The sequence below is a fragment of the Nocardia sp. NPDC004654 genome (genome assembly GCF_040609595.1).
Lineage (GTDB): Bacteria > Actinomycetota > Actinomycetes > Mycobacteriales > Mycobacteriaceae > Nocardia.
On the sequence record NZ_JBEXKI010000012.1, the window covers coordinates 169,334 to 223,810 of the forward strand.

General features: G+C 69.8%; 54 protein-coding genes, 1 rRNA gene, 2 pseudogenes and 1 riboswitch (1 of these 58 running past the window's edge). Of the genes and pseudogenes, 15 read left to right on the plus strand and 42 right to left on the minus strand.

The window, feature by feature from the left end:
- Nucleotides 1-251 carry the 3' portion of a hypothetical protein gene (locus tag ABZV58_RS33045; protein WP_355004114.1) on the plus strand. 121 nt of this gene lie to the left of the window's left edge, so only the last 251 of its 372 coding nucleotides appear in the window; the start codon falls outside the window, past its left edge; it ends in the stop codon at nucleotides 249-251.
- A gap of 51 nt (nucleotides 252-302) precedes the next feature.
- Here ABZV58_RS33045 and ABZV58_RS33050 read toward each other — a convergent pair whose 3' ends face one another.
- The 11 genes from ABZV58_RS33050 to ABZV58_RS33100 form a co-directional block, all read right to left on the minus strand.
- Nucleotides 303-1,115, minus strand: coding sequence for an acyl-CoA thioesterase II (locus ABZV58_RS33050; protein ID WP_355004167.1), 813 nt, complete (start codon nucleotides 1,113-1,115; stop codon nucleotides 303-305).
- Nucleotides 1,116-1,209: 94 nt separating this feature from the next.
- On the minus strand, nucleotides 1,210-2,631 hold the full coding sequence (pyk, locus tag ABZV58_RS33055; protein WP_355004115.1) for a pyruvate kinase: 1,422 nt from the start codon (nucleotides 2,629-2,631) through the stop codon (nucleotides 1,210-1,212).
- Nucleotides 2,632-2,701: 70 nt separating this feature from the next.
- On the minus strand, nucleotides 2,702-3,370 hold the full coding sequence (locus ABZV58_RS33060; protein ID WP_308209788.1) for an amino acid ABC transporter permease: 669 nt from the start codon (nucleotides 3,368-3,370) through the stop codon (nucleotides 2,702-2,704).
- 6 nt (nucleotides 3,371-3,376) lie between these two features.
- Nucleotides 3,377-4,132 carry an amino acid ABC transporter substrate-binding protein gene (locus ABZV58_RS33065; RefSeq protein ID WP_355004116.1) on the minus strand — a complete coding sequence of 252 codons (756 nt, stop codon included), beginning with the start codon at nucleotides 4,130-4,132 and terminating at the stop codon, nucleotides 3,377-3,379.
- Nucleotides 4,133-4,300: 168 nt separating this feature from the next.
- Nucleotides 4,301-4,756, minus strand: coding sequence for a TM2 domain-containing protein (locus ABZV58_RS33070; protein WP_355004117.1), 456 nt, complete (start codon nucleotides 4,754-4,756; stop codon nucleotides 4,301-4,303).
- A gap of 232 nt (nucleotides 4,757-4,988) precedes the next feature.
- Entirely contained in the window at nucleotides 4,989-6,248 is a 1,260-nt protein-coding gene (lgt, locus tag ABZV58_RS33075) for a prolipoprotein diacylglyceryl transferase (protein ID WP_355004118.1), read from the minus strand.
- A 175-nt stretch (nucleotides 6,249-6,423) separates the two neighbouring features.
- Entirely contained in the window at nucleotides 6,424-7,224 is an 801-nt protein-coding gene (trpA, locus tag ABZV58_RS33080; RefSeq protein WP_355004119.1) for a tryptophan synthase subunit alpha, read from the minus strand.
- Complete coding sequence (trpB, locus tag ABZV58_RS33085; protein ID WP_355004120.1) at nucleotides 7,221-8,483, minus strand: tryptophan synthase subunit beta; 1,263 nt, start codon at nucleotides 8,481-8,483, stop codon at nucleotides 7,221-7,223. The genes trpA and trpB overlap by 4 nt, the downstream gene beginning before the upstream one ends.
- Nucleotides 8,483-9,301: an indole-3-glycerol phosphate synthase TrpC gene (gene trpC, locus ABZV58_RS33090; RefSeq protein WP_067846729.1), complete on the minus strand. Its 819-nt coding sequence runs from the start codon at nucleotides 9,299-9,301 to the stop codon at nucleotides 8,483-8,485. Before trpC ends, trpB begins: the two co-directional genes overlap by 1 nt.
- 183 nt (nucleotides 9,302-9,484) lie before the next feature.
- Nucleotides 9,485-10,342 carry a TIGR02234 family membrane protein gene (locus ABZV58_RS33095; RefSeq protein ID WP_355004121.1) on the minus strand — a complete coding sequence of 286 codons (858 nt, stop codon included), beginning with the start codon at nucleotides 10,340-10,342 and terminating at the stop codon, nucleotides 9,485-9,487.
- Nucleotides 10,339-11,943, minus strand: coding sequence for an anthranilate synthase component I (locus ABZV58_RS33100; protein WP_355004122.1), 1,605 nt, complete (start codon nucleotides 11,941-11,943; stop codon nucleotides 10,339-10,341). The genes ABZV58_RS33095 and ABZV58_RS33100 overlap by 4 nt, the downstream gene beginning before the upstream one ends.
- Nucleotides 11,944-12,157: 214 nt before the next feature.
- Between ABZV58_RS33100 and ABZV58_RS33105 the strand changes: the two genes are divergently transcribed.
- The 3 genes from ABZV58_RS33105 (at nucleotide 12,158) to ABZV58_RS33115 (ending at nucleotide 13,959) form a co-directional block, all read left to right on the plus strand.
- Nucleotides 12,158-12,619, plus strand: a complete 462-nt coding sequence (locus ABZV58_RS33105; RefSeq protein WP_355004123.1) for a peroxiredoxin — start codon at nucleotides 12,158-12,160, stop codon at nucleotides 12,617-12,619.
- Between the two features lie 124 nt (nucleotides 12,620-12,743).
- A complete protein-coding gene (locus ABZV58_RS33110) occupies nucleotides 12,744-13,310 on the plus strand; it encodes a permease (RefSeq protein ID WP_355004124.1) in 567 nt (188 codons plus the stop codon).
- Between the two features lie 202 nt (nucleotides 13,311-13,512).
- On the plus strand, nucleotides 13,513-13,959 hold the full coding sequence (locus ABZV58_RS33115) for a transcriptional regulator (RefSeq protein WP_355004168.1): 447 nt from the start codon (nucleotides 13,513-13,515) through the stop codon (nucleotides 13,957-13,959).
- Nucleotides 13,960-13,971: 12 nt separating this feature from the next.
- Here the strand turns inward: ABZV58_RS33115 and hisI are convergent, their stop codons facing one another.
- The 5 genes from hisI to ABZV58_RS33140 all read right to left on the minus strand — a co-directional run bounded on the left by hisI (nucleotide 13,972) and on the right by ABZV58_RS33140 (nucleotide 17,329).
- A complete protein-coding gene (gene hisI / locus ABZV58_RS33120) occupies nucleotides 13,972-14,319 on the minus strand; it encodes a phosphoribosyl-AMP cyclohydrolase (RefSeq protein ID WP_097248387.1) in 348 nt (115 codons plus the stop codon).
- A gap of 136 nt (nucleotides 14,320-14,455) precedes the next feature.
- Complete coding sequence (gene hisF, locus ABZV58_RS33125; RefSeq protein ID WP_355004125.1) at nucleotides 14,456-15,229, minus strand: imidazole glycerol phosphate synthase subunit HisF; 774 nt, start codon at nucleotides 15,227-15,229, stop codon at nucleotides 14,456-14,458.
- A 4-nt stretch (nucleotides 15,230-15,233) separates the two neighbouring features.
- A complete protein-coding gene (locus ABZV58_RS33130; protein WP_355004126.1) occupies nucleotides 15,234-16,061 on the minus strand; it encodes an inositol monophosphatase family protein in 828 nt (275 codons plus the stop codon).
- An 11-nt stretch (nucleotides 16,062-16,072) separates the two neighbouring features.
- A complete protein-coding gene (gene priA, locus ABZV58_RS33135; protein WP_355004127.1) occupies nucleotides 16,073-16,804 on the minus strand; it encodes a bifunctional 1-(5-phosphoribosyl)-5-((5-phosphoribosylamino)methylideneamino)imidazole-4-carboxamide isomerase/phosphoribosylanthranilate isomerase PriA in 732 nt (243 codons plus the stop codon).
- 72 nt (nucleotides 16,805-16,876) lie between these two features.
- Nucleotides 16,877-17,329 (minus strand): MarR family transcriptional regulator, encoded by a 453-nt coding sequence (locus ABZV58_RS33140; protein ID WP_355004128.1) that lies wholly within the window; start codon nucleotides 17,327-17,329, stop codon nucleotides 16,877-16,879.
- A gap of 101 nt (nucleotides 17,330-17,430) precedes the next feature.
- Here ABZV58_RS33140 and ABZV58_RS33145 point away from each other — a divergent pair, with 101 nt between their 5' ends.
- Nucleotides 17,431-17,952 carry a nuclear transport factor 2 family protein gene (locus ABZV58_RS33145; RefSeq protein WP_355004129.1) on the plus strand — a complete coding sequence of 174 codons (522 nt, stop codon included), beginning with the start codon at nucleotides 17,431-17,433 and terminating at the stop codon, nucleotides 17,950-17,952.
- A gap of 170 nt (nucleotides 17,953-18,122) precedes the next feature.
- Here the strand turns inward: ABZV58_RS33145 and hisH are convergent, their stop codons facing one another.
- The 8 genes and pseudogenes from hisH to ABZV58_RS33185 all read right to left on the minus strand — a co-directional run bounded on the left by hisH (nucleotide 18,123) and on the right by ABZV58_RS33185 (nucleotide 27,156).
- Nucleotides 18,123-18,758, minus strand: a complete 636-nt coding sequence (hisH, locus tag ABZV58_RS33150; protein ID WP_355004130.1) for an imidazole glycerol phosphate synthase subunit HisH — start codon at nucleotides 18,756-18,758, stop codon at nucleotides 18,123-18,125.
- Entirely contained in the window at nucleotides 18,755-19,387 is a 633-nt protein-coding gene (gene hisB, locus ABZV58_RS33155) for an imidazoleglycerol-phosphate dehydratase HisB (RefSeq protein ID WP_355004131.1), read from the minus strand. Before hisB ends, hisH begins: the two co-directional genes overlap by 4 nt.
- Before the next feature lie 20 nt (nucleotides 19,388-19,407).
- Nucleotides 19,408-20,541 (minus strand): histidinol-phosphate transaminase, encoded by a 1,134-nt coding sequence (locus tag ABZV58_RS33160; protein WP_355004132.1) that lies wholly within the window; start codon nucleotides 20,539-20,541, stop codon nucleotides 19,408-19,410.
- On the minus strand, nucleotides 20,538-21,875 hold the full coding sequence (gene hisD / locus ABZV58_RS33165; RefSeq protein ID WP_355004133.1) for a histidinol dehydrogenase: 1,338 nt from the start codon (nucleotides 21,873-21,875) through the stop codon (nucleotides 20,538-20,540). Before hisD ends, ABZV58_RS33160 begins: the two co-directional genes overlap by 4 nt.
- A 149-nt stretch (nucleotides 21,876-22,024) precedes the next feature.
- Nucleotides 22,025-22,627: pseudogene (locus ABZV58_RS33170) on the minus strand (maleylpyruvate isomerase family mycothiol-dependent enzyme).
- A 159-nt stretch (nucleotides 22,628-22,786) separates the two neighbouring features.
- Complete coding sequence (locus tag ABZV58_RS33175) at nucleotides 22,787-24,322, minus strand: protein kinase (RefSeq protein WP_355004134.1); 1,536 nt, start codon at nucleotides 24,320-24,322, stop codon at nucleotides 22,787-22,789.
- A gap of 167 nt (nucleotides 24,323-24,489) precedes the next feature.
- Nucleotides 24,490-26,232 (minus strand): penicillin-binding transpeptidase domain-containing protein, encoded by a 1,743-nt coding sequence (locus tag ABZV58_RS33180; RefSeq protein WP_355004135.1) that lies wholly within the window; start codon nucleotides 26,230-26,232, stop codon nucleotides 24,490-24,492.
- A 60-nt stretch (nucleotides 26,233-26,292) separates the two neighbouring features.
- Nucleotides 26,293-27,156, minus strand: coding sequence for an arylamine N-acetyltransferase (locus ABZV58_RS33185; RefSeq protein ID WP_355004136.1), 864 nt, complete (start codon nucleotides 27,154-27,156; stop codon nucleotides 26,293-26,295).
- Nucleotides 27,157-27,229: 73 nt separating this feature from the next.
- Between ABZV58_RS33185 and ABZV58_RS33190 the strand changes: the two are divergent.
- Nucleotides 27,230-27,370: pseudogene (locus ABZV58_RS33190) on the plus strand (TerB family tellurite resistance protein); the annotation flags it as partial.
- A 52-nt stretch (nucleotides 27,371-27,422) separates the two neighbouring features.
- A complete protein-coding gene (locus ABZV58_RS33195) occupies nucleotides 27,423-28,601 on the plus strand; it encodes a winged helix DNA-binding domain-containing protein (protein ID WP_355004137.1) in 1,179 nt (392 codons plus the stop codon).
- A gap of 396 nt (nucleotides 28,602-28,997) precedes the next feature.
- Here ABZV58_RS33195 and ABZV58_RS33200 read toward each other — a convergent pair whose 3' ends face one another.
- Nucleotides 28,998-30,647, minus strand: a complete 1,650-nt coding sequence (locus ABZV58_RS33200; RefSeq protein WP_355004138.1) for an MFS transporter — start codon at nucleotides 30,645-30,647, stop codon at nucleotides 28,998-29,000.
- Nucleotides 30,648-30,750: 103 nt separating this feature from the next.
- Here ABZV58_RS33200 and ABZV58_RS33205 point away from each other — a divergent pair, with 103 nt between their 5' ends.
- Nucleotides 30,751-31,200 (plus strand): MarR family transcriptional regulator, encoded by a 450-nt coding sequence (locus ABZV58_RS33205; protein WP_355004139.1) that lies wholly within the window; start codon nucleotides 30,751-30,753, stop codon nucleotides 31,198-31,200.
- A 180-nt stretch (nucleotides 31,201-31,380) separates the two neighbouring features.
- Nucleotides 31,381-32,019: a GNAT family N-acetyltransferase gene (locus tag ABZV58_RS33210; protein ID WP_355004140.1), complete on the plus strand. Its 639-nt coding sequence runs from the start codon at nucleotides 31,381-31,383 to the stop codon at nucleotides 32,017-32,019.
- Between the two features lie 44 nt (nucleotides 32,020-32,063).
- On the opposite strand, the gene ABZV58_RS33215 is transcribed toward ABZV58_RS33210, so the two are convergent.
- From ABZV58_RS33215 to nadA, 4 genes are all read right to left on the minus strand, one after another.
- Nucleotides 32,064-32,549 carry a YbaK/EbsC family protein gene (locus ABZV58_RS33215; protein ID WP_355004141.1) on the minus strand — a complete coding sequence of 162 codons (486 nt, stop codon included), beginning with the start codon at nucleotides 32,547-32,549 and terminating at the stop codon, nucleotides 32,064-32,066.
- A 192-nt stretch (nucleotides 32,550-32,741) separates the two neighbouring features.
- The gene (nadC, locus tag ABZV58_RS33220; RefSeq protein WP_355004142.1) at nucleotides 32,742-33,602 is read right to left on the minus strand and encodes a carboxylating nicotinate-nucleotide diphosphorylase; all 861 of its coding nucleotides are present in this window, start codon (nucleotides 33,600-33,602) and stop codon (nucleotides 32,742-32,744) included.
- Nucleotides 33,603-33,660: 58 nt separating this feature from the next.
- Nucleotides 33,661-35,346 carry an L-aspartate oxidase gene (locus tag ABZV58_RS33225; RefSeq protein WP_355004143.1) on the minus strand — a complete coding sequence of 562 codons (1,686 nt, stop codon included), beginning with the start codon at nucleotides 35,344-35,346 and terminating at the stop codon, nucleotides 33,661-33,663.
- Between the two features lie 100 nt (nucleotides 35,347-35,446).
- Nucleotides 35,447-36,490, minus strand: a complete 1,044-nt coding sequence (gene nadA / locus ABZV58_RS33230; protein ID WP_355004144.1) for a quinolinate synthase NadA — start codon at nucleotides 36,488-36,490, stop codon at nucleotides 35,447-35,449.
- A gap of 76 nt (nucleotides 36,491-36,566) precedes the next feature.
- Between nadA and ABZV58_RS33235 the strand changes: the two genes are divergently transcribed.
- Nucleotides 36,567-37,319, plus strand: coding sequence for an NUDIX domain-containing protein (locus tag ABZV58_RS33235; protein WP_355004145.1), 753 nt, complete (start codon nucleotides 36,567-36,569; stop codon nucleotides 37,317-37,319).
- A gap of 77 nt (nucleotides 37,320-37,396) precedes the next feature.
- Entirely contained in the window at nucleotides 37,397-38,830 is a 1,434-nt protein-coding gene (locus tag ABZV58_RS33240; RefSeq protein WP_355004146.1) for an ATP-binding protein, read from the plus strand.
- A gap of 65 nt (nucleotides 38,831-38,895) precedes the next feature.
- Here the strand turns inward: ABZV58_RS33240 and ABZV58_RS33245 are convergent, their stop codons facing one another.
- The 5 genes from ABZV58_RS33245 to bioB all read right to left on the minus strand — a co-directional run bounded on the left by ABZV58_RS33245 (nucleotide 38,896) and on the right by bioB (nucleotide 41,843).
- A complete protein-coding gene (locus ABZV58_RS33245) occupies nucleotides 38,896-39,078 on the minus strand; it encodes a hypothetical protein (protein WP_355004169.1) in 183 nt (60 codons plus the stop codon).
- 222 nt (nucleotides 39,079-39,300) lie between these two features.
- Nucleotides 39,301-39,858: a DUF1353 domain-containing protein gene (locus ABZV58_RS33250; protein WP_355004147.1), complete on the minus strand. Its 558-nt coding sequence runs from the start codon at nucleotides 39,856-39,858 to the stop codon at nucleotides 39,301-39,303.
- Between the two features lie 66 nt (nucleotides 39,859-39,924).
- The gene (locus ABZV58_RS33255; protein ID WP_355004148.1) at nucleotides 39,925-40,569 is read right to left on the minus strand and encodes a DUF2567 domain-containing protein; all 645 of its coding nucleotides are present in this window, start codon (nucleotides 40,567-40,569) and stop codon (nucleotides 39,925-39,927) included.
- A 23-nt stretch (nucleotides 40,570-40,592) separates the two neighbouring features.
- Nucleotides 40,593-40,820, minus strand: a complete 228-nt coding sequence (locus tag ABZV58_RS33260) for a hypothetical protein (RefSeq protein ID WP_097248370.1) — start codon at nucleotides 40,818-40,820, stop codon at nucleotides 40,593-40,595.
- A gap of 9 nt (nucleotides 40,821-40,829) precedes the next feature.
- Nucleotides 40,830-41,843, minus strand: coding sequence for a biotin synthase BioB (gene bioB / locus ABZV58_RS33265; protein WP_355004149.1), 1,014 nt, complete (start codon nucleotides 41,841-41,843; stop codon nucleotides 40,830-40,832).
- A 133-nt stretch (nucleotides 41,844-41,976) separates the two neighbouring features.
- Here bioB and ABZV58_RS33270 point away from each other — a divergent pair, with 133 nt between their 5' ends.
- Nucleotides 41,977-42,561: a TetR/AcrR family transcriptional regulator C-terminal domain-containing protein gene (locus ABZV58_RS33270; protein ID WP_355004150.1), complete on the plus strand. Its 585-nt coding sequence runs from the start codon at nucleotides 41,977-41,979 to the stop codon at nucleotides 42,559-42,561.
- A gap of 209 nt (nucleotides 42,562-42,770) precedes the next feature.
- Here ABZV58_RS33270 and ABZV58_RS33275 read toward each other — a convergent pair whose 3' ends face one another.
- The 6 genes from ABZV58_RS33275 to ABZV58_RS33300 form a co-directional block, all read right to left on the minus strand.
- Complete coding sequence (locus tag ABZV58_RS33275; RefSeq protein WP_355004151.1) at nucleotides 42,771-43,979, minus strand: MFS transporter; 1,209 nt, start codon at nucleotides 43,977-43,979, stop codon at nucleotides 42,771-42,773.
- A gap of 283 nt (nucleotides 43,980-44,262) precedes the next feature.
- Nucleotides 44,263-45,615 (minus strand): LLM class flavin-dependent oxidoreductase, encoded by a 1,353-nt coding sequence (locus ABZV58_RS33280; protein ID WP_355004152.1) that lies wholly within the window; start codon nucleotides 45,613-45,615, stop codon nucleotides 44,263-44,265.
- Nucleotides 45,612-46,394, minus strand: a complete 783-nt coding sequence (locus tag ABZV58_RS33285; RefSeq protein WP_355004153.1) for an ABC transporter ATP-binding protein — start codon at nucleotides 46,392-46,394, stop codon at nucleotides 45,612-45,614. Before ABZV58_RS33285 ends, ABZV58_RS33280 begins: the two co-directional genes overlap by 4 nt.
- Nucleotides 46,370-47,233 carry an ABC transporter permease gene (locus ABZV58_RS33290; RefSeq protein ID WP_355004154.1) on the minus strand — a complete coding sequence of 288 codons (864 nt, stop codon included), beginning with the start codon at nucleotides 47,231-47,233 and terminating at the stop codon, nucleotides 46,370-46,372. Before ABZV58_RS33290 ends, ABZV58_RS33285 begins: the two co-directional genes overlap by 25 nt.
- Complete coding sequence (locus ABZV58_RS33295) at nucleotides 47,233-48,324, minus strand: ABC transporter substrate-binding protein (protein ID WP_355004155.1); 1,092 nt, start codon at nucleotides 48,322-48,324, stop codon at nucleotides 47,233-47,235. Before ABZV58_RS33295 ends, ABZV58_RS33290 begins: the two co-directional genes overlap by 1 nt.
- A gap of 425 nt (nucleotides 48,325-48,749) precedes the next feature.
- Complete coding sequence (locus ABZV58_RS33300; protein ID WP_355004156.1) at nucleotides 48,750-49,916, minus strand: alpha/beta hydrolase; 1,167 nt, start codon at nucleotides 49,914-49,916, stop codon at nucleotides 48,750-48,752.
- A 114-nt stretch (nucleotides 49,917-50,030) separates the two neighbouring features.
- A riboswitch (cobalamin riboswitch) is annotated at nucleotides 50,031-50,095 on the plus strand.
- A 54-nt stretch (nucleotides 50,096-50,149) separates the two neighbouring features.
- Here ABZV58_RS33300 and ABZV58_RS33305 point away from each other — a divergent pair.
- The 3 genes from ABZV58_RS33305 (at nucleotide 50,150) to ABZV58_RS33315 (ending at nucleotide 53,690) form a co-directional block, all read left to right on the plus strand.
- A complete protein-coding gene (locus ABZV58_RS33305; RefSeq protein ID WP_355004157.1) occupies nucleotides 50,150-51,181 on the plus strand; it encodes an iron ABC transporter permease in 1,032 nt (343 codons plus the stop codon).
- A gap of 551 nt (nucleotides 51,182-51,732) precedes the next feature.
- The gene (locus ABZV58_RS33310) at nucleotides 51,733-52,668 is read left to right on the plus strand and encodes an ABC transporter ATP-binding protein (protein ID WP_355004158.1); all 936 of its coding nucleotides are present in this window, start codon (nucleotides 51,733-51,735) and stop codon (nucleotides 52,666-52,668) included.
- Nucleotides 52,665-53,690, plus strand: coding sequence for an ABC transporter substrate-binding protein (locus ABZV58_RS33315; protein ID WP_355004159.1), 1,026 nt, complete (start codon nucleotides 52,665-52,667; stop codon nucleotides 53,688-53,690). The genes ABZV58_RS33310 and ABZV58_RS33315 overlap by 4 nt, the downstream gene beginning before the upstream one ends.
- Before the next feature lie 46 nt (nucleotides 53,691-53,736).
- Here ABZV58_RS33315 and ABZV58_RS33320 read toward each other — a convergent pair whose 3' ends face one another.
- Together ABZV58_RS33320 and rrf are read right to left on the minus strand one after the other, a co-directional pair.
- Entirely contained in the window at nucleotides 53,737-54,207 is a 471-nt protein-coding gene (locus ABZV58_RS33320) for an SRPBCC domain-containing protein (protein ID WP_355004160.1), read from the minus strand.
- A gap of 116 nt (nucleotides 54,208-54,323) precedes the next feature.
- A 5S ribosomal RNA gene (rrf, locus tag ABZV58_RS33325) occupies nucleotides 54,324-54,440 on the minus strand.
- Nucleotides 54,441-54,477 lie beyond the last annotated feature (37 nt).

Consider the following 54,477-nt stretch of genomic DNA (forward strand, 5'->3'; position numbering starts at 1 on the left):
CCCACGTGGTGCTCGAAACCCAATGGCGCGGAAGCCATCCGGGCAGCGATCCGGACCCGCGCCGCACCTACGAGATCGCGCTCAGCCTGGTCGGCGCACCGCGCGATCTGACCGCCCCGAGCCTGGCCGCGCTGGAACGGCGGCTGATGATCGAAACATCCTGCGGCACCGCCGATCCCGATGTGCCGCGGACGATAAGCACGCAGCGCAGGGACAGCTTCGATTTCGAGACCGAGCGGGAAATCCTCTAGGCCCTGTCTCGAAGTCCGGCTAGCCTCCGAGACAGTGCCTAGCGCTTCTGGTCACCGACGCGACGGGAAGTGGCGGATCAGACCTTCCTGCACCGTGGTGGCCAGGAGCTCACCGCTGCGCGAGTAGAACCGGCCGGTGGCCAGGCCGCGCGAGCCCGCCGCGACCGGGGACTCGGTGGAGTACAGGGCCCAGTCGTCGAAGCGGAACGGGCGGTGGAACCAGATGGAGTGGTTCACGGTGGCCGCGACGATCCGGTCCAGTCCCCAGGACAGGCCGTGCGTGGTGATGATCGAGTCGAGCACCGTGGTGTCGGACGAATAGCCGAGCGTGGCGACGTGGATCAGCGGATCGTCGGGCAGTGTGCCGTCGGCGCGCATCCAGACGCGGTTGTGGTTGAGCCGCTCCCCCGTGCCCTTCAGAATCCAGGCCGGGTCGTTGGTGTAGCGCATGTCGATCGGGTGCGGCGCGTTGACGAACATCTCCAGCTTGTCCTCCAAGCCTTCGAAGCTCTCCTCCACGCGCGGCAACTGCTCGGGATCCGGCACCTCGGGGTGGGGATGGGCGTGCTCCAGCCCTTTGCCCCAGTCCTGGAAGGCGGCCAGCATGACGAACAGCTCCTGATCGTCCTGCACCGCGGTGACCGTGCGGTTGGCGAAGGAGCGGCCGTCCCGGTGCCGGTCCACCCGGTACTCGATCGGCTGCTTCGGATCGCCGCCCCGCACGAAGTGCGCGTTCACGGCGTGCACGGGCCGGTCGCCCACGGTGCGACCGGCCGCCATGATCGCCTGGGCGACCAGCTGTCCGCCGAAGGTCCGGCTCCAGACCTTCTCCGGATGGTGACCGACGAAGACGTCGGTGTCCATCTGCTCGAGATCGAGCAGACCGAGCAACACATCCAGATCGGACCGCGTCGTCGGGTCTTGGGTGCCGACGTGGCCGCCTAGCGAAGCACTCACTCTAATGGTCCTCCTCACCGATACGGTGCACGTGGATCAGGTTGGTGGAACCGACAGTACCGGGCGGGGAGCCCGCCACGATGACCACCAGGTCACCCTTCTTGTATCGGTCCATCGACAGCAACGCCTGGTCCACCTGGTGGATCATCGCGTCGGTGGTCTTCACCGTCGGCACGATGAACGTCTCGGTGCCCCAGGTCAACGCGAGCTGGCTGCGCACCTCGGGCAGCGGGGTGAAGGCGAGCAGCGGCAGCGGGGTGTGCAGGCGGGCCAGGCGGCGCACGGTGTCGCCGGACTGGGTGAACGCCACCAGCGCCTTGGCGTTGAGCCGCTCGCCGATGTCGCGCGCGGCGTAGGAGATGACGCCGCGCTTGGTGCGCGGCACGTGGGTCAGCGGCGGCACCCGGGTGGAGGACTCCGCCTCGACCGCGTGCACGATTCGCGCCATGGTGCGCACCGTCTCGATCGGGTACGTGCCGACCGAGGTCTCACCGGAGAGCATGACCGCGTCCGCGCCGTCCAGCACCGCGTTGGCCACGTCCGAGGCCTCGGCGCGGGTCGGGCGCGAGTTCTCGATCATCGACTCGAGCATCTGGGTCGCGACGATGACCGGCTTGGCGTTCTCCCTGGCCATCTGGATGGCCTTCTTCTGCACCAGCGGCACCTGCTCCAGCGGCAGCTCGACGCCGAGGTCGCCGCGCGCGACCATGATCGCGTCGAAGGCGAGCACGATCGCCTCGAGGTTGTCGATGGCCTCGGGCTTCTCCAGCTTGCCGATCACCGGGACGCGCCTGCCGACCCGGTCCATCACGTCGTGCACCAGCTCCACGTCGGAGGGCGAGCGCACGAACGAGAGCGCGATGAAGTCGACGCCGAGCTTCAGCGCGAACTCCAGGTCCTCGATGTCCTTCTCGGACAGCGCGGGCACCGAGACGTCCATGCCGGGCAGCGAGACGCCCTTGTTGTTGGAGACCGGTCCGCCCTCGGTCACCCGGCACACCACGTCGTTGCCGTCGACGGCGGTCACCGTCAGGCCGACCTTGCCGTCGTCGACGAGCAGGCGGTCGCCGGGCTTGGCGTCCTTGGCCAGCTCCTTGTAGGTGGTCGAGACGCGGCTGTGGCTACCGTCCACGTCGTCTACGGTGATGCGCACTTCTTCGCCGGTCGCCCACACCGTACGGCCCTCGGTGAACCGGCCGAGCCGGATCTTGGGGCCCTGTAGATCGGCGAGGATGCCGACCGCTCTGCCGACGTGGTCCGACGCCTGCCGCACCTTCTTGTAGTTCTCGGCGTGGTCCGCGTGCTCGCCGTGGCTGAAGTTCAGCCGCGCAACGTCCATCCCGCTCTCGACGAGTTCGCGGATACGGTCCTCGGTGGCAGTGGCCGGGCCGAGCGTGCACACAATCTTCGTCCGTCGCATCACGAGTAGAGCCTAGTCCTGCCGGGTGGCGTGGGCCCGTCGTGGCCTCGGTGAAGAATTGGTGAACTGGTCCTCACCTGGCAACGTGCCGGGACAGGCGGGTCTCCAGGCGAGTCTGACCGAAGCCAAGGATCAGGCAGATGACCCAGTAGTACAGCGCGGCCACCCCGTAGAGGGCGAAGAAGTCGAAGGTCGGAGCGGCCGCCAGCTGGGCGGTGCGCAGCAGTTCGGTGACCAGAATGGTCGAGGCCAGCGAGGTGTCCTTGACCAGCGAGATGAGCGTGTTCGACAGCGGCGGCACCGCGATGCGCGCGGCCTGCGGCAGGATGATCAGCCGCAGCATCATCGGATACGACATGCCGAGCGCCTGCGCCGCCTCCCACTGGCCGTGCGCGACCGACAGGATCGCGGCGCGCACCACCTCGGCCGCGTAGCCACCGACATTCAGGCTGAACGCGATCACCGCCGCCGGGAACGGATCGATGACGATGTCGAACTGCGGCAGCGCGTAGAACACGATGAACAGCTGCACCAGCAGCGGAGTGCCGCGGATGATCGAGATGTAGAAGCGCGCGGGCGCGGACAGCAGCCAGGTCGGCGACATCCGCGCCAGCGCGACGAACAGCGCGAGCGCCAAACCGATCACGAAGCTGATCGCGGTGAGCGGAATGGTCTTGGTGACGGTGGCCTCGAGCATCGGCCACAGGTTGCGCCAGATCAGCTCCCGGGTCGCGGCGTCCACTGGCGGTTATTTGCTGACGTCGACGCCGAAGTACTTCTCCGAGATCTGCGCCAGTCTGCCTTCGGCGCGCAGCTCGTCCAGCGCGCGGTTCACCTCGGCGATCAACGGGTCGCCCTTGCGGGCGGCGAAGCCCATGGTGCTGGTCTCGCCGGTCTGCGCGGCGATCTTCACCGACTTGTCGCCGGAGGTCTTGGTGTACTCGTTGAACACCAGGTTGTCGTTGACGGTGCAGTCGACGCGACCGTTCTTCAGCAGCTGGATGGCCTGCACCCAACCCTCGACGGCCTCCACCTTCGCGCCGGCGCCCGCGGCGACGGCACTCCAGTTGCTGGTGGCGGACTGCGCGGAGGTCTTGCCAGCGAGATCGGCGAGCGAGGTGATGGCGTTGTTGTCGGCGCGGGTGACGATCACGCCCTCGGAGGTCGTGTACGGCTGGGAGAGCTCGTACTTGTTCTTGCGCTCCTCGGTGATCGAGACCTGGTTGGCGACCAGATCGAAGCGCTTGGACTCCAGGCCCGCGAAAATCGCGTCCCACGGCGTCTGCACGAACTCGACCTTGCGGCCGAGTTTGTCGGCGACAGCGCGGACCACGTCGACGTCGTAGCCGGTGAGTGCGCCGTCGGAGCCCTGGTAACTGAACGGCGAGTAGGTGCCCTCGGTGCCGACCTTCAGCACGTTCGGGTCGTCGCCGCTACCGCAGGCGGTGAGGCCGGTGGCGGCGACGATGGCGAGCATGGCGGCGGCGAACAGCTTGCGACGCACGAAATCCCTCTCTCCGGTGCGTGGACGGCCCCACACACGACACACAGATCCGGCCCAAGTTACGCCCGTCGCGAGCCGTTGCACAGTATTTCGATCAACGTGCGCGAAAGGTCGCGTCGCGGAAACACGAAGGGCGCCGCCTTGTCGGCGGCGCCCTTCGGCTGGCGATCAGTCCCGCAGGGGTCGCCCGTTGGCGTCGGGCACCTTGCCGGTGAGGATCATGATCCCGTCGATGAGCGCCCAGATACCGCAACCACCGCAGGTGACGATCTGCAGGATGCCGATGGTCGTGTACCCCAGGTAGAAGCGACCGATACCCAGGGTGCCGACCAGCAGCTGCAGAATGCCCGCGATCATCTTCTGCTTGTCGGACAGCGGCACGCCGAACGCGTCACGGCCGTACGGCGCCTCCGGATCGGCCGGGTTGTAGCCCTGCGGCTGACCGTACGGCGCGGCAGGCGGGTAACCACCCGGCTGCTGGCCGAACTGCTGCTGCTGACCGTACGGGTCGGCGGGCTGGCCGTACTGCTGGCCCGAAGCGTCCTTGTTCAGGTCCGGTCCCGTACCGGGCGGACCGTACTGCGGGCCGCCGAAGCCCTGGTTGTTCTGGTAAGGGTCGGTCACTCATGTCCTCCTCATCAAGTGGGCACCCATTGCTGGCCCCCGGTTCGACGATCGCCTCGACGGGCACGCCCGCGACGATCACCGGTCATTCTCGCCGGAATCGATCGATTTTGTCGCATCAGCGCCCATAGGGCACGGGGTCCGAGGAATTGGATTCCTCGGACCCCGTGTGGTTATCGCGCCCTGTGGTGAATGTGTTGCCTACGCCCGCCGTCGATTTCGCGGTCGCGAGCTACTCGCCCTTGTCGGCGGTGGACTTCTCACCCACTCCGGCAGCGGACTTCGCGTCCTCGATGGACTCGTCCGCGTCCGGGGAGGCACCCGTCTCCGCGACCGCGGCGGACTTCTCGGCCGCAGTGGACTTCTCGCCTCCGTGCGGCGACTTCGCCGAGCTCGCTGCCGTCGCCTCGGTGGACTTCTCCGCGCTCATAGTCGCCGACTCGCCGCTGTCGGAGTTCTCCGACGTCGCCTCGCCGGGATCATCCAACCGGCCCGATTCCGAGTCCGATTCACCCGCGTCGTCTTTCGCGGACTCCTTGGTCAGCGCCACGCCGCCCCCCGCCGTCGCCCCCGTTGCGCCCGCGGCACGCAACGCGCCGATCTGCCACGGCCACGGTCGGTTCATCGCGCCGGGTTGCAATTGATCCGCGGTCTCGCGTCCCTTCGTGGCGAACACGAAATAGGCGATGGCCGCGAGGAAGACGAGCGCCGAGGTGAACGAGTTGACGCGGATGCCCGCGATCATGGTGGCCTCGTCGTCGCGCATCAGCTCCACGAAGAACCGGCCGAAGCTGTATCCCGCGACGTAGAGCGCGAACAGCCGACCATGGCCGATCCGCCAGCGCTTGTCGATCTGCACGAGCAGCACCACGATCAGCACGTTCCAGAGCAACTCGTAGAGGAACGTCGGGTGCACGATCTTCTCGACCACGTCGTTGGAGACGCCGTTCATCGGGTCGGGATCGCCGTTGGCGTCGAACCTCGGGTAGATCTCCAGGCCCCAGGGCACGGTGGTCTCGCGGCCGTAGAGTTCCTGGTTGAACCAGTTGCCGAGGCGGCCGATGGCCTGGGCCAGCAGGATCGGCGGCGCGATGGCATCGCCGAAAGCGGGCAACGGGATGCGGTACACCCGGCAGCCGATCCAGGCGCCGACGCCGCCGAGGAACACCGCGCCCCAGATGCCGAGCCCGCCCTGCCAGATGTAGAGCGCCTCGATCGGGTTGCCGCCCGCGCCGAAGTACTTCTGCCAGTCCGTGGCCACGTGGTAGAGGCGCCCGCCGACCAGGCCGAACGGCACCGCGAACATGGCGACGTCCAGCACCGTGCCCTGCTGACCGCCGCGCTCCTGCCAGCGCCGCTCGCCCCACCAGATGGCGACGACGATGCCGAGGATGATGCACAGGGCATAGGCCCGCAACGGGATCGGCCCGAGTTGCCACACGCCTTGCGGGGGGCTGGGGATATAGGCCAGCACATCGCTTCGTAACGTCACGGGGCCACCGTAGCCGAGGACCGGCGAAGCGCACGATCCGGCGGGCCTCCCGCCGCCTCTCGCCCCGGCCGTACGCGGGACTTCGACGGCCTCCACTCGGCACTACCGGCCGGGCGTGCCTCCGCGTTCGCCGCGGAGGTGCGAACTCTGGACGGACTCCGCCGGAGGGCAGGTCCTACGAGGCGACGGTCGCCGAACGCACGCCGTCGGCGAGTTCGCGGGTCAGCGCGCGCACCGCGTCCAGCCCGTCGGCCGCCGCCGTGACCAGCGCCGAACCCACGATCACGCCGTCGGCGTAGCTGGCGATCTCGGCGGCCTGTGCGCCGTTGCGGACGCCGAGGCCGACGCCGATCGGGATGTCGGAGTGCGAGCGGACGCGAGCGCACAGCGCGGGCGCCGCGGAGGACACCACGTCGCGCGCGCCGGTGACGCCCATGGTCGAGGACGCGTAGATGAAACCGCGGCTCGCCTCGAGCGTCTTCACCAGTCGCTCCTCGGTGGAGGACGGCGCGACGAGGAAGATGCGGTCCAGATCGTGCGCGGCCGAGGCGACGAACCAGTCGTCGGCCTCTTCCGGGATGAGATTCGGCGTGATGAGGCCCGCGCCGCCCGCCGCGGCGAGATCGCGCGCGAAACGGTCGACGCCGTACTTGAGCACCGGGTTCCAGTAGGTCATCACCACGGCCTTGCCGCCCGCCTCAGCGATCGACTCGACCACCGTGAACACGTCGCGCACCCGCACGCCGCCGCGCAGCGCCTGCTCGGCGGCGGCCTGGATGGTCGGGCCGTCCATCACCGGGTCGGAGTAGGCGACGCCGACTTCGATGATGTCGCAACCGGATTCGACCATCGCGCGGCAGACGTCGATGGAACCGGCCAGGTCCGGGTAGCCCGCGGGCAGGTAGCCGATGAGCGCGGCCCGGTTCTCCGCGCGCGCCGCGGCGAAGGTGTTGGCGAGACGGGACTGCTGACTCACGACTCGGTCTCCTGCGGTGCGTCGAACAGCCCGAACCAGCGGGCCGCGGTGTCCATGTCCTTGTCGCCGCGGCCGGACAGGTTGACCAGGATGATCGCGCCGGGGCCGAGTTCCTCGCCGAGCTTCAGCGCGCCCGCCACGGCGTGCGCGGACTCGATCGCCGGAATGATGCCCTCGGCGCGGCTGAGCAGCAGCAGCGCGTCCATCGCCTCGGTGTCGGTGATGGGCAGGTACTCGGCGCGGCCGATGTCCTTGAGGTAGGCGTGCTCGGGGCCGACGCCCGGGTAGTCCAATCCCGCGGAGATGGAATGGGATTCGATGGTCTGACCGTCCTCGTCCTGCAGCAGGTACGAGTAGGCGCCCTGGAACGCGCCCGGCGTGCCGCCGGTGAAGGTCGCGGCGTGCCTGCCGGTGTCGACGCCGTCGCCCGCCGCCTCGTAGCCGATCAGCCGGACGGCCGGATCGTCGAGGAAGGCGTGGAAGATGCCGATCGCGTTGGAGCCGCCGCCGACGCACGCGGTCACCGCGTCGGGCAGCCTGCCGGTCAGGTCCTGCACCTGCTGGCGCGCCTCGAGGCCGACGATGCGCTGGAGGTCGCGCACCATGAGCGGGAACGGGTGCGGGCCCGCGGCCGTGCCGAAGCAGTAGTAGGTCTGTTCGGCGTTGGTGACCCAGTCGCGCAGCGCCTCGTTGATGGCGTCCTTGAGCGTCTGCGAGCCGGTGGTCACCGAGATGACCTCGGCGCCGAGCAGCCGCATCCGCGCCACGTTCAGCGCCTGGCGGGCGGTGTCGACCGCGCCCATGTAGATGACGCAGTCCAAGCCGAGCAGCGCGCACGCGGTGGCGGTGGCGACGCCGTGCTGGCCCGCGCCGGTCTCCGCGATGACGCGGGTCTTGCCCATCCGCTTGGCCAGCAGCGCCTGGCCGAGCACGTTGTTGATCTTGTGCGAGCCGGTGTGGTTCAGGTCCTCGCGCTTGAGCAGGATGCGCGCACCGCCGGCGTGCTCGGCGAGCCGCTTGCACTCGAACACCGGCGAAGGACGTCCGGTGTAGTCGCGCTGCAGGCGGTCCAGTTCGTCCAGGAAGGTGTGGTCGGCGCGGCACTTCTCGTACTCGGCGGTGACCTCCTCGATCACCGCCATCAGCGCCTCGGGCACATGCCTGCCGCCGTAGACGCCGAAGTGGCCGCCGAGATCCGGTTCGTGCGAACTCGGATGAGCGACGCCCGCACTGGCCTGGGGTAGTCCGTGCACCGCCATCACCGGCCCCGCCGGGCCGGCTTGGGGCAGGACGGGTGGGTGCCCGCGGTCACCAGCTCCGACACTGCCGCGCGCGGATCGCCGCTGGTCACCAGACCTTCGCCGACGAGCACGGCGTCCGCGCCCGCACCGGCGTAGGCCAGCAGGTCGGCGGTGCCGCGGATGCCGGACTCGGCGATCCGGATGACCTCGGTGGGCAGCCCGGGAGCGATGCGTGCGAACACGTCGCGATCCACCTCGAGCGTCTTGAGGTTGCGGGCGTTCACGCCGATCACCGACGCGCCCGCGGAGAGCGCGCGGTCGGCCTCTTCCTCGGTGTGCACCTCGACCAGCGCGGTCATGCCGAGCGATTCGGTGCGATCGATGAGCGAGGAGAGCACGTCCTGCTCGAGCGCCGCGACGATCAGCAGGATGACGTCGGCGCCGTGCGCGCGTGCCTCGTGGATCTGGTAGGGACCGACCACGAAATCCTTGCGCAGGATCGGGATGTTCACGGTGGCGCGCACCGCGTCCAGGTCGTCGAGCGAGCCGCCGAAACGGCGTCCCTCGGTGAGCACGCTGATGATGCGGGCGCCGCCGTCCTCGTAGGCCTTGGCCAGGCTCGCGGGATCCGGGATGTCGGCCAGCGGTCCCTTGGACGGGCTCGCCCGCTTGACCTCGGCGATGACGCCGATGCCGTCTTCCAGGAGTGCGGCGCGCGCGTCCAGCGGGGCGGGCGCGGCGGCGGCTGCGGCCTTGATGGCGGGGAAGTCCAAGAGGGCTTCCCGTGCGGCCACATCCGCGCGGACCCCGTCGAGAATCGAGTCGAGTACCGTCATCTGGCTCGAATCCTTTCTGGGGAGACGGACTTGCTGCCTGAGAATCCCCCCAGGCGCTGTCTCACCGATGCTGACAAAGAATAAATGGCCTTACCTCTTGTCTTGCCGCCGGGGTTCAGCTCCGCGGCCGACCTGCGGTCGCACCATGCGGGGAACCCACGGGACATGGTCTGGGCGGTCACGTCAGCCCGCACCGCCGTCCGCCGCACGGTCGCGCGGGTTCGACGCGGCGGTGTCGGGCGAATCGGGCTCGTCTCCCTCGCGCGCAATCGGATTCACGTTTTCGCGCGATTCGGACACCGCGCGGTCGCCCGAATCCGGCATCGCGCCGGGCGTGTCGTCCGTCGGATCGGTGCCCGCGTCCAGCGCGTCCCACAGCACCCGCTCGGAGAGTTGCCCGGAGTCGTCCGCGGCGCGCCGCTTGGTCACCTCTTCGGTGGCGGCCTCGCGACGGACAACCGGACTCTCGTACTTGCCGGAGAGCCTGCCCGATTCCCTCGGCATCCTGGCGAGCAGGACACCGGCGGCGAACGCGGCGAACGCGGCGGCCAACGTGAGCACCGCGGGCAACGGGGCGGTGATCACCTCCGTGACCGTGGCGCGGCCGGGCAACTCGGCCAGCGCGGCGGCGCGCTCCGCCGTCGCGCCCTGTCCGGTGAGCAATGCGAAGGCGGGCACGGCGGTCACGGCGGCGACGAGCGCGACGAGCACACCGACCATCCGGCGCAGCCATCCCTTGGTGGCGAGCAGCGCGGCGATGGCCGCGAGCAGCACCAGCGCCAGCGGGGTGAGCGCCCCGAACCAGACGCTGCCGTTCAGCTCGTCGGTGCGCGGTTCGGTGAGCCCGTCCGAGGACGACACCGTCACCCACGTCAGCCTCGACGAGCCCCACATCAGCGCCGCGGCGAGCGCGAGAAGCACGATGGCCCCGACCGGGTACCGACGTCCTTCGGCGCGGCCGGGGGGCGCGACCGCCTCGGCCGCGGACGACTCGTCGGGTTCGGCCGAGGCGCGCGGATGTCGGTCGGGTTCGTTGGTCATAGGGTTCCGCCGTCTCGGTTCGCCGCATCGGCATCGCCCGTGGGCGCGGCATCGGCTTCGGAGGCGGAACCCGCGGCACCGTACGCGCGCACGGTCTCGGCGGCGGCGACGGCCTTCAGCACCGCCATCGCCTTGTTGCGCGATTCCACGTCCTCGTAGTCCGGGTCGGAGTCGGCGACCACGCCCGCGCCCGCCTGGACGTAGGCGACGCCGTCCTTGAGCAGAGCGGTGCGGATGGCGATCGCGGTGTCGGCGTCGCCCGCGAAGTCGAGGTAGCCCACGACACCGCCGTAGACGCCGCGCCGCGTCGGCTCGAGTTCCTCGATGAGTTCCATCGCGCGCACCTTCGGCGCTCCCGAGAGCGTGCCCGCCGGGAAGCAGGCGCTCACCGCGTCCAACGCGACCTTGCCCGGCTTCAGCCGTCCCGACACCGTCGACACCAAGTGCATGACGTGGCTGTAGCGCTCGATGTGCCGGTACTCGGTGACGCGCACCGTGCCCGGCTGGCAGACCCGCCCGAGATCGTTGCGCCCGAGATCGACGAGCATCAGGTGCTCGGCGTTCTCCTTCTCGTCGGCGAGCAGGCCCTTCTCCAGCAGCAGGTCGTCCTCCTCGGTGACGCCGCGCCAGCGAGTGCCCGCGATCGGGTGCGTGGTCGCCACGCCCTCCTTCACGGTCACCAGCGATTCCGGGCTGGAGCCGACGATGGAGAAGGCGGTGCCGCCCTCGCCGTCGGGGACGTGGATCAGGTACATGTACGGACTCGGGTTGGAGGCCCGCAACATCCGGTACAGGTCGAGCGGCTCACCGTGGTAATCCATCTCGAACCGCTGGGAGAGCACGACCTGGAACGCCTCGCCCGCCTCGATCTCCTTGACCAACCTGCGCACGCCCGCGCCGAATTCGTCGGAGGTGCGCTGGCGGCGGTACTGCGGCTCGGGCTGGTCGAAGACCGAGACGGTGGACTGGGCGGGCGCGGCGAGCGCCTCGGTCATCCGGTCCAGCCGCGCGACCGCGTCGTCGTAGGCCTCGTCGACCCGGTCGGCGGTGCCGTTCCAGTTCACGGCGTTGGCGATCAGGGTGATGGCGCCCTCGTGGTGGTCGAAGGCGGCCAGGTCGGTGGCCAGCAGCAGCACCATCTCGGGCAGTCGCAGGTCGTCGGCGGCCAGGTTGGGCAGCCGCTCGATGCGGCGCACCGCGTCGTAGCCGAGGTAGCCGACCATGCCGCCGGTCAGCGGCGGAAGATCGGGCAGCCGCTCGGTGCGCAACAGTTGCAGCGTCTCGCGCAACGCGAGCAGCGGGTCGCCGCCGGAGGGAGCGTCCACCGGGATGTTGCCGAGCCAGGCCGCTTCGCCGTCCACCACGGTCAGCGCCGACGGGCTGCCCGCGCCGATGAACGACCAGCGCGACCAGGACCGTCCGTTCTCGGCGGACTCGAACAGGAAGGTGCCCGCCCGATCGGCGGCCAGCTTGCGATAGGCCGACAGCGGAGTTTCGGAGTCCGCCAGCACCTTTCGGGTCACGGGGACCACCCGGTGTTCCGCGGCGAGCAGATGGAACTGTTCGCGGGTCGTGGTGGTGGGAGTGGACGCGCCAGGCATTCCTCCATCATCCCAGGGCGGACGCTCGGACTTCGTCCGGCCCGGTCCAAGGCCGCCATCGGCGCGTCGCCGGCGACTCGCGCACCCGTGAGCCGTAGGCGCGCGCGTCACTAGTCTCGCCGCGTCGGCTTCGAGCGACCCACCTCCCGACCCGGCGATCGGCGGCCGAACGGACAGTACCGAGCGTCCAGTACGCCCGGTACTGTTCTGATCTATGCGCAAAGGCCAGCTCGCCCCACAGTTCGAGCTCCCCGATCAGTCCGGCACCGTCCGCTCCCTCGACGAATTGCTCACCGAGGGACCGCTGGTGCTGTTCTTCTACCCGGGCGCCAACACCCCGATCTGCACCGCGGAGGCATGCCACTTCCGTGATCTGTCCGCGGAATTCACCGCGCTCGGGGCGTCCTGCGTCGGCATCAGCACCGACGCCGTGGACACCCAGGCGGGCTTCGCCACCAAGCAAAGACTCGACTATCCCCTGCTGTCCGACCGCGACGGCGCGGTGGCAGCGCAGTTCGGCGTCAAGCGCGGGCTGCTCGGCAAACTCGCGCCGGTGAAGCGGCAGACTTTCGTCATCGACACCGACCGCACCGTGCTCGAAGTGATCACTGGAGAGTTGCGGGCCGACGCGCACGCCGACGAAGCACTGGCCTTCCTGCGCGAGCGCGTCCGCTGAGCGTTTTTCCTCCTTCGCTCCGGCCGTGCGCGGCCGGAGCGGACACCGCCCGGTAGCGCCGACGAGGCGAAACGCCGACGCGCACCGCCGTCCGGAGACCGACCGGTCGGCCTACGCTGAGACCATGACTTCGAGCGAGGTTCGGCCGGACGGCAAATCCAGCGCGTCCGTCTGGCGCAATCGGATCATCGGCGGCGTGGTCCTGTTCGTGGCCCTCGTCGTCACCTACCTCATCCTGGCCGCCTTCATCCCGCGGTGGTGGGCCCAGCGGCTCGCCGAGATGGTGAACGGCAGTTTCGCCAAGGGCATCGGCTGGGGACTGCTCCTCGGCGGCATGTGCACCCTCGTCCCGCTGTTGTTGCTGCTGTTCGCGGTGCTGATGTGGCGCAAGCGGGCCGGCAAGTTCCTGGCGGGCGCGGCGGCGGTGCTGGCCGTCCTCGTGGCGATACCGAATCTGATGACACTGACCATCGTGCTCGGCGGCAACAACGCCGCCCACGCGGGCGAGCGCATCCTGGACGTCGACGCGCCCGCGTTCCGCGGCGCGTGTCTCGTCGGCGCGGTGCTCGCGGTGCTGTTCTTCCTCGGCGCGGTGTACCTCGCCACGCGCCGCGGAATGCGGCGCAGGAAGGCCGCGTCCGCGACCGCCCCCACGCCGGACACGACCCCGACACACCACGACCACCTGTGAATGAACTCACGACATCGGTGATCTGTATGACCCTCGAGCGAAGTCGTGGCAAACTCGTCGACGCGAGTGACCGTGACTACGCTTCTCAATAATCGATAGGCTCCCTAACTACCCCCACGTCACTTGGCTCGAAAGAAGGCGCATAGTGACGAAGTGGCTGGATCCCGTGGAACAACGGGCTTGGCGCGCGGTCGTGGCGCTGATGACGCGGCTGCCGAGCGCCTTGGATACCCAATTGCAGCGCGAATCCGGAGTCACTCATTTCGAGTATTGGGTTCTGACGTTGCTTTCCGAGGAACCGGGACATCGGCTCCAAATGAGTGACCTTGCCCACAAAGCAAATGCCTCGCTATCGCGGCTGTCCCATGTGGTTTCCAAGCTGGAGCGATTGGGCTGGGCGCAACGCTCGTCGACGGTGGGTCGCCGCGGCGTCCAAGCGGTCCTCACCGACGACGGCTATCTCAAGGTCGTGGAGGCGGCGCCCGGCTATCTGGACGCGGTGCGGCGCTTGGTTTTCGACGGGTTGGACGCCACGCAGAAGGCGCAGCTCGCCGATCTCAGCGAGATCCTCGCGCAGCGGCTCACCGAGGTGATCGGCCAGCTCGCCTCGACCGACGGCGCCGCCCGAGATGACCGGTCGACCGAGTGAACGCCTGATCCGTCAGCTGGGTTCGCCGAGCAGCACGTCCGAATCGAAGCAGGTGTGGGTGCCGGTGTGGCACGCCGCGCCCTCCTGGTCCACGACGAGCAGGACGGTGTCGCCGTCGCAGTCCAGCCGCACCTCGTGCACGTACTGGGTGTGACCGGAGGTCTCGCCCTTGACCCAGTACTGCTGGCGCGAGCGCGAATAGTACGTCGCCTTGCGCGATTCCAAGGTGCGAGCCAGGGCCTCGTCGTCCATCCAGGCGACCATCAGCACATCCCCGGTGCCGCGCTCCTGCGCGACGGCCGCGACGAGCCCCGCGTCGTTGCGCTTGAGGCGGGCGGCGATGGCGGGGTCCAATGTCATGTCACCGTTATAACAGGGCCGTCGCGGCGTCGGTCCGGCGCGTGCGGCGCAGCGCTGCGAGTACCTTGCGCCGCTGGTCCTCCGGCCACCAACACCCGAACGTCCTCGCCGGCTGGCGTCCGGCGGGACCGTGCACTCAGCGAACGACGATCTTCTCCGCGCGCATGGAGTCCTTGACCTGGCCGATGGTGAGGTCACCGAAGTGGAAGACGCTGGCGGCGAGGACGGCGTCCGCACCAGCCTGCACCGCGGGGGCGAAGTGTTCGACGGCCCCGGCGCCACCGCTGGCGATGACCGGCACCGAGACGGCGGCACGGACCGCGCGGATCATCGGCAGGTCGAAGCCGGTCTTGGTGCCGTCGGCGTCCATCGAATTCAGCAGGATCTCGCCGACCCCGAGTTCGGCGCCGCGCACGGCCCATTCGACGGCGTCGATGCCGGTGCCGCGCTTGCCGCCGTGCGTGGTGACCTCCCAGCCGGAGGAGGTGTCGGGCTGGCCGTCGGGCACGGTGCGGGCGTCGACGGAGAGCACGATGCACTGCGAACCGAAACGCTCCGACATCTCCCGCAGCACCTCGGGCCTGGCGATCGCGGCGGTGTTCACCGAGACCTTGTCCGCGCCCGCGCGCAGCAGCCGGTCCACGTCCTCGACGGTGCGCACGCCGCCGCCGACGGTGAGCGGGATGAAGATCTGCTCGGCGGTGCGGGTCACCACGTCGATCATGGTGCCTCGGTCGCCGGTGGAGGCGGTGACGTCGAGGAAGGTCAGTTCGTCGGCGCCCTGGGCGTCGTAGAGCGCGGCCAGCTCGACGGGATCGCCCGCGTCGCGCAGGTTCTCGAAGTTGACGCCCTTGACCACCCGGCCCGCGTCCACGTCCAGACACGGGATCACGCGTACGGCCAACGTCATCGGCTCATCCTTCCTCGGCGGTCGACGGATCGGCGACCGTGCAGATCATCTCGAGCAGTTCTTCGTGCACCCCGGGCGCCGCCGCGAGCACCGAGCCGGAGGTGATGGTCCACGGCTCGCCCGCCAGGTCGGTCACCACGCCGCCCGCCGCGCGGACCAGCGCGACGCCCGCCGCGTTGTCCCACGGGTGATGGCCGAACACGATCGCGCCGCCGAGCACCCCGGCGGCGGTGAAGGCCAGGTCGATGCCGGTGGAGCCGTGCATGCGCACCCGGGAGGACAGCCTGCTGAGCGGACCGAGCAGATCGAAGCGGAAGCGGCCGGGGATGCGACCGTCGGAATCGACGTTGAAGGCGCCGAATCCGATCATCGAGTCGGCCAGCTTCGCGGACGGCAGCGGCGCGAGCGGTTTGCCGTTGAGCAGCACCGGCCCGCCGCGCATCGCGGCGTAGCGCTGACCGAGGATCGGCAGCCAGGTCAGTCCGAGCACCGGTTCGCCGTCGCGTACCAGCGCGAGCAGCATGCCGGAGAGCGGGTGACCGGAGGAGTAGTTGAAGGTGCCGTCGATCGGGTCGAGCACCCAGGCGGTGCCGGCGGTGAGCTGCGGACCGCCGAATTCCTCACCGTGCACCTCGATTCCGGTGCGCAGCGCCAGGCCCTCGGAGACGGTCCGTTCCAGCTCCAGGTCGAGTTCGGTGGCGAAGTCGTTGCGGCCCTTGGTGACCGCGCTCGGCGCGCCGAGCCCCTCGACGAAACGCCCACTGGCGTCGTCGAGGATCTCGCTCGCCACGGCGAGCAGTTCGGGAAGCTCCGCGATCGGGTTGGCAGCCATCGGTTTTCGGATCAGCGCACCGCGGCGAGCGCCTCGGGCAGGGTGAACCGGCCCGCGTACAGCGCCTTGCCGACGATCGCGCCTTCGACGCCGTCGGGCACCAGCCCGGCGATGGCGACCAGATCCTCGACGGTGGAGACGCCGCCGGAGGCGACCACCGGGGCGTCGGTCGCCGCGCACACGTCGCGGAGCAGGTCCAGGTTCGGGCCGGTCAGGGTGCCGTCCTTGGTGACGTCGGTGACCACGTAGCGCGAGCAGCCGTCGCGCTCCAGACGTTCGAGCACCTCCCACAGGTCGCCGCCGTCGCTGACCCAACCGCGGCCGCGCAGCCGGTGCTCGCCGTCGATGATGCGCACGTCGAGGCCGACGGCGATGCGCTCGCCGTGCCTGGCGATGGCGCTGGCGCACCACACCGGATCCTCCAGCGCGGCGGTGCCGAGGTTGACGCGGGCGCAGCCGGTGGCCAGCGCCGCCTCGAGGGATTCGTCGTCACGGATGCCGCCGGACAGCTCGACTCGCACGTCGAGTTCGCCGACCACCTCGGCGAGCAGTTCACGGTTGGAGCCGCGGCCGAACGCCGCGTCCAGGTCGACCAGGTGCACCCACTCGGCGCCCGCCTCCTGCCAGGCCAGTGCGGCGTCGCGGGGCGAGCCGTAGCTGGTCTCGCTGCCCGCCTCCCCCTGGACCAGGCGCACGGCTTCTCCATTGGCGACATCGACGGCAGGCAGCAGCACAAGACTCACTCCGAGCAGCATAGTCGGCCACTCCCCGCGCCCTACCTCCGGCCTGCGGAAACGCACCGGGTTCGGCGGCGGTCAAGATCGCGAGTGATCGTCCAGTATCCGGGTGAGCAGGCCGACCAGTTGGCGGCGCTCGGCGGCGGACAGCGCGGCGAGCAACTCGTCCTGCGCGATGTCGAGGCGCCCGTCCAGGTCGTCGAGATGGCGAGCGCCGGGGCGGGTCAGGGTGACGATGTTGCGGCGGCGATCACCGGGGTCGGGGCTGCGTTCCACGAAACCGCGGTCGGCCAGGTCGTTGAGCGCCGCGACGATGTCGCTGCGGTCGATGCGGGTGCGGCGGCCGAGATCGGCTTGGCTCGCTGGACCGAATTCGCGCAGCGTGGTGAGCAGGGCGTAGTGGTGTCGGCGCGATCCGGTGTCTTCCAGCGCCCGTTCCGTCGCCCGGTCGGCCACGATGGCGACCTGGTTGATCAGCCGGGTGGGCAGCGCGCGCAGCCTGCCCGCGACGCCATTGTGCGCGATCTCCATGGCACCAATCTAGCAACCCACTTGTTGGCGGGACCCACATTCGATATCGTTGGCTATACCAACGTTGGAGCCGCCAACATTTGATGCGAAAGGCCATCGACATGAAGAAGATCCGCCTCGTCCTCCCTCTCGCCCTGTTGCCGATCGCGGCGCTCGCCGCCTGCTCGTCCACCGCGACGGCCGCCGACGCCGAGCGGCGGGAAATCCGAGAATTGTTGGACCGCAGCCACATCACCGCACTCGTCGACCGCCTCGGCCACGCGCTGGACGAAGGCGCGTTCGAGGACTTCCGGCAGATCTACACCGCCGACGCCAGCGCCACCACGCCCGGCGGTACGGCGCAGGGGGTCGACGCGATGATCGCGCAGGCGGGACGAAGTCACTCCGCGGACAAGAAGGTTCAGCACTTCATCAGCAATGTGATCGTCGATCTGCGCGGCGACACCGCCGCCGTCCGCGCCAATCTGCTGGCCACCTTCGCACCGTTGGTCGAGGGCGCGCTCACCGAACCGAAGTACACCCTGGGCGAGATCTACAGTTTCGACGCCGTGCGAACGGCGGAGGGATGGCGGCTTTCCCGGATACGAAGCACGCCGCAGTGGGCGATCGGTACGCGGTTCTAGCTCCGCAGCCCCGCGGAGCGCCCCGCCGCAGGGTTGCCCGCCCTCGGGTCAGAGCGCCCGAAATCGACGGTAGTCGAATGGTTGCGATTCGATCTTGAAAAGCCGCCATATGACTACCGTCGAATCCTTTCACTATCGACGGTAGTCAATCGAAGGTCAGCGCTTACGGCTCACAACGAGTCGATCCAGTTACGCAACAGATGAGCTCCCGCGTCGCCGGACTTCTCCGGGTGGAACTGCGTGGCGGACAACGCACCGTTCTCCACCGCGGCGAGGAACGGCACCCCGTGCTCGGCCCAGGTGAGCTTCGGCGACGCGAAGTGCTCGCTCGGCGGAAGGTCCCAGGTCTGCGCGGCGTAGGAGTGGACGAAGTAGAACCGGGTATCGGCGTCCATGCCCTTGAACAGCACGCTGTCGGAAGGCGCCGACACGGTGTTCCACCCCATGTGCGGCAGTACCGGAGCGGACAACCGCTCCACCACGCCCGGCCATTCCGCGCACCCGTCGGTCTCCACGCCGAACTCCACGCCGCGCTCGAACAGGATCTGCATGCCGACGCAGATGCCGAGCACCGGACGCCCACCGGCCAGGCGCTGGCCGATGATGCGTTCGCCGCGCACCTCGCGCAGCCCCGCCATGCAAGCCGCGAACGCGCCGACGCCGGGCACCACGAGACCGTCTGCGGCCAGCGCGATCTGCGGGTCGGCGGTCACCTCGACGCGCGCACCAGCGCGCACCAGCGCCCGCTCCGCGGAGTGCAGGTTGCCGGAGCCGTAGTCAAGCAGGGCGACGGATTTCGTTGTCACAGCGTTCCCTTCGTCGACGGCACACCGCTCACCCGCGGGTCGAGCTCGACGGCGGCGCGCAGCGCCCGCGCCACGGCCTTGAACTCGGCCTCGGTGACGTGGTGCTGGTCGCGGCCGTAGAGCACCCGCACGTGCAGGGCGATCCGGGCGTTGAGCGCGATCGACTCGAAGACGTGGCGGTTGAGCACCGTGGAGTACGGCGCGCCCGGCTCGGAGCGCCCGCGCACCGGGCTGCCCGGGATCACCGCGTGCAGCAGGTGTTCCGGCTCGCCGGTGTGCACGCAGTACGGCCGACCCGACACGTCGACCGCCGCGTGCGCGAGGGTCTCGTCCATCGGGATGAAGGCGTCGCCGAAGCGGCGGATGCCGGACTTGTCACCCAGCGCCTTGCCGAGCGCCTGCCCGAACACGATGGCGGTGTCCTCCACCGTGTGGTGCGCCTCGATCTCGATGTCGCCATCCGCGCGCACGGTCAGGTCGAAGCTGGCGTGCGCGCCGAGCGCGGTCAGCATGTGGTCGTAGAACGGGACGCCGGTGGAGATCTCGGTCTTGCCGGTGCCGTCCAGATCCAGTTCGACGACGATGCTGGATTCCTTGGTGATGCGCTCGACCCGCGCGGTCCTTGTCATCGGTGCTTCCTCCACGGGGTTCATCGGGGCGTGAGTTCGCTGCCTGCCAGCTCGCCACTGACGCGCAGGAACTCGTCGTTCTCGGCGGCGAGGCCGATGGTCGCGCGCAGGTAGCCGGGGATGCCGACGTCGCGGATCAGCACGCCGCGGTCCAGATATCGCTGCCAGGCCCGGCCCGCGTCGGCGAACCGGCCGAACAGCACGAAATTGGCGTCGCTGGGCACCACCTCGAAGCCCAGCTGGCCGAGCGCGGCCGCGACCCGGTCGCGCTGCGCCGCCAATTCCGCGACGCTGCCGAGGGTTTCGTCCGCGTGCCGCAGGGCCGCGCGCGCGGCGGCCTGGGTGACCACCGACAGGTGATAGGGCAGCCGCACCAGCAGCATCGCGTCGATCACCGCGGGCGCGGCGACGAGGTAGCCCAGGCGGCCGCCCGCGAACGCGAAGGCCTTGCTCATGGTGCGGCTCACCACCAGCTTCGCCGGGAATCGGTCGATCAGCGCGATCGCACTCGGCGCCGCCGAGAATTCGCCGTAGGCCTCGTCGACCACGACGATGCCGGGCGCCGCGTCGAGGATCCGCACCAGGTCGTCCTGCGGAATGCTGTGTCCGGTGGGGTTGTTCGGGCTGGTCACGAAGACCACGTCCGGCCTGCGTTCGGCGATGGCCGCCAGCGCGTAGTCGATGTCGAGGGAGAAATCGGCGTTGCGCTTGGCCTCGACCCACTCGGTGTCGATGCCCTCGGAGATGATCGGGTGCATCGAGTAGGACGGCACGAAACCCAGTGCGCTGCGGCCCGGTCCGCCGAAGGCCTGGAGCAGCTGCTGCAGAATCTCGTTGGAACCGTTGGCCGCCCAGACGTTCGCCGTATCCACCGTGACGCCGGTCTGGCGGGTGAGGTAGTTCGCCAGGTCGGTGCGCAGCGCCACCGCGTCGCGATCCGGGTAGCGGTGCAGATCCGCGGCGGCGGCGCGGATGGACTCGGCCACGTCGTCGATGAGCGCGCGGCTCGGCGGGTGCGGGTTCTCGTTGGTGTTCAACTGCACCGGAACGGTCAATTGTGGTGCGCCGTAAGGCTTCTTGCCGCGCAGGTTCTCGCGCAGCGGCAGATCGTCCAGGCCGATGGCGGACCCGGGCGCAGTGAGCTGACCGGTCATGACAGGGTCTCGAATCGCACCGTGACGGCCTGGCCGTGCGCCGGAAGATCCTCGGCGTTGGCCAGCGCGACCACGTGCCCGGCGACATCCTTCAGCGCCGCCTCGGTGTACTCGACGACGTGGATGCCGCGCAGGAAGGTCTGCACGCTGAGTCCGGACGAGTGCCGCGCGCAGCCCGCGGTGGGCAGCACGTGGTTCGATCCCGCGCAGTAGTCGCCGAGGCTGACCGGCGCGTACGGGCCGACGAAGATCGCGCCCGCGCTGCGCACCCGGGCCGCGACCGCGGAGGCGTCGGCGGTCTGGATCTCCAGGTGCTCGGCCGCGTAGGCGTTGACCACGCGCAGGCCCTGGTCGATGTCGTCGACGAGCACGGTGCCGGACTGCTTGCCGGTCAACGCCTCTCGCACCCGGTGCCCGTGCTTGACCACCGTCATCTGAGTGCTCAGCGCGACGTCCACCGCGTCGGCGAGCTCGACGCTGTCGGTCACCAGCACGCTGGCCGCCAGCACGTCGTGCTCGGCCTGGCTGATCAGGTCGGCCGCGACGTGCGACGGATCGGCGGTGGCGTCGGCCAGGATGGCGATCTCGGTGGGACCCGCTTCGGCGTCGATGCCGACCAAGCCGCGGCACAGCCGCTTGGCCGCGGTGACGTAGATGTTGCCCGGGCCGGTGATCAGGTCGACCGGCTCGAGTTCCGCGCCGTCGGTGTCGACGCCGCCGTAGGTGAGCAGCGCGACGCCCTGCGCGCCGCCGACCGCCCACACCTCCTCGACGCCGAGCAGTTGCGCGGCGGCCAGGATGGTCGGGTGCGGGAGCCCGCCGAACTGGGCCTGCGGCGGCGAGGCGACCACCAGCGAACCGACGCCCGCGGTCTGCGCGGGCACCACGTTCATCACCACGCTGGACGGGTAGACGGCGTTGCCGCCGGGCACGTACAGCCCGACCCGCTCCACCGGCACCCACCGTTCGGTGACCGTGCCGCCGGGCACCACCTCGGTGGTGGTGTCGGTGCGGCGCTGATCGGCGTGCACCGCGCGAGCCCGCGCGATCGACTCCTCCAGCGCGGCGCGCACCGCGGGGTCCAGCTCGTCGAGCGCCTTGACCAGCTCGGACCGCGGGACGCGGACGGTCGCCGGAATCACACCGTCGAACCGCTCACCGAACTCCAGCGCCGCCGAGACACCATGGTCGCGGACCGCCTCCACCACCGGACGCACCTGATGCAGCACCGAGTCCACGTCGACTCCCCCGCGCGGCAGCGCGGAGCGCAGCTCGGCAGCGGAAGGAGTACGACCGCGCAAGTCGACGCGGGCGAGCTCGATGCGGGATGTCATGTCGGTGTCGATCCTTGTCTGGAGCTGGTCACAACAGGAAAGTTGCCGCTACCAGCCTAGTGGACGCCGCCGGACGCCAGTCCGCCGCTAGCCCGCGCACGGCCGGAGCGAAGGCGGAGGTACGCCGGTGGGATCGCCGAACGCGACGCTCACCCGCAGCGGCGGCGCAGCTCGGCGACTCCCTCACCTTCGAGATCGTCGAGCGCCGCCGCGCGCCCGACCACCGCGAGAGTGAGCGCCTCCGCGGGCCCGCGTACCTCCGGCCCGCTGCCGTCGGCCCAGTCCAGGTCCGTGGCCACCAACCGCAAGCCCTTCCTGCGTCGCCCCGGCCGGACGAACGGGTCGGGATGTTCGACCAGGTAACGCAACCGTTCGGCCGGGATCGCGCGGGTGCGGCCGAGCGGGCGGCGAATGTCCTGCTGATGCACGAACAGGTCGGCAAGCACCAGGGCGGGACCGGATCGGGACAGCTTGCCCGCGGCGTTCTCGAACTTGTCGATCAGCTGGTCGGTCGACAGCGTCCGCGCCTTCCGGACCAGCCGATCGTTGACGCGGTCGATCGAGAGCCCGCACCGGACGACGATGCCCCCGTAGGTCAGCGGTGCGATCGTGTCGTACAGCAGATGCCCGACCACGTCCCGCACCGTCCACCCCGCGCACAGCGACGGCGTCTCCTATTCCTCCGCGCGCAGATCGCGCAGCAACGCGATGAGTTCGGCGCGTTCCTCCGCCAGCATCCCCCTGATCGTCATGCCGGAAGCCTACTCGGCCGCGAGCCTGCGGAGCTATAGGCAACCGCGCCAAGCCCTTTCAGGCGACCAGCCGTTTCACCCGATCGGCTCGGCCGAGATCCAGCCGAGCACCCGCACCGAAACCTCGCTGCGCGGCGAACGCGGCTGACGCGTTGCGACTCAGCGGGTTTCGCTGTCGATGAGCAGTCGCCCGCCGCTGTCCACGACACGCAGCACCAGCTGCTTGGACTCGCCCTCCACCGTCAGGTTGCCCAGTCGCATGTCCACCGAGCCGTCGGCGTTGTTGGAGCCGGTGGCCGCCTGGATGCTGGAGAACGTGTCGACGATGCGCGAGCCCCAGTAGTCGCGGAACGCCTGTTCACCGCCGTAGGCCTTCTGCGCCGCCGGGGTGAGCAGCGACCAGGACCCGCCGGGGTTGCTGTAGAAGTCGACGATCAGCTGACCGGCCGGTCCCCACTCGACGGTGCCCGCGCTCGGCGTGCGGCCCAGCGCCGGTGCCGTCGTGGTCGTCTTGCCGGAGGCCGTGGCGCTCGCCGACGGCGGAGTCGCCTGCGCCGCGGGAGAATTCGAGTCCGACTGGTTCAGGCTGCCGATCAGCAGCGCGGCGACGGCCACCACTGCGCCGACGACGCCGCCGATGAGCACCGCGCGGCGCTTGCCCGCCGAGGAGCCGGACGCCGGACGCGGCTGGGCCGCCGTCCTCGGATGCGCGGCCGTGTTCGGGTGGGCGGCGGCGCGCTGCGGCGGAGGCAGCGGACGGACATGCCGTTCGGTCGGCTGGTGGGTGGGCTGCGGCACGGGTGTGCGCAGCGCGCGCGTCGCCGCCTCCGAGGCCGACTGGCGCGCGAAAGTCTCACTGGCCGGGACGAATCCGACGGGCACCGGGTTGGCGCCGGAATCGGCGAAGGCGGCCAGCGTGTCGCGCGAGACGCGCATGCTCGGCCGTTCCTCCGGGTCCGGGTTCAGCAGCGCGAGCAGGAAATCGGTGGCAGGCCCCGCGTTACGCGGCTGGCTGACCTGACCGTTCGCTGCCGCGTAGAGCACCGCGAGCGGATTCGCGCTCGCGCCGTAGGGCGGTTCGCCCTCCAGCGCGTGAAAGAGTGTGGCACCGAGCGAGAACACGTCGGCGGCGGGCGTCGGATCGGCGCCGCGGGCCACCTCGGGCGCGAGATAGGCGGCGGTGCCGCAGATCAGGCCGGTCTCGGTGAGCGTGACGTCGCCGGTGGCGCGGGAGATGCCGAAGTCGGTGATCTTGACCGTGCCGTGGTCGTCGAGCAGCACATTGCCCGGCTTCACGTCGCGGTGCACGATGCCCGCCTGGTGCGCGGCGATCAGCGCCGAGGCGACCTGCTCGCCGATGCGCGCGACCTGGGTCAGCGGCAGCGTGCCCTGTGCGGAGAGCACCGCGGCCAGGCTGCGCGACTTCAGGTACTCCATCACCAGGCACGGGTCGCCCTCGTGCTCGGTGATGTCGAACACCACGATCGCGTTGGGATGCTGGAAGCGCGCCGCGTTCCGGGCCTCGCGGGTCGCGCGCTGGCGCACGATGTCGCGTTCGGCCTCCGGCAGGCTCGCTTTTATGTGGATCTGCTTGATCGCCACGGAACGCCGGAGTCGCTCGTCGGTGGCACGCCAGACGACACCTGTGCCGCCGCTACCAATCCGCTCGACCAGGCGGTAATGCTCCGCGATCAACTGACCGGTATCGATGGCGCCTACTCCGAACCTTCTCGAAATCGTGACATCCCGCATATTGACCGCTGACGCGGCCCGCCGACGAGTGTAGCGGGCGCACCGAGCGCGGTCCGCGCCAGCCGGGATATATCCGCCGCCCAAATCACCCGAACGGCGGATGCCGAAGGTTACCGCGCCGCACGCAGCATCCGACCGGCGGCCTCCACCGCCGGACCCGAGCTGCCCGCGTCGCTGACGAACACCGCGAACGCCAGGTCACCGTCGATTCCGACGAACCAGCCGTGCGCGTGGGTGTCGTCGATGTATTCCGCGGTGCCGGTCTTGCCGAGCAGGCCGGGGATGTCGCGCAACTGCGTCGCGGTGCCGCCGGTGACGGTCTCGCGCATCATGGTCTTCAGCTGGTCGTCGACGGTCCCGGACAGCGGCTCCGGCTGCCGGTCGGCCACGCCGGGTCTGCCCTGCACCACGGTCGGCGTCGGCACCGAGCCGCGCGCGATCGAGGCGGCGACCAACGCCATGCCGAACGGCGAGGCTGTCACCTGTCCTTGACCGATGCTGGACTCGACGCGCTCGGCCGGGGTGTCGGCGGTGGGCACCTTGCCGGTGACCGTGGTCAAGCCGGGTGTGACGTAGTCGATGCCGAGTCCGAGCTGGGCGGCCGCCTTCGTCAGCCCGTCCGGCGGCAGCCGCACGCCGAGCATGCCCATGGTGGTGTTGCAGGAGCGGGCGAAGGCGGTGTGCAGCGGGACCTGGCCGAGATCGAAGTTGTCGTCGTTGGGGATTCGGCGGCCCTCGATGTCCGCGCTACCGGGGCAGGGCAACACCGTGTCGGGATTCACCTCACCCGCCTGGAGCGCGGCCGAGACGGTCACGGTCTTGAAGGTCGAGCCCGGCGGATACAGGCCGGTCAGCGCGATCGGGCCCTGCGCGTCCGCGGCGGCGTTCTGCGCCATGGCGAGCACGTTGCCGGTGGAGGGCTGTAGCGCGACGATCGCCGCGGGCTGGGCGATCGGCGCGAGCGCGTCCTCGGCGGCGCGCTGCAAACCGGTGCTCAACGTGGTGGCGATGTCGGCGGCCTGGCGCGGATCCTCGCCCGCTACGCGTTCGGTGCCGGTGGGCGTCTTGGCCCGCACCGCCCAGCCCGCCGCCTCGTCGGCGTTCTGCTGCCACAGCTCGGTGATGCCGGTCATGGTCGGTGAGGAGAGCGCCTTGTCGACGGTCAGCAGCCGGGTCTGCGGTGCGAGGGTGACGCCGGGCAGCGCGGCCAGCGCGTCGTTGATCGGGGCGATGTCGGCGGCGCGCAGCGTGATCGCGGTGACCGGCTTGCCCTGCGCGAGTTCCGTCTCCAGGGACTGCGCGGTGATGCCAGGAGCCAGCGGAGCGAGCAGGGCCGCGACGGCGCCGGTGTCCACGCCGGGCGCGAGGTTCACCAGGGTGACGATCTGTTCGGTCATGAGATCGCCGCCCGCGCCGTCGAGAACGCGAGCGGGCTTGGCGAAGGCGGGTCCGTAGGTCAACGGGCCAGCGGCCAGGCCGGGCGCGACGGTGGCGGGATCCCAGCGGATCTTCCATCCGTCGTTCTCGGTGGCCTCGCCCACGGTGGTGTAGCTCCACTCGTCCCGGCCGCCCTTGCCCAGCTGCCAGGTGGCGGCGAGGGTGAAACCGTTCCCGTCGGTCGAGCTCACCTCGAAGGTGACTTCCTTGCCGAGACCGTCGTAGAGCTGATTCAGCGTGGCGGTCGCCTCGGCGGGGTCGTCGGTGAGCGCGGCCGCCGCGGCGATGTCGTCGCGGTTCAGCGCGTCGGCGAACTGACCGGCCACGGTGTCCGGCTGTTCGGGCCCGGAACCGCACGCGGCGAGGGCGAGCACGGGCGCTGCGGACAGAACCAGGATCTTCCGGTGGATGCGCACCCAGCCGACGGTAACCGAATCGTCCGTCGGCGCGGCGTACCCGCGCCGACGGTGTCGCGCTCAGCGGTCGAGCCAGGGCGCTGTGCTCAGCGTGGCGGCGTCGGCCGGATCGAGTTCGATGTCGAAGAACTCCTCCAGGATCTTGGGCAGTTCCCCCGGCTCCAGCGCACGGGTTTCGCTCGATCCGTCGGGGCGTTCGGTGACGAGGGTCAGGCCGTCGAGCACGTGGTGGACGTCGGGCAGGAAGCGTTGGACGAACGGGCGCGCGGTGAACGGCGAGCGCGCCGAGGTGGACACGAAGTGGTTGCCCACCTCGAAGTCGATGCGGTACTGCGGTTCGGTCGTGAAGGTGTAGCGGTCGATCCAGCCGTCGCGGCCGAACTGGTGCAGCACCCAGACGTCGGTGTCCAGCTCGCCGACAGTGCGTTCGAGGCGGAATCGCCACTGGCCCAAGGCGAACTCGCCGGGGCGTTCGACCAGCTCGTACGGCTCGAGCGGGCCGGAACCGAACCCGACGTCGCAGAGCCAGACGCGGTCGTCGTCCGCGGTCGTCACGCGCAGCAGGGCGTGCGTCGCCGGGCGCAATCCGCCGGAGCCCATCGTCACCCGGCCGCTGAGTCCGGTGACCCCGAATCCGAGGCGTTCCAGCGCGGCGGCGAAGAGTCCGACGTTCTCGTAGCAGTAGCCGCCGCGACGGCGGCGCACCAGCTTGTCCTGCAAGGTGGCCAGATCCAGCGGGATCGGGCGACCGAGCACCGGCTCCAGGTTCTCGAACGGAATGGAAGTGGTGTGCAGGTAGACGAGTTCGCGCAGCGTCGCGAGGGTGGGGGCACGTTCGCCGTCGAAGCCGATCCTGGCCAGATAGGCGTCCAGGTCCAACTCCGCGCCGTTCCAGTGATATGCGGCATCCGCCGGCTTGCTCATCTCACGCCTCTCTTCGTCGGTGTCGAACCGAACAACCGGCGCGTGGTGCTATGTGTTCCGCCGCGTTTCGGGCAAGCCCGCCGAGGCGCAGGCCGTCGTGCAGATCGGCATCATGATCGGCAATGCCGACGGGTCCTTCGACCAGGCCGAGGTCGCGGCGGCGCGCGAGGCTTGTCAGGCGCTGCGGCTGGACCCGAGCCAGTTCGGGCTCTGAGCGCCGCAACGAGTCGACGGTGGATGTCGGAGGCGGCGATTAGTATTCGCCTATGCGTTCGATAGATGCCGCCGAGCGGCGCGCGCGACTGGGAGTGCGGCACCGGCTGGCGGACGCGCACCGCACCGACGACATCGCGAATATCGCGAGGTCGCTGGTCGTTTTGCATGCCACCGATCCGGCCACGGTGTTCCTTTCCCTCGGCGCGCGCAGCCTCTACGCGACGCCCGCCGACGTGGAGCGCGCGCTGTACGACGAGCGGACGCTGCTGCGCATGCTCGCGATGCGCCGGACCATGTTCGTCGCGCCCGTCGAGCTGGTTCCGGTGCTCCAGGCCGCGTGCGCGAACGCGTTGGCGGACAAGCAACGCAAGACCTACGGACGTTTTCTCGAGCAGGCCGGTATCGGCGACGGCGATGTCGCGAGCTGGTGGGCCGAGGTCGAAGAGAAGACCCACCGCGCGTTGCTCGCTCGCGGCGCCGCCACCGGCGCGCAGCTCGGCAAGGACGTGCCGCGGCTGCGCACCCAGGTGAATACCGCACCGGACAAGGCGTATTCGAAGCCGACCAATATCACGACCTGGGTACTCGTCACCCTGGGCTGCGAGGGTCGCATCGTGCGCGGGCGGCCGAACGGCAGCTGGGCGAGCAGCCAGTACCTGTGGGCGCCGGTGGAATCGTGGCTGCCCGAGGGCGTCGCGGAACTGCCCGCCGAGGAGGCGCGCGCCGAACTGGTGCGGAAGTGGTTGGCCGCCTTCGGCCCGGCCCCGCTCAGCGACCTCAAATGGTGGACGGGCTGGTCACTGGCCGAGGTGCGCAAGGCGCTGGCCCGGTTGGAGGTGGCGGAGGTCGACTTGGACGGCACCCCCGGCCTCGTCCTCGCCGACGACGTCGAACCCGTTGCGCCGCCCGAGGATTGGGCCGCCCTCCTCCCGGCCCTCGATCCGACCCCGATGGGCTGGCAGTCCCGCGACTGGTACCTCGGCCCGCACGCCGCGTCCCTCTTCGACCGCAATGGCAACATCGGCCCCACCCTCTGGTGGAACGGCCGCATCGTCGGCGGCTGGGCGCAGCGCAAAGACGGCGAGATCGTCTGGCGCCTCCTGGAAGACGTCGGCTCCGAAGCGAAGTCGCGCATCGAAGCCGAAGCCGCCCGCACCGCGAAGTGGTTCGGCCCCGTTCGCACCATCCCTCGCTTCCGCACCCCGCTGGAACGCGAACTCACCGCCTGATACCCACCACTTCGCCGACCCCGGCGTCGCTGCTCGCGACCACACGTGCGGGCCGAACGTCTCCGCACCGCGACCAGCCGCACCTTCCCTCGCCTGGCGTCCCGAGCGTTCTCGGCCTCGCACACCTCGGCACGCCGTGCAAGATCCGATTGCCTGTAAAGCGCGCAAAGTCTGCGAAGCCACCAGCCCCACAGGGCACGCCGCATAGCAAGCGCTGGCACTGTTGCGCGCGGACGGCACTGGCAACTCCGAGCCGCTAGGAGCCGCGCCCGGATCCGACAAACAAGCACCGCGGCTCGACCCGGCACCCGCGTGTGGAGACGCATCGCCACCCAGCGTGCACCCGCCTCACCAGGCTTGCCGCCCTGCGAGGCGGGTGACGAGTATGTGCCGAACTCAGGGGGCGGCGGCTTCGTCGACCGCAGGTGTCGAGACCGGCTCTGCGCGCTTGCGGATGGATGCGGTCGTGGCCAAGGCCACGAGGAGCAGCCCCGCGCAGGCATAGGCGGTGAGCGCGAGACCGGAGGACATGGACTCGCGGGCGGCCTCGGCGATCGGGGCGGTGGCGGGGTCGGCGGCCAGCGCGGGGATGGCCGATCCGGCGCTGGCCGTGACCGCGTCGGTCAGGCTGTCGGCGGCGGGCGTGTCCGCCAGACGGTCACGCAGGTCGCTGCCGAGCACGCTGAAGAAGAGCGTGGTGAGCACGGCGATGCCGAGCGCGGAGCCGAGTTCCCTTGCCGCGCTTTGGATGCCCGACCCTTGGCCAGCGCGTTCGCCGGGCACTTCGGCGAGCACCACGTTCGTCACTTGCGCGGTCGCGAAGCCGACGCCCACGCCGTAGACGAACAGCGCGAGGACGATGGCCCACCATCGCGTGTCCGTGGCCGCGACGAGCGCGAGCAAGGCCAGCCCCGCGGCCTCCAGCACCAGGCCGATGCGCACCTGCGCCATCGCCGACGCGGTCATCCCGAAACTGGCCCCGCTGGCGACGAAACTGCCGACCGCCAGCGCGGCGAGGGCGAGCCCGGTCTGGAAGGCCGTATAGCCGAGGGTGAACTGCATCCACAACGGCAGCACCGCGATGATCCCGAATTCACCGACGCCCACCACGAGCGTGACCACATTGCCGTTGCGGAACGAGACGATCCCGAACAGCCGGACGTCCAGCAGGGGTTCACCACCCGTCCGCACCAGCCTCCGCTGCCGCCGCCAGAAGAGCGCCAGCGTGCCCATCGCCACGAGGAACGCGACGAGCACCGGCGACGGCCCACCGTGCCAGGCCACCCCACCGACGACGAGCGGCTCGATCGTGCGCACCCACCCGTAGTGGCGCCCCTCGATCAACGCGAACGACAGCAGACCGAGGCCGAGCACCGACAGCGCCGCACCGCGCAGATCCACACCTCCGCCGACCCGCGGCGCACGTCCGCGCCGGTCGTGCGCGGGACCGTCGACGGACTGCGCCAGTCCGTGCCGATCAGGCACGAACCGCAGCACCGCAGCCACTATGACGAGCACCAGCGGAATGTTGATGCCGAACGCCCACCGCCACGAGAAGTCGGCCAGCCAGCCACCGAGCAGCGGACCAACCGCCGCCGCGGCGCCGATCGTCGAACCCCAGATCGCGAACGCCTTGGCGCGCGCCGGACCCGCGAAGCCCGCGTTCACCAAGGCCAGCGAGGTCGGCAGGATCAGCGCGCCGCCGACGCCCTGGAGGAAGCGCGCGGCGATGAGCGCGCCGCCGTTCGGCGCCGCGGCGGCCAGCAGGCTGGTAACGCCGAAGATCACCAGTCCGATCACGAAAAGCCTTCGCGCACCGTACAAGTCGGCGAGGCGACCGGTGACCAACAGCAGCGCCGCGAAGACGATGGCGTAGGACTCCTGGATCCATTGCGCCTCGATCGAGGTGATGCCCAGGTCGTCGATGATCGGGGCGACGATCACGTTGACGATCGTCAGGTCCACGACGATCAGCGCGACACCCAACGAGACTGCGATCAGCCCGAACCAGTGCCGGGCGGGAGGTGTATCGGTTTCGGTCGGCAATTTACCTCCATCATCAAGTTACTTTATGATGAAGGTATTCCGCGCCGGGGTAAGTTGTCAATTTGTGCGGGCGCGCTCGTGCCCATCGAGGAAAGGAGTGCCGGTGTCGAACGACCCTGCGGCGCAACGCGAACGACTCGCCGACGTCCTGCTGTCCTACGGCGCGAGCTTCGCCGAGCTCGGCCGCCGGTTCGCCGCGGAACTCGGCGTGCATTCCACCGACGCTTTCGCGCTGCGGGAGATCACCTCCGCGGAGACGCTCGGCACGCCGATCTCACCGGCATTGCTGAGCAAGCGCATCGCGCTGACCTCGGGCGCGATGAGTTCACTGCTCAACCGGCTGGAAGACGCCGGATACATCACCCGCACCCGCGAGCACACCGACCGGCGCGTGGTCACGCTGCGCACGAGCGGGCAGGTCAAGGAGCGGGCCGACGAATTCTTCCGCCCGTGCAACGAACGCCAGGACGCGATCCTCGCCGAGTACCCGCCCGAGATCCTGGATCAGTTCGAGACACTGCTGCGGCGACTGACCACGAGCTTGACGAGCTGACGCACGCCGATCCACCGACCGCAGGCTCGACAAGCCGACGCCCACGCCGATCCGCCGACCCGCACTCGGCGAGCTGACGCCGCGCCGATCCGCCGACCCCGCACCCGGCACCCGGCGAGCCGATACCCGCGCCGATCCGCCGACTGCGAGCAGACACCGCGCGGCGGTACGTTGAATGCCGTGGAGATTCGCCGGTTCACCGAGCCCGATCGCGACGAACTACGCGCCCTGGCCCGCCGTGCCGGTTCCGGAGCGCCGACCGAATCACTCTGGGGGCACGCGGAATCCGAGGCGGCGGTGTACCTCGACCCCTATCTGGACATCGAACCGCGCTCGCTGTTCGTCGCGGTGCGAGACGGCGCGCTGGTCGGCTATCTCGCGGGCTGCGTGGACAGCGCGGCGTTCCCCACCGAAGACGAGCGCATCGAAGCGGCGATTCGCCGGTACCGCTTGGTGTTCCGGCGTGGGCCCGCCGCGTTCTTCGTGCGCGCCGCACTCGACGCGTTGGGCGCGAAGCTGCGCCGCCGACCCACCGCGGGCGACTTCACCGACCCGCGCTGGCCCTCACACCTGCACATCAACGTGGCCGAGGAGGGCCGGGGCACCGGCGCGGCCGACGGACTGATCGAGCGCTTCCTCGAGCACGCCGCCGCGGCCGGATCCCCCGGCTGCCACCTGCAAACTCTCGTCGAGAACGCCCGCGCCGTAAGGTTTTTCGAGCGGATGGGCTTCACCGAGCACGGTACGGCGCCGCTGGTCCCCGGCCTGCGCTATCAGGGCAAGCGGGTGTATCAGCGAACGATGGTCCGCGCCCTCTGATCAGCGCGGGCCGACCAGGACCTAGCCGAGCGGACGCGCGAGGTTCACTCCGGAGGCCCGCCGCCACGCTTGGAGAAGTGCGCCTTCTCCGCCCGCTCCATCAGCCGCATGAACTGATCCGTACGCAGGTGGACGAGTTCCTCGTGGTCCCCGGCCTCGAAATAGACGTCGGGCACCGTGGTGAGGCTTTCGTCCATCAGCGTCTGCACGCCGTACGCGGTGCAGACGGCCGGGATCGCGCCGACCTCGCAGTCCTTGAAGACTGAGCGAAGTTCGGACTCCTTGGCGAGGACAAGATGCCGTCCGGTCTGCGCCCAGAGCTTCGACAGGCGCAGGTGATGGGTCGATGGCAGCACCGCGCCGACGTAGCCCTGATCGTCCTCGAGCATGATCGTCTTGGCGAGACGATCGGCGGGGATATTGGCCACCGACGCGGTATGGGCGCTGGTGTAGCTGTGCGGATGACGCACGACCTCGTATTCGACGCCCGCGTCGCGCAGGCATTCCTCCACCGTCGATGACATGGACATTGCGGACCTCCACTCGTTAGCTGGCGCGCCACCGCGTCCCGGTGACAATGGCAGTCGGATGAACCGCGTCAAGCCGTTCTACGAGTAAGTTTGCGCCTTTTGCCGACGAATGCCGACCCCCATTTGCGATCGGATTGCTGGCGAGCGTTCAGCGACGGTCGGCACGCGCCTCTCGGCGCGGCCGTACCCCGCTCACATATCCAAACCGAGGTCCAGCACCCGCACCGAGTGCGTCAACGCCCCCACCGCGAGGTAGTCGACGCCCGTGCGCGCGTAGTCCGCCGCCATCTCCAAGGTCAGCCCACCCGAGGACTCCAGCTTGGTCTCCGGCGCGACGGCATTGCGCCGCTGCACGGCCGCCTGGGTCTGCCAGAGCGGAAAGTTGTCCAGCAGCACCAGTTCCACGTTCTCGGCGAGCACGGCGTCGAGCTGCTCCAGGCTGTCGACCTCCACTTCGCAGGGCAGATCCGGCGCCAGTTCACGCACCGCGCGCAGCGCGTCGACCACCGAACCCGCCGCGACGACGTGGTTGTCCTTGATCAGCGCCGCGTCGCCCAGCCCCATCCGGTGGTTCACCCCGCCGCCGACCCGCACCGCGTACTTCTGCAGGCCGCGCAGGCCGGGCAGCGTCTTGCGGCTGTCGCGAATCGCGCACCTGGTGCCCTCGACCTCGTCGACCCACGCCGCGGTGGCGGTGGCGATGCCGGACAGGTGGCACATCAGATTGAGCATGGTGCGCTCGGCCGTCAGCAGCCCGCGCGTCGGCGCGACGACGCCGAGGACTACGTCACCCCCGTGCACCCGGGTCCCGTCGGCCACCCGCTCGGTGATCTCGTATTCGCTCGCGCCGATCACCTCGTCGAGCACGAGCAGCCCCACGTCGATGCCCGCGACGGTGCCCGGCTGACGGGAGACCACCGAGGCCTTCACCGCCGCGTCGGCGGGCACGGTCGCCATCGTGGTGACGTCCGGTCCGTAGCGCAGGTCCTCGTCCAGCGCGGTGCGAATGAGCGCGAGCACCTCGTCACGGTCCAGTGCGGCGTCCAGCGCCATCAGCGCACTCCTACTCTGTCGGCCCGCGACGGGCGCGGGCGAAAGTCGATATCGGGGTTCACGGAATCGCCAGGGTCAGCGCCGGGGCCTCGGGGTCGTCGGCCAGGCGGGAAGCCAGCGACTCCCCTTCCGGTGAGCCGCCGACCAGGAAGACGTCCGGTCGCCCGTCGGCGTCCAGGCGAATCGGAATGCTGTGCCGCAGCGCCTCGTTCGACTCCGGATGATCGGATCGCGTGTGACAGCCGCGGCTTTCGGTGCGGGCCGCCGCGGCGAGCAGCAGCACGCGGGCGGTGAGCGTCAGCGCGCCGTCCTCCAGTTCGGCGATCCGTCGGGCGGCCAGGTCCTCCGGCGCGGGCGGCACGACGACACTGTCACCGGCGAACCGGCTCGACATGCCGCGCAGCACAGCGCGTTCCAAGGTCGCCGTCGCGCTCGCGAGCCCGTCCCGGTCCCGCACCACGGCGGCGTGCGCGGTCATCGCCTGCTGTAGCGCCGCGCGCGGCGCCCGCGGCATGGTGCGTGGCCGCACGTCGGTGACCTCCGCGGGCGCGCCCAGGCGCTCCACGGCCGCCGCACCGACCCGTTCGCCGACGACCAGACCCTCGAGAAGACTGTTGGACGCCAACCGATTCGCGCCGTGCAACCCGGTCCGCGCCACTTCTCCCGCGGCGTACAGCCCGGGCACCCCGGTCCGGCCGTGCGCATCGGTGACCACGCCGCCGCACTGATAGTGCGCCGCGGGCGCGACGGGAATCAGACCAGCGCGCGGGTCGATCCCCGCGGCGAGGCAGGAGGCGGTGATCGTCGGAAAACGTTGCGCGAAACCATCGATCGAGCGCGCGTCGAGGAAGACGTGATCCGTGCCCAGCTCGCGCATCCGCTCGGCGATAGCCCTGGAGACCACGTCGCGCGGCGCGAGATCGCCGCGCGGATGCACCCCCGCGGTCACCGGATTGCCCTCGGCGTCGACGAGAGTCGCGCCCTCACCGCGCACCGCCTCGCTGATCAGCGGCCGCCGCCCCAGCCCGCCCGGCGTGTACAGCACGGTCGGGTGGAACTGCACGAATTCCAGATCCGCGACCGCCGCACCGGCCCACAGCGCGAGCGCGACGCCGTCGGCGGTCGCGCCGGGCGGATTCGTGCTCAGCGCGTAGAGCTGGCCGAGCCCGCCGGTGGCGAGCAGCACGGCCGGAGTGTGCACCACGCCGAAACCCTTGTCGGACACCGCGATCACACCCTGCACCCCGCTCGGGCCGGTGACCACCTCGCAGGCCGCCGCGCCGAACAGCACGGGCAGACCCGCCGCGTTGAGCGCGCGCTGCACCTCCGCGCCGGTCGCGTCGCCGCCCGCGTGGATGATGCGGCGGGTGCTGTGCCCGCCCTCCCTGGTGCGCGAGATCTGGCCGTCGCGACCGAGATCGAACACCGCGCCGAGGTCGGTCAGCGCCGCGACGGCCGCCTGCCCGCCCTCGACGATGGCGCGCACCGCGCTCGTCTCGCACAGCCCGGCGCCCGCCTCCACCGTGTCCCGTACGTGCGATTCGATCGAATCACCGTGCGGCGCTACGACGGCGATGCCGCCCTGTGCGTACTGGGTGGAGGTGTCGATCGGGCCGCCCTTGCTGAGCGCGAGGACACGCAGCCCGCGCAGCGACGCGGTGCGGGCCGCCGTCAGTCCGGCGACGCCGCCGCCGACCACCACCAGGTCGGCCGAGGCCTCCCACTCGATTACCGGAGCATTCATCTCCGCCAGCCTCTCGTTCCGAGCTCGGGCGCGAACATCGCCGCGCCCGCCGAGGTCATGCGGCGCCGCTACGCGCCCGCCGCATGTCGTCGGCGTCGGCTCACTCGCCGCCGCCCGGATTGCCGATCGCGATCATCCGCTGCACCGAACTGCGGCCGAGCGCCGCGGTTTCCAGATCCACGTGCACCTCGTCGGCGCCCTCCACCAGGCAGCGCAGCAGCGCGGCGGGGGTGATCATCTTCATGTACTTGCAGGAGGCGCGGTCGTTGACGGCCTGGAAGTCGATGCCGGGCGCGGCCTTGCGCAGCTGGTGCAGCATGCCGACCTCGGTGGCGACCAGAACCTGACTCGACTTGGCGGCCTTCGCGGCGTCGATCATGCCGCCGGTGGACAGGATGTGCACCCGGTCGGCCGGGAACGCGCCCTCGCCCGCCAGGTACAGCGCCGAGGTGGCGCAGCCGCACTCGGGGTGCACGAACAACTCGGCGTCCGGGTGGCTGCGCGCCTGCTCGGTGAGCTCGTCGCCGTTGATGCCCGCGTGCACGTGGCACTCGCCCGCCCAGATCTGCATGTTCTCCCGGCCGGTCACGCGCTTGACGTGCGCGCCGAGGAACTGGTCGGGCAGGAACAGCACCTCGCGGTCGGGGTCGATGGAGGCGACCACGTCCACGGCGTTGGAGGAGGTGCAGCAGATGTCGGTGAGCGCCTTCACCTCGGCGGTGGTGTTCACGTAGGACACCACGACCGCGTTCGGGTGCTCGGCCTTCCAGGCGCGCAGCTCGGCGGCGCTGATCGAGTCGGCCAGCGAGCAGCCCGCGCGCTGATCCGGGATCAGCACGGTCTTCTCCGGGCTGAGGATCTTCGCGGTCTCGGCCATGAAGTGCACGCCGCAGAAGACGATGGTGTCCTCGGGCGCCTCGGCCGCGATCCGCGACAGAGCCAGCGAGTCGCCGACGTGATCGGCCACGTCCTGGATCTCGGGCAGCTGGTAGTTGTGCGCGAGAATGGTCGCGTTGCGCTCCCGCGCCAGACGCTTGACCTCCTGCGCCCACTCGGGCGTCGCCGCGACACCCGTGTAGCCCGAGGGCCCGTCGAATACCTGCCCCATCAGCGGAGGCGCCAGTTTCGCACCCGTCGTCGCCATGATGGCTCCCTTCCTCGTGCGGCCGGCAACACCGCCGATTCGCACTCAACCAGGTTTTCGACTTACAATCGAAAACGTGGCCCATAGTAGCACCATCCACGAATCGCTCACCGCGGTGTTCCAGGTTCGCCGCTTCCCCACAAATAAAGGCGCAGTTCAGAGCGCTGCGAGCGGTGTCATGGGCCCGTGCCCGCCCGATCAGCGCACCGAGCTCGCGGTGTTGCTGTGGGAGCGCGCGCTCGACCCGCAGAAGGACACTTGGTCGCTGCCGGGCGGGCGATTGGGCGACGACGAGGATCTGGACGCCTCCGCGCGCCGCCAGCTGGCCGAGAAGGTCGACGTGCGCGAGCTGACGCATCTGGAGCAGCTCTCGGTCTTCAGCAATCCCGAGCGCGTGCCGGGCCCGCGCCGCATCGCGTCGGCCTATCTCGGCCTCGTCCCGCTGACCGCCGAACCGGAACTGCCCGCCGACACCGCGTGGCACCCGGTCTCGGCGCTGCCCGCGATGTCCTTCGATCACGGCACGGTCGTCGACCACGCCCGCACCCGGCTGGCCGCCAAGCTCTCCTACACCAACATCGCCTTCGCACTCGCCCCGTCCGCGTTCACCATGTCGACGCTGCGCGAAATCTACTGCGCGGCATTGGGTTACGACGTCGACACCACCAACCTCCAGCGCGTCCTCGCGCGCCGCAAGGTGATCACCCCCACCGGCGCCACCGCCGCCCCCGGCCGCGCGGGCGGCCGCCCCGCCGCCGTCTACCGCTTCAGCGACTCCGGCCTCCGCGTCACCGACGAATTCGCCGCCCTCCGCCCCCGAGCCGAGTAAGCTTTAATTCATCGCACTAATCTAAGTTAGAATCAATCTAAGTATGATTTCATCTATGTTTATCCGCTGGAGGGTTAGTGGAGTTCACGGGAAGAGCCGCCGACCTCGACATTCTCGCTCGACAGCGCGAGCTCGTCACCGAGAAGGCCGGGGCCACACGCGGTCGAGCGGTCATCCTGACCGGCCGTCGGCGGGTCGGGAAGTCGAGGCTGGTCCAGGAGTTCTGCGATCGCTCGAAGCTCCCTTACGTCGTCTTCCAGGCCACCCGCGCGCGCAACCCGGTAGCCGAGCGCGCCGACTTCATCTCCACCGTCGCCCACTCCACACTCGGTGACGCGGAACTGGTATCCGGCCTGCAGGCCACCGACTGGAACCAAGCGCTGCGTGCCCTGGCCATTGCGATCCCCGACGACTCTCCCACCATCGCGGTGATCGACGAGGTGCCATGGCTGGTCGATCAGGACGGCGAGTACGAGGGTGCGCTGCAGACCGTGTGGGACCGCCATCTGTCGGCCAAGCCCGTTCTCCTGATTCTGGTCGGCAGCGATATCTCGGTGATGGAGGCGTTGCAGTCCCGCGAGCGCCCGTTCTTCGGGCGAGCCGCCAAAATGACCGTCGAACCTCTCCATCTGGCCGACGTTCAGGCGATGACCGAACTCGACGCGGCCGGTGCCATCGACGCTCTGCTGATCACCGGCGGCTTCCCAGAGATCGTTCAGTCGTGGCGGCCCGGCATGAGCAGGGTCGACTTCCTACGCGCTTCGACGGACAACCCGCTGTCACCGCTGCTCGTGGCAGGCGAACTGACGCTGCTCGGCGAGTTTCCGGAAGCCTCGCGATCGCGCGCGGTGCTCGAGGCGGTCGGCAGCGGCGAGCGCACTTTCAGCACCATCGCGGCGCAGGCAGGCGGAGTGGGCGCGCTGCCCGCCGGAACCTTGGCGCCGCTGCTCAATACCCTGCAATCCAAACGAATCGTCGCGGCCGACATCCCGCTGTCGACCAAACCCGACAGCAAGAACAAGCGCTACCGCATCGCCGATTCGTACCTTCGATTCTGGCTTGCCTTCCTACAGCGCGGAATCCCTCTGATCGAACGAGGCCGCGGCGATCTCGCTCGCACGCGTATCGAACGATCCTGGACGGCCTGGCGTGGACGTGCCGTCGAACCACTGATTCGCGAATCGCTACTGCGCCTGCTGCCCGATGAGCGTTGGCCCGATGCCGAGGCGGTCGGTGGGTGGTGGAACCGGCAGAACAATCCGGAGATCGATCTCGTCGGCGCTGATCGTGAGCCGGTCGCCGGTGCCGTCCACTTCCTCGGATCGATCAAGTGGCTGGAGGATCGCCCGTTCGATCGCCACGACTACGACGCCCTCGCCCGGGCAATACTCTCGGTGCCTGGAGCCGACCCTCGCACCCCGCTCGTCGCGGTATCCCGCGCAGGTCTCGGAGCCGAACTCCCGCTGGCGATGCATTGGGGTCCCGAAGATCTCGTCGCCGCTTGGCGCTGAAGCGCCCCGAGCTGCCGGACCATGAACCGGTCATCCAGCCGCGAACTTCGCTACGCCGAGGCGAATCATGCTTCGTGGGAACGGTTTCGGTGTTTCGGGGTGCGGCGGTAATCGCGTTTGCCGGGGATCGGCTGGGCGGCGTTGGAGCGGCGTAGTTCGTAGCGGCGGCGCCAGGCGGTGAGATCCGGGCGTTCGGCGGGGGTTCGGGACGTGTCGGGGTGCGGTGCGGTGTGCGGCCGGGCGTGCATGGTCGTCACCTCCTCCCCTGGGCTCGCCTGTTCGGTTGCCGGATCACGGTATCCACGGCGACGTTCGTGCTCCACCCATTTTTCGACCGTGTACTGCCGCGGCGGGCGGCGCATGGAGCGCGATCGCGGCGCGAGCCTGCCGCAGCGAATCCGCGAATCGGGCGGTGCATGGAGCGGGATCGCGCGTGAGCTTGCCACCGCACGTGATGCACCGAAAAGCGTTCAGGCCGTTTTCATCTGCGGCTTAGGCGGCGGGGCGGGCGTGCGGGTGGCGAGCCGCCCACCGGCCCAGAACACCAGCTCCACCAGCCAGAACAACCACAGGAACAGCGTCACCACGATCACCGGCAGCGCCAGGAACAGCACCGAGGGCACCGCGATCAGCAGGAACAGGACCCAGTCGCGCGGGCTCGCGCCGTCCAACCGGTTCGCCGAGCGCACCGCCGCCCACATCATCCAGCGCCGCGGCACCGAAATGCCGAATTCGCGCAGGCAGCGCCGGAAGAGGCCGTCGGCGTCGGCGCTGCTCACCTCCTGCGAGCGCAGCAGATAGTCGTGCAGGATGGCGGCGCGGGTGTAGGCGCCGTAGCGGGGAATGAGCCAGACCAGCGCGCGCGGCACCGAGGCGAAGTCCGTACGGAAGCCCGTGGGCACGGTGAATTCCTGAACGTCACCCCGATAGACGAGCGGCTCGGACAGCCGCCAGAACTTCGCGTCGATCTCCTCGACGACCGGACCGCCACCGATGAACGCCACGACCCGTTCCTCTCCGAATGCCATGCTTTCCACCATTTTACGTGGTAGAGGCACCAAAACAGCGCGGAGAGACAACGGTTGGGTGACGTGTCAGCGAGCCGGGCGGGGCACCGAATCCGTCCCGCCCTCGGCGGCCGGATCGTAACCGCCGTAGGAGCTCCCGTACGGCGGGAACGCCCCCGCGGTGTCGAACCCGATCGGCGTGAACGGCTCGCTCGGGCGCGAACGACCGAATGCGCTGCCGTAGCCGGTGCCCAGATCCTCCGACGGATTGAGCGCCGCGAGGAACAACAGCACCAGCGAGGCCACCAGCGGCTGCACGACCAACGCGAGCGCCGTGCCGACTTGCGTTGGCAGCTCGATGATCTGGCCGACGGGCGGGTCGTCCGGACGCGGGTGCAGCAGCTCCGCGACCGTCTCCCCCACCAGCGCCATGAAATACGCGCCGATCAGCGAGCCGGACACCAGCCCGAGTTGCAGCAGCGGCCCGCGCACCGTGCGCAGCCGCCAGGCCGCCACGGCGGTGAGCAGTCCGGTCACCGCGCCCGCGCAGACGAACAGCGCGACGGCGTCGAACTGATGGGTGCTCTCGCCGGTCAGCGGCGCGCCGCGTCCCGGTTCGGTGACGAGCAGCTGTTCGGTCGGCGCCAGGAAGCCCCACAGCACGCCGATGAGCACGCTGAACACCGCGACGGCGGCCAAGACGAGCAGCGCGACGCCCGCCTCGGTCCGCACACCCCGCGCCCGCACGGCCGCCACTAGCGGTGTTCCAGACTCTTCGAGTCGATCACGCCGTGCCGCGAGCACTTGGCCCACCAGCCGTCGGGACTCACCTGCACGATCATCCGGCGCCCGCACTGCTCGCAGAACCGCGGCGGCTCGAGGCCGAGCGCGGCCGCGGCGGGCACCGCGTCGTCGAGACCGGGCACGATCCGTTTGCCGGTGAACGGGTTGTAGCGCTCGTCCATATCCATGACAGTACTCATGGCCGGGCCCTACAGCGTTTCGTTGAGCGCCTTGATCGGCATCTTCAACTCACCGAGCAGATCCAGGTCCGCTTCGGCCGGGCGACCGAGGGTGGTCAGGTAGTTGCCGACGATGACGGCGTTGATGCCGCCGAGTATGCCTTGCTTGGCGCCCAGATCACCGAGGGTGATCTCACGTCCGCCCGCGAAGCGGAGGATGGTGCGCGGCAGCGCGAGACGGAACGCGGCGACGGCGCGCAGCGCGTCGGCGGCGGGCAGCACCTCGAGGTCGCCGAACGGGGTGCCGGGGCGCGGGTTGAGGAAGTTCAGCGGCACCTCGTCGGGCTCCAATTCGGAGAGCTGCGCCGCGAATTCGGCGCGCTGCTCCAGGGTCTCGCCCATGCCGAGGATGCCGCCGCAGCACACCTCCATGCCCGCCTCACGCACCATGCGCAGGGTGTCCCAGCGCTCCTCCCAGGTGTGCGTGGTGACGACCTGCGGGAAGTGCGACTTGGCGGTCTCCAGGTTGTGGTTGTAGCGGTGCACGCCCATGGCGGCCAGCTGGTCGACCTGCTCCTGGGTCAGCATGCCCAGCGAGCAGGCGACCTGGATGTCGACCTCGTTGCGGATCGCCTCGACGCCCGCGGCGACCTGTGCCATCAGCCGCTCGTCCGGTCCGCGCACCGCGGCGACGATGCAGAACTCGGTGGCGCCGGTCTTGGCGGTCTGCTTGGCGGCCTCGACCAGGCTCGGGATGTCGAGCCAGGCGGCGCGCACCGGCGACTGGAACAGACCGGACTGCGAGCAGAAGTGGCAGTCCTCGGGGCAGCCGCCGGTCTTGAGGCTGATGATGCCCTCGACCTCGACCTCCGGACCGCACCACTTCATGCGCACGTCGTGGGCCAGCGACAGCAGCTCCTCGAGCCGGTCGTCGCCGAGGCGCAGCACCGCGAGTGTCTGCTCCTGGGTCAGGCCTTCGCCACGCTCGAGCACCTGCTCGCGGGCGATCGAGAGAATATCGGTGTCAACGGGTGCCTGCGTCACTGGACGGATCCCTTCGGCTGAACTGCCTGTCGGCGACGACGCGCCTCGCGCCCGAGGTGGCCGTGCAACTTGAACGGTGTTCAGGCTAGGGTAGCGGTAGGAGTGAGTCAAAACACGACGGGGAGGAATTCGGGTGCAACTGCACAGGGCGGACGTGGTCGACGGCGCCATCGCCATTCTCGACCAGTACGGCCTCGCCGATCTGACGATGCGCAGGCTGGCGAGTTCGCTTCAGGTACAGCCCGGCGCGCTGTACTGGCATTTCCCCAACAAGCAGGCGCTGCTGGGCGCCGTCGCCGACCGCATCCTCGCGCCGATGGAGGATCCGGTGACCGCCGACGAGTGGTCCGGCCAGATCTCCGAGCTCGCGCACCGGCTGCGCGACTGCCTGCTCGCCTACCGCGACGGCGCCGAACTGGTCTCGTCCACCTACGCCTCCCGACTGACCACGAGCAAGGGCCGCGAACGCCTCGCCAGCGCCGCCATTCGCGCGGGCATGCCGCGCCAGGAGGCCGAGCTGGCCGCGTTCACCCTGCTGTACTACGTGCTCGGTCAGACCGTCGACGAACAGTCCCGCATGCAGATGGATTCGGCGGGCGCACTGCCCGAGGACGGCACTCCGATCGACGAAACCCCGGACGCGACAGCCCGTTTCGACTTCGGCCTGCAACTGTTCGTCGCGGGCGTTCGGCACCTGCTGGGCAGCCGCATCCGCTGAGCGGGGCAAGCGTCCGACGCCACCCGATCCGACCGAAGGCCACCGTCACCGGCCCACCACGAGGAAGGTCGCCCTCGGTCGGTGCACTGGGCGGGTGAATGAAAGTCGCTTCCAGTTGGTCTGACCGGATGAAGGTGACCTTCGGTCGGCTGTCGCGCCGACCATTCTGGACGCGGCACTGGTCGCCAGCGGTGTCGCACCCGCGGACGTCACTTCGTCCGCAGTCGACCTGCTACCCCGGGAAACCAGCGGTGCATCGCGACCGCGCCCGCCGCCGCGGAGAACGCCAGTGCGAGAGCCGCCGCGCCGAGCACGGCCACCGAGCCGATCACCCCGACGGCGATCGGCCCCGCGAACATGCCGACGTCGTGGGTGAGCCGCCACGCGCCGAGAAACTCCGCGCGACGCCCTTCCGGTGCGACATCCGCGCCGACGGTCATGATCAGGCCGTTGCTGATCCCGTTGGCCAGCCCGAGCAGCAACGCCGCGACCCCCATGGTGAGCGCGGTGTCCGTCCACGGCAGCACGGCGTAGCCCGCCGCGAAGCAGAGCATGGACGGCACCCCGGTGGCACGGCGGCCACGCCGGTCCAGCCACACACCGGCCGGGTACGACATCAGCACGTCCACCGCACCGGCGACGCCGAAGATGAGGCTGGTGGTCGCTGGACTGAGTCCGATGTGCGCCGCCCACAGCGGCAGCAGTGCCTGGCGGGAGGCGCGCGCCGCGCCGGTCAACAACGCCGCCGACCCCAAAGTCCCTAGCAGCCTGCGGTTTTCGACGACGACGGACCGTAGGGTGTGCGCGCCCGCGTCCTGTTCCCCGTCGACACCGCGGATGCCGACCATCGCCAGACCCGAGAGCACCGTCGTCGCGCACTGCAACCACAGCGCCCCGTTCGGTCCCATCCCGTGCACCAGCCCCGCCCCGAGGAACGGTCCGCAGAAGAACCCGAGCCGGTGCGCGCCCGCCAGCGTCGACAGCGCGCGCCCACGATCGGCGGGCGGCACCACCGCCACGATGTAGGACTGACGGGCCAGCCCCCATACCGCGCCCGCGGCGCCGTTGAGCAGCATGCCCGCGGCCAGCACCACCAGATTCGGCGCGAAGATGGCGGCGAGTACGCCGAGCAGTCCGAGCAGCGAACCGAGACCGACCGCGCCGCGCTCACCGATCCGCGCGACGATGCGCCCGGCGGGCAGGTCGGTGAGCACCATTCCGAGCCCACCGAGCGCGACGATCACACCGGCCAGCCCGACCGACGCTCCGAGGTCCAGCGCACGCAACGCGTACATGGGCGCGGCCGCACCGAAGCCGGTGCCGTACAACGCCATGGGCACGAACACGGACCAGGTCAGGCTGCGCAGCCGCACCGGGTCCGAGGCGAGCGAGGGCTTTTCGGCTAGTTCCCCGCTCACCGCCCCGACCGCCGAGCATCCACGCGGACACCGCATCGACACGCCACCACACCCAGCGTAACCCTCTGCCGCCCAATGGATTCGAAACGTGCCGAGACGGCACGACGCAGCCCGCGGCGGAGCTCGTCACCGGCGCGGCGCAGCTCACCCGCCGACGAGTCGCGTGCCGCGCGACCGAAACGAATCCGATTGCGCACCGGGGCTGTCGAGTGCGTCCACGGTCCCGCGACAACCGCCGTCCCGACGGTCGGACGATGCTCGGAACAGTCGCTGTCCGCCCCGCTCACCGGGCGAGCGCCGGGCGACGGGCGAACCGGCTCTCCGGCCGCGCGAGACCGAAGTGGTCGCGCAACGTGGTTCCGCTGTATTCGGTGCGAAACAGCCCGCGCTCCTGCAGGATCGGCACCACGGTCGAGGTGAAGACCTCGAGTCCGCCCGGGTAGTACGGCGGCATCACGTTGAATCCGTCGGCCGCGCCATTGCGGAACCACTCCTCGATGGTGTCGGCGACCTGCTCGGGGGTTCCGGCGAAGACCCGGTGCCCGCGCGCGCCCGCCAACCTGTGCAGCAACCCGCGCAGCGTCGGACGGTCCCGCTGCACGATGCCCGCCACCACCTGCAGCCGCGATTGCCCGTTGTCGGTGACGTCGCCCGCGCCGTCGAACTCCTCGACCGGGACCAGCTCGTCCAGCGCCAGGTGCCGCAGGCTCTTGCCCGCGATGCTCTCCAGTTGGGCAAGGCCATATTCCGGCACGGTGAGCTCGTTGAACTCGCGCTCGAGCCGTTTGGCATCGGCCTCGGTGTCACCGATGAACGGGCTGATTCCCGGCAGGATCTTCACCTGGTCGGGGTCGCGGCCGAATTCCCGTGCTTTGGCCTTGATATCGGCGTAGAAGGCTTGGGCGTCGGTGAGCCGCTGGTGCGCGGTGAAGATGGCTTCGGCGTAGCGGCCCGCGAAGGACCGGCCGTCATTGGACGCGCCCGCCTGCACCAGCACCGGGTAGCCCTGCGGTGTACGCGCCGCGTTGAACGGTCCACGCACCTTGAGGTATTCGCCCTCGAAGTCGATGCGGTGGATCTTGTCCGGATCGGCGTAGACGCCCGCGGCCTGGTCGAGCAGGATCGCATCGTCCTCCCAGCTGTCCCACAGCGCTACCACGGCGTCGACGAATTCCCGTGCGCGGGCGTATCTTTCCGCGTGGCCGGGATGCCGGTCGAGGCCGAAGTTGGCCGCCGCCAGGTCTGTTCCGGTGGTGACGATGTTCCAGCCCGCGCGCCCGCCGGAGATGTGGTCGAGGCTGGAGAACAGCCTTGCCAGGTTGTAGGGCTCGTAGTACGTGGTGGACGCGGTGGCGATGAGGCCGAGACGCGTTGTGGCCGCGGCGATCGCGGTCAGCAGCGTGATCGGCTCCAGGCCGGGCGCCGCGTTGTGCGCGACATTGGTGCGCAGGGCCGGTCCGTCGGCGAAGAACACCGCGTCGAGTTTCGCGGCCTCGGCGGTGCGGCCGATCTCCTGGTAGTAGGTGACGTCGTAGATCCGGTCGGGACGGCTCTGCGGGTGCCGCCAGGCCGCCTCGTGGTGGCCGGACGGGTAGATGAACGCGTTCAGGCTCAGCTGGCGCGGTCGCTCGGTCATGAGGCTTGCTTCTCTTCCTCGTGAAGATGGGAGGCGGCCGCGTCACCGGCCGCGCTGACAAGGGGGTCGACACCGAGCCCGGCGAGCAGCTGCTCGCGCGCCGCGATGAACTCCGGATCGCTGTGGCGGCGCGGACGTTCCAGCTCGATGCGCAGGTCGATGGCGATGCGGCCGGCGTCGAGGACGAGCACGCGGTCGGCGAGCAACACCGCCTCGTCGACATCGTGGGTGACCAGCAGCACCGCGGGCTTGTGCTTGGCGCACAGCTCCTGCAGCAGCGCGTGCATCCGAATCCGGGTCAGCGCGTCGAGCGCGCCGAACGGTTCGTCGGCAAGCAGCAGCTCGGGTTCGCGCACCAGCGAGCGGGCCAGCGCCACGCGCTGCTGTTCGCCGCCGGAAAGCTCCTTGGGCCAGGCCTTCTCACGGCCACCGAGGCCGACCTCGGCGAGCGCCGCGCGGCCTCGATCCGCCGAACCCGCACCGCTGAGGCCCAGTGTCACGTTGTCGAGCACCCGCACCCACGGCAGCAACCGCGAGTCCTGGAACACCACGGCGCGTTCCGAGGGCACCGCGAGATCGCCGGAACCCGGCACGTCGTCGTCCAATTCGGCCAGCGCGCGCAGCAGGGTGCTCTTGCCAGAGCCGCTGCGACCGAGCAGCGCGACGAATTCGCCGCGAGCGATGTCGAGGTCGATGCCGCGCAATACAACCCGGTCACCGAAGCCGCGGCTGAGGTTTCGGGCACGGACCACATTCAGTCCGCGAGTGTCTGGCGCCATGCCAGCGTCCTCCTTTCCAGTGCGCGCACGGCGATGTCGCCGAACAACCCGAGCAGGCCGTAGATCACCAGACCGACCACGATGACGTCGATCTGGCCGTAGGTACGCGCCTGCGTCATCAGGTAGCCGATGCCGCTGGTGGCATTGACCTGTTCGACCACGACCAGCGCCAGCCACGAGATGGTGACCGCGAGGCGAAGGCCGATGAAGAAACCGGGCAGCGAGCCGGGCAGTGCGATGCGGCGGATGAAGCCCCACCGTGAAAGCTGAACGGTCTCGGCGAGTTCCACGTATCGGGCGTCCACGCTGCGCAGGTGCGCGTGCGTGTTGATGTACACCGGCACCAGCACACTGGTGGTGATGACAATGAGCTTCATCTCCTCGCCGATGCCGAACCACACGATGAACAGCGGGATCAGCGCCAGCGTCGGAATCGCGCGCTTGATCTGAATCGGACCGTCCAGCACCGCCTCTCCGACGCGGCTCAGCCCCGCTGCCAGCGCGAGCACCACGCCGATGGCGACGCCGAGGCCCAAACCGAGACCGGCGCGCTGCACCGAGGTCAGCAGATTGGACTGCAAGCGACCGTCGGCGAGGAGGTCCCCTGCCGTCTGCGCCACCGTCCACGGCGCGGGCAGCGTGTCCGGATCCAGTGTGCCCGTCGCGGATCCGATCACCCACGCCGCCACCAGCAGCGTCGGACCGAGGGCGATGCCGAACGGAATCGGCTTGCCGGGACCGAGCCTGCGCCGCGACACCTTGCCGCGCGCCTGAAGTTCGACGGGCGCTGTCGTCGCCCTGCCGAATCGGCCGAGTACGCCCGCTTCGAGTGTCGCCATCACCGCTCCTTCGGTTCGTGGGAAGCGCCGGATTCGGCGACCGCGCGCGTCACGACGGCGTCGTAGCGCAGGTCGAAACCGCTGCTGGCGCTAACTTTCTCGGGCAGTTCGCCCGCGGCGTCGATGGCGTCGATGGTGGACTGCTGCCGGTCGACGAGCCGCTGGTCCAGGTGCGGAAAGGTGTAGGTGCCCAGCGATTCCACGATGCGCCGCGCGTCCTCGGGGCTGACCTTCTGGTTGTCCACGTAGTACTTCTGCGCCCACTCCTCGCGATGGGTGTTCACCCACTGGTAGGCCCGGACATAAGCGCCGACCAGTGCGCCGACCGCGGCCGACTTGGCCGGATCCTGCGTCACCGCGCGCCGCGCGTACAGGTAGGCCAGTCCGCCGTAGATGCCCGCGGTCTCGGAGTCCGAGATCACCGACGTGCCGGGCGTGCGCAGCAGGCGGGTCACATTCGGCTCGATCAGCGGGGCGATGTCGACCTGGCCGGTGCGCACCGCGTCGAGGAACTCGGCCAGCTGCAACCGGACCAGCTGCACGTCGCCGATCTTCAGCCCGGCCTTGTCCAGCGCGCGCAACACCGCGGCCTGCTGTGCCGTGCCCTCGGCGTAGGCGATCTTCTTGCCCTTCAGATCGGCCAGCGTGGTCGCGGTGCGGCCGGGCGCGACCGCCAATTTCAATGCGGCGGGGCTCGTTTGCTGCGCGCCGACGATCGGCACGTCCTGACCCGCGACCAGCGCGTGGATCGGCGGCACGTCGCCGACCGGCGCCACGTCGGCCGCGCCCGCGCGGAACGCCTCCAGAATGGCGGGACCGCCGACGAAGTTGGCGAACTCCACCTGGAACGGCAGCTTGTCCAGTTCACCGGAGAAGCGCAGCACGCTCTGCAGGCGCTCCTGCTGATCGGCGACGATCAGCTTGGTGCCAGCGGGCACCTCGGTCGGCAGCGGCGAATTGGCGGTGTCGACGACCGGTGTGTCGTCCTTCGCGCAACCGGTCAGCCCGAGGATCGCAGCGGTCGCCACGGCGAGCAAGGCGGCGGTGGTGCGGCCACGGAGGCCGGGTAAGAACGTACTCGGTCGAAACATGCTGGGTAGTCAAGCAGGACGAAACAGACCCGAACACGGTTAACGGCAGCATGATTCGAACCGGTGTCAGACCGCACTGCCGCGCTGTGCTCAATTCGCGCCACCGCGCTATCCGACCACCGCGACGCTGTGCCGTCCGACCACCGCCGCACTCTGCCGACCCGGCTCCCGCGGGACTGTGCCAGCGCGCCACCGCGGTGCCTTACTCGACCCGGAGCCGCCGCGCTGCGACAGCCGCCGACCACCGCGCGGCGCTGTGCCAGCCCGCCACCGACGCGCTGGGTCAACCCGGCGCCGCCGCGCTGGATCAACCTAGTGCCGCGGCGCTGGATCAACCTGGCGCCGCAGCACTGGATCAACCCGCCACCGACGCGCTGGGCCAACCCGGCGCCGCAGCACCGGATCAACCCGGCGCCACCACTGGATCAACCCGGCGCCGCGGCACTACGCACCCCCCGCACCTGATCCAGATACCGCTGTATGAACGGCATGACCTGCTGGTCGATGACCTTGTTGTACTCCTGCGGCGCCTGCCTCGGGTTGGCGTGACCGGTGTTGCGTGGCAGCACGACGAGCAGGCTGCCGTCCACTCCGCCCGCGCGCTCGACGAGCACCTGGTGCGAGTACTCGACATCGACGACACGGTCCCGCTCGGCGTCGCGCGGCCGGATGAACACGATGGCCGGGCGCGGTTTGCCGTCGACCGGACGGGACAGCGCGCGCAGATTGTCGATCGCGCCGCCACCGACGATGGCGAGGAACTGCGACTCGATGAGCCCGTTGCTCGCGGCGTTGCGCGACAAGACCTTCTCGGTCGCGACTTCGGCCAGCACGTCGCCCAGTTCGCCGAACCGGATCGTCGGCACCGGATCGGCGGCGCGAACGACGAACCGCTCACGGCGCGCGTAGGTCTCCACGGCGAGTCGCAGGGCCCGGCTCTCGCGCGCCCCTGGCAACCAGCCCATCCAGCGCAGCATGTCCTCGCCGCGGCCGCGACTCTCCGGGCGCACCGCGTTCAGATCGACGGGGGTGCAGTCCAACAGCACGCCGGCCAGCCGCCGGTCGCTGCCCAGATGGATGTGCTGCCCGACCTCCAGCGCGATGACCCCGCCCATGCTGTGCCCGACGAGCACGATGTTCCGCACGCCCGACATCTGCGCGGCGCGGACGACGAGCTCGGCGATCACCTTGCTGTCGATGCCCTGATTGTCGTATTTGATGGCCCAGACCACGCCCATCCGCCGCAGCGCGGGCAACGACGCCGCCGTGTCGGAGGCGTTCAGGCCGCCCAGTCCGACCAGATCGACGACCGCGGTGTCCCAGTTCTCCTCCCGCGCGGGCGTCGCGACGGGGAGCAGCGCGGGCTCGGTCAGCGCGAGTCTGGCGCGCTCGGGGGCGACATCGTGCACCCAGTACTGGATGAACACGGTGAGTACGAGTATCAGCAGTGCGGCGACCCGCAGCAGTGTCAACCTGGTGCGGCGCAACGTCGTCCACCGGTGCCCGAGGCGGGTCTCCCGGAGCCGAGCCTTCCGTCGCGCATCATCCCAGTCGGTGACGGTGGACGGGTGCCGATCGTCCAACGGCGACATCTCTTCACGGTATCGACGGATGCGAAGGGCTGCCACGTAGTCACCGCCGAACGACCCGGACGCCTGGAAAAGCCAACTGACCGGTAGAGTTTTGGCGTCATCCCCGGCGGGTGCGGGAATCCGGTGAGAATCCGGAACGGTCGCGCCACTGTGATCGCCAACACGGCGAAAGTCAGACCTCCCCTGCCGAGCCATCTCTGGAAGGGCCGCGACTTGCCTGTGGAGCACCGCCGATGATCCGTGTCCGGACATCGATCGCCAACCCGACGCTGTGCGCGCTGCTCGCCGTCGCGATGATCATCGCCACCGGTTTCGGCGCCGAGACACTGCCCGTCTCCTCGGTGACCGAGGTCCTGCGCATGCGCCTCGTCGGCGGGACTCCCACCGACCTCGCGCTGGACACCATCGTGTGGCAGCTACGCGTGCCGAGGACGCTGCTGGCGGCCGTGGTCGGCGCGGGACTGGCCTTGGCAGGCGCCGCGATGCAGACGCTCGTGCGCAACCCGCTGGCCGATCCATTCCTCCTCGGTGTGTCCTCCGGCGCGGGCGTCGGCGCCGCGGCGGTGATCACCTCCGGGCTGTTCGCCGGCGCGGGGGTATGGGCGCTGTCCGGCGGCGCGCTGATCGGCGCGTTGGCGGCGGCCGCGCTGGTCTTCCTGATCGCCGTCGCACAGGGTGGTCTGACACCGCTGCGCCTGGTACTCACCGGCACCGTCCTCGGTTCCGCGTTCGCCGCGCTCAGCAGCTATCTCGTGTTCCGCAGCTCGGATCCAGCTGCCGCGCAGTCGGTTCTGTTCTGGCTGCTCGGCAGCCTGGCGGGCGCGGACTGGACCACCCTCGGACTGCCCCTCGCCGTCGTACTGGCCTGCGGGGCCGCGCTGCTGGCCGCCGCGGGGTGGCTGGACGCGCTCACCCTCGGCGCCGACACCGCGGTGTCGGTGGGAGTTCCGGTGAAGCAGTTACGGATCGCGCTGTTCGTTCTGCTCGCCGTGCTCGTCGGCGTGCTCGTCGCGGTATCGGGCGGTATCGGGTTCGTCGGCTTGGTCGTGCCGCACGCCGCCCGCCTCCTCGTCGGCCCGCGCCACCGGGGTCTGCTGCCGGTCTGCGCCCTGTGCGGCGCGCTGTTCCTCGTCGTCGCCGACGCCGCGACCCGGATCCTGGTGCCGCCCACCGAAATCCCGGTCGGCGTGCTGACCGGCCTGATCGGCGCGCCCACGTTCCTGCTGCTCCTCGGTCGTCGGCGCTACCGGTTCGGTGACGCGTGAGCGCGGAGGGTAGATACGAGGTCGGCGAAGACCTCACGCCGCTGAGCACCGACGCGAACCGCGCCACCGTCGGCGAGCCACAACCGTGCGGCGCAGGTCGGCCCGCCCGGCATCGAGACGGCGAACCGCCCCCTGCCACCGCCATAGCCGACGACCGAACTCAGTGCGGCACATCACCGATATCGGAGTCGACACCGGACGGCGGGCTGTCAGGCGAGACGATCGCGGCCCGGGTGCCGCCGTCCCCAGGCGGCGGGCATCACCCCGGCCGGGCTTTCCGCCTCGAGCCGGTCAGCCCGCACCTCACGGCGATAGCGGACCGCGATCGACTCGGTGCCTGGCGACGACTGTTTCGACGCCGGACTCGACCGGGGTCGACGGGCGAGATGGGCGATGCGACGGAGAACAGCAACGGATCGCCGTACGCGACGGCCCATTCACCGTCGCCTGATCCGGCACAGCGGACAACCCGCGGCGAAGACACGGCCACCGGTTCGCGGGTGGAGGCACGCGCGACGGCCCGATTCGACGCATCGGCAGGAAGCCCGCGCGTGACACCAGGAAGCGACGACTTGGACGCCTCCGCGACAAGCCCGAACGTGGCAGCAAAAGCCGACGACTTGGACGCCTCGACGACAAGCCCGCCTGTGGCAGCAGGAGCCGACACCGACTTGGACGCCACCGCACCGAGCCCGCACAGGAGAGCAGGAGCCTATATCGACGCCGCCGGGTTGACGTGCGCGGTCGGGCGACGGGATGTCGTGGTGGACGCGTCGTTCACGGTCCGAGCCGGGGAAGTCGTGGGGATCGTCGGTCCCAATGGGAGCGGCAAGACGACATTGCTGCATGTGCTCGCGGGCGTGCGGCGGCCGACGGCGGGGCGAGTCCACGTGGGTGGTCGCGCGCTGCACGAGCTGTCGCCGCGCGAGCGTGCCAAGACCGTGGCGCTCGTCGCCCAAGACGAACGGCCGCCCGCCGATCTGCTCGCGGGCGAAGTGGTGGCGCTGGGCCGCACGCCTTATCTACCGCCGTGGGGCGTCGGGTCACCGCGCGAGCGGCATGTGATCGAGGAGGCGCTGGCGGCGGTCGACCTGGCGGGCTTCGCCGAGCGGCCGGTGCACCGGCTCTCCGGAGGCGAACGGCAGCGGGTCCTGTTGGCGCGGGCGCTCGTGCAGGACACGCCAGTGCTGATATTGGACGAGCCGACCAATCACCTGGACATCACCCATCGGCTGGAGCTGTTGGCCTTGGCCCGCACCCTGAACCGCACCGTGGTCATGGCCCTGCACGAGCTCGCTCTTGCCGACCGCTATTGCGACCGAATCCTGGTGCTGCACAACGGCCGCGCGCGTCCGCCGGAACCGCCCGAGACGGCGCTGCGGCCCGAGGTGGTCGCATCCGTCTTCGGTGTGCGCGCGACCCGCGTCGCGCATCCCGACACCGGCGAAACCCACCTGTTGATCACCCCGCGAGAGGCGACACCATGAAGAACACGTCCCGAATGCTGGCCGCCGCCACGCTCGCCGCCACCTTGGCGGCCTGTGGCAACCAGTCCCCTGCGGCGGGTGCGCTCACCGTCCACAACTGCGACCGAGACGTCCAGTTCCCCGCGCCCGCGCAGCGGATGTTCGTCAACGACGGCAACCTCATCTCCATGGCGCTGGCACTCGGGGCCCAAGACCAGGTCGTAGCCGTCTCCAGTCTGCAGCGCGACGCCGACACACTGCGCCGCCACTACGGACCCGTGGTCGACTCACTGAAATCCGTTGCCCCCGAATATCCCGCGCGCGAGACCGTCCTCGCCCAGCGCCCGGACGTCATGATCGCGGGCTGGAGCTACGGCTACGACGAGGCGAAGAACCTCACTCCCGACTCGTTGGACAAGGACGGCGTCGCCGCGTACGTGCTCACCGAGAGCTGCCGCCAGCGCGAGGGCGAACGCCAGCGCGGAATCGTGGAACCGTGGACGGCGCTGCGCACCGATCTCACCAACCTGGGCGCGATCACCGGACGCGCCGACCGCGCCACCGAACTCACCGCAGACCTGGATGCCAGGCTCGCCGCCCTGCGTTCCGCACCGCAGCCCGAGCACAGGCCGACCGTCTTCCTGTTCGACAGCGCCAGCGACACGGTGTTCTCCAGCGGCAAATTCGGTGCGCCGCAGGCGATCCTCGACGCGGCGGGTGCGCGCAACATCCTCGACGACGTAGAGGACACCTGGACCAGAGTCTCCTGGGAGCGGCTGGCCGCGGCCGACCCGGACGCCATCATGTTCGTGGACTACCCGAAGCAGTCGTTCGAGCAGAAGGTCGAGATGCTGCGCGCCAAGCCCGGCATCAATCAGCTGCGCGCGGTGACCGAAGGTCGCTTCCTCAACCTGCCGTATGCGTTGTGGACGAGTGGGCCGCTCAATATCGACGCCGCCGAGCAGATCCGTAAGCAGTTGGAGCGGTGGAACATGCTGCCGCCCTCCGGAATCGAGCCCCGCGTGGACGACGCGGTGCGCTGACCGAAAGCACTATCTCTGTCGAGTTCGGTCCAGTGAACCGGCTCGCTCAGTCGAGCGAGCCGGTTTCCGCGAGCGTGGCGAGTTTGGCCAGCGCGAGGCGCCAGCCCAGTTCGTTGTCCTCCGGTTTCACCGCGCTGGGCAGGCCCTCGTGGATCGCCACCAGATCCGTGCCGCCGTCGGCCGCGTCGGAAAGGGTGACGGCGACGGTCATCTCGCCACCGGCGGCTGGGTCGTCGGTCTCGAATTCGAGAATCTCCACGACCTGTTCGCCAGGGATCAAGGTGACGAAACGCCCCTGATAGGTGTCCGATCGGTCGGTGGTCTTGCCGGTGTCGGTCGGGCCGTCGTAGGTGAGGGTGATGCGGAACCGGCCGCCCTCGCGCGGCTCGAATTCGTGGACGTGGCTGGTCATTCCAGTGGGAACCCGCCACCGCGCCACCGCGTCGGCGTCCAGCAACAAGCCGTAGACCGTCGACCGCGGTGCGCGAATGTGCTTGCCGATCCTGGTGCTGGACATGTGCACCACGGTAGTCCGAGACTTCGGCGCGCAGGAGCCTTGCCGCGCAGGAGGTCTTCCGTGCCCTGAAAACGCCGAAAGCCCCCGACCGAAGTCGGGGGCTTTCGCGAATGATGTTCCGGCGGTGTCCTACTCTCCCACACCCTGTCGAGTGCAGTACCATCGGCGCAGGTGACCTTAGCTTCCGGGTTCGGAATGGGACCGGGCGTTTCCCCACCGCTATAGCCGCCGTAACTCTATGAAACTATCCACACCAACAGCGCACACACC

Bases quoted from the DNA above. Each gene is read 5' to 3' on its own strand.
- ABZV58_RS33050 (WP_355004167.1), bottom strand. From the start codon at position 1,115: ATGGACACCGACGTCTTCGTCGGTCACCATCCGGAGAAGGTCTGGAGC.
- trpB (WP_355004120.1), bottom strand. From the start codon at position 8,483: ATGGCGGTGCACGGACTACCCCAGGCCAGTGCGGGCGTCGCTCATCCG.
- trpC (WP_067846729.1), bottom strand. From the start codon at position 9,301: ATGACGGTACTCGACTCGATTCTCGACGGGGTCCGCGCGGATGTGGCC.
- ABZV58_RS33095 (WP_355004121.1), bottom strand. From the start codon at position 10,342: ATGACCAACGAACCCGACCGACATCCGCGCGCCTCGGCCGAACCCGAC.
- ABZV58_RS33100 (WP_355004122.1), bottom strand. From the start codon at position 11,943: ATGCCTGGCGCGTCCACTCCCACCACCACGACCCGCGAACAGTTCCAT.
- ABZV58_RS33105 (WP_355004123.1), top strand. From the start codon at position 12,158: ATGCGCAAAGGCCAGCTCGCCCCACAGTTCGAGCTCCCCGATCAGTCC.
- ABZV58_RS33110 (WP_355004124.1), top strand. From the start codon at position 12,744: ATGACTTCGAGCGAGGTTCGGCCGGACGGCAAATCCAGCGCGTCCGTC.
- ABZV58_RS33115 (WP_355004168.1), top strand. From the start codon at position 13,513: ATGACGCGGCTGCCGAGCGCCTTGGATACCCAATTGCAGCGCGAATCC.
- hisI (WP_097248387.1), bottom strand. From the start codon at position 14,319: ATGACATTGGACCCCGCCATCGCCGCCCGCCTCAAGCGCAACGACGCG.
- hisF (WP_355004125.1), bottom strand. From the start codon at position 15,229: ATGACGTTGGCCGTACGCGTGATCCCGTGTCTGGACGTGGACGCGGGC.
- ABZV58_RS33130 (WP_355004126.1), bottom strand. From the start codon at position 16,061: ATGGCTGCCAACCCGATCGCGGAGCTTCCCGAACTGCTCGCCGTGGCG.
- ABZV58_RS33140 (WP_355004128.1), bottom strand. From the start codon at position 17,329: ATGGAGATCGCGCACAATGGCGTCGCGGGCAGGCTGCGCGCGCTGCCC.
- ABZV58_RS33145 (WP_355004129.1), top strand. From the start codon at position 17,431: ATGAAGAAGATCCGCCTCGTCCTCCCTCTCGCCCTGTTGCCGATCGCG.
- hisB (WP_355004131.1), bottom strand. From the start codon at position 19,387: ATGACAAGGACCGCGCGGGTCGAGCGCATCACCAAGGAATCCAGCATC.
- ABZV58_RS33160 (WP_355004132.1), bottom strand. From the start codon at position 20,541: ATGACCGGTCAGCTCACTGCGCCCGGGTCCGCCATCGGCCTGGACGAT.
- hisD (WP_355004133.1), bottom strand. From the start codon at position 21,875: ATGACATCCCGCATCGAGCTCGCCCGCGTCGACTTGCGCGGTCGTACT.
- ABZV58_RS33185 (WP_355004136.1), bottom strand. From the start codon at position 27,156: ATGAGCAAGCCGGCGGATGCCGCATATCACTGGAACGGCGCGGAGTTG.
- ABZV58_RS33195 (WP_355004137.1), top strand. From the start codon at position 27,423: ATGCGTTCGATAGATGCCGCCGAGCGGCGCGCGCGACTGGGAGTGCGG.
- ABZV58_RS33215 (WP_355004141.1), bottom strand. From the start codon at position 32,549: ATGTCCATGTCATCGACGGTGGAGGAATGCCTGCGCGACGCGGGCGTC.
- nadC (WP_355004142.1), bottom strand. From the start codon at position 33,602: ATGGCGCTGGACGCCGCACTGGACCGTGACGAGGTGCTCGCGCTCATT.
- ABZV58_RS33225 (WP_355004143.1), bottom strand. From the start codon at position 35,346: ATGAATGCTCCGGTAATCGAGTGGGAGGCCTCGGCCGACCTGGTGGTG.
- nadA (WP_355004144.1), bottom strand. From the start codon at position 36,490: ATGGCGACGACGGGTGCGAAACTGGCGCCTCCGCTGATGGGGCAGGTA.
- ABZV58_RS33245 (WP_355004169.1), bottom strand. From the start codon at position 39,078: ATGCACGCCCGGCCGCACACCGCACCGCACCCCGACACGTCCCGAACC.
- ABZV58_RS33250 (WP_355004147.1), bottom strand. From the start codon at position 39,858: ATGGCATTCGGAGAGGAACGGGTCGTGGCGTTCATCGGTGGCGGTCCG.
- ABZV58_RS33260 (WP_097248370.1), bottom strand. From the start codon at position 40,820: ATGAGTACTGTCATGGATATGGACGAGCGCTACAACCCGTTCACCGGC.
- ABZV58_RS33280 (WP_355004152.1), bottom strand. From the start codon at position 45,615: ATGACCGAGCGACCGCGCCAGCTGAGCCTGAACGCGTTCATCTACCCG.
- ABZV58_RS33285 (WP_355004153.1), bottom strand. From the start codon at position 46,394: ATGGCGCCAGACACTCGCGGACTGAATGTGGTCCGTGCCCGAAACCTC.
- ABZV58_RS33290 (WP_355004154.1), bottom strand. From the start codon at position 47,233: ATGGCGACACTCGAAGCGGGCGTACTCGGCCGATTCGGCAGGGCGACG.
- ABZV58_RS33295 (WP_355004155.1), bottom strand. From the start codon at position 48,324: ATGTTTCGACCGAGTACGTTCTTACCCGGCCTCCGTGGCCGCACCACC.
- ABZV58_RS33300 (WP_355004156.1), bottom strand. From the start codon at position 49,916: ATGTCGCCGTTGGACGATCGGCACCCGTCCACCGTCACCGACTGGGAT.
- ABZV58_RS33305 (WP_355004157.1), top strand. From the start codon at position 50,150: ATGATCCGTGTCCGGACATCGATCGCCAACCCGACGCTGTGCGCGCTG.
- ABZV58_RS33315 (WP_355004159.1), top strand. From the start codon at position 52,665: ATGAAGAACACGTCCCGAATGCTGGCCGCCGCCACGCTCGCCGCCACC.
- ABZV58_RS33320 (WP_355004160.1), bottom strand. From the start codon at position 54,207: ATGTCCAGCACCAGGATCGGCAAGCACATTCGCGCACCGCGGTCGACG.